The sequence below is a fragment of the Zunongwangia mangrovi genome, from assembly GCF_900112105.1.
GTDB classification, from domain to species: Bacteria; Bacteroidota; Bacteroidia; order Flavobacteriales; family Flavobacteriaceae; genus Zunongwangia; species Zunongwangia mangrovi.
In genome coordinates this window covers 747,644-805,314 of the sequence record NZ_FOKV01000001.1, presented here as the reverse complement: position 1 = coordinate 805,314, position 57,671 = coordinate 747,644, and the positions used below count along the sequence as shown (strand labels likewise).

The following is a 57,671-nucleotide window of genomic DNA, read 5'->3' as shown; positions in this document are numbered from 1 at the left end:
GTGTAACTCGCACCAAAGCAGATCTTGTGGCATGTAGCATAGAAGAAAATGTAACAAGAGGCATAAAAGAAGGACTATTTCGTAAAGAAATTGACGTGCAATTTATTTCAAGGTTATATCACGAAGGAACTAATTCGATAAGAGACACCAGCATTTTTCCCGCTGAAGAATATAGCAAAGCCAACTTGTTTCAATTATATATAGAATATCACGTAAGAGGAATCGCAACTAAAAAAGGATTAGAAATTTTAGAAGAGCTAACAAAAAACAATGAAACACCTATCAATTAAACATTTTCTAACGCTGTTAGGCTTTATTAGCCTCGCATCCTACGCACAGGAAACTCAAGAAGCCCCCGAATCATTTTCTTTTTCTTTGGAAGAAGCGATTCGTTATGGCTTAGAGCATAACGTTGAAGCAGCGAATGCCCAAAGAGATATTGCCATTTCCCTAAAACAAAAATGGGAGATCATCGCACAGGGATTGCCACAAATAAGTGGCGCTGTAGATTACCAAAATTACATAAAACAGCCCGTACAACTTTTACCTGCTGAAATTACTGGTGGCGAACCAGGAACATTTATCCCAGTAACTTTTGGTACGCAGCAAAGTATGAATGCAACTGCCACGTGGAATCAGATCATTTTTGATGGTTCTTACCTGGTAGGAATTCAATCTGCAAAAACATTGCTTCAGATTACCGAAAATGCAAAAACAAAAACAGATCAGGAGGTTAAAAAAGGAATTATTAATGCCTACGGAAATGTTCTTTTAGCTGAAGAAAATGTAGCCATCTTGAAGAAAAACGTCGAAAGCGTACAAAAAACCTTCGATGAGACCAAGCTTACTTTTGAAAATGGTCTTGCTGAAGAAGAAGATGTAGAGCAATTAGAGATCACCCTTCTTACCTTAAAAAACAATCTAAACAGAAGTTCGCGCATGGCAGATATTGCTTACGAAATGCTAAATATCACTTTAGGACTTCCGGTAGAAACAAATATTACACTTACCGAGGAACTAGAGGCATTAGCTATGCAATATTTTGACCTTTCGATCTTACAAAAAAATATCGCTGTAGAAGAGAATATCGACTTCAGAATCGCTAAAAACACAGCAGAATCTGCAGAAATCGAAGTGAAATTAGAACAAGCCAAAGCTTTGCCTTCACTTACCGGATATGTAAACTATGGTTACCAGGGATTTAGCCAGGAATTCACTTTTTTAAATGATAACCAGGAATACTTCGATCAATCGATCTTAGGAATAAGCCTAAATATACCCATTTTTAGTAGCGGAATGCGTTCTGCAAGAACTCAGCAAAAGAAAATTGCTTTAGAACAGGCTCTTGCTGATCTGGATTACACTAAAAATGAAGTAAAACAACAGATAAATTCAGCTAAAACAGAATACGAATACAGCCTGGATAACTATAGTGTACAGAAAAAGAACCTGGCTTTAGCAGAACGTATCGAAAATAAGAACAAAACAAAGTTTGAGGAAGGTGTGGCCAGCAGTTTCGAATTAAGCGAAGCACAACGACAATTATATACTGCACAACAGGATTACCTGCAATCGATGCTTAACGTGATAACAACCAAAGTTGAGCTAGAGAATTTATTAGACACAACCAAATATGAAGAAAAAGAATAATTATCCCCGCCATATGAAAAAATTAGCTGCAATTTTTAGTGTTTCTCTTTTAATAGCCGCCTGCGGAAATGAGAATGAAAAATCTATAGAAGACCTTATCGAAGAAGGGAATCTTACCGAAATAAGAGCCAGAAAATCTGAACTTAGTAAGGAACAAAGTGCCCTAACTTCAGATATCAACAAACTAGACGAAGCCATTGGCAAATTAGATAAGAACAAGAACCTTAACCTTGTAACTGTACAAACTCTTAAAGACAGTACATTTCAGCATTTTGCTGAAGTACAGGGTGATGTTGCTACAGACGAGAACATTATCATTTACCCAGAATATTCTGGTATTCTACAAAAGGTTTATGTGAATGAAGGCGATCGTGTAAATAAAGGGCAAATTTTAGCTAAGATCGACGATGGCGGATTAGCAAGCCAGGTAGCGCAGGCTGAAGCGCAGGCCACTTTAGCCAAAACAACTTTCGAGCGTCAAAAAAGATTATGGGACCAGAATATAGGATCTGAGATTCAATTTTTAGAAGCTAAAACTAATTTCGAAGCTTCTCAAAAAGCAGCCGAACAATTAAAATCTCAGCTTGCAAAAACAACTATTACTGCGCCTTTTAGCGGAGTTATAGACGAGGTGATTAGCAACCAGGGAGAGGTAGTAAGCCCGGGACAAAGTCAGCTTTTTAGAATTATCAACCTAAGTAATATGTATGTTGAAGCTGCAGTTCCAGAAAATTATCTTCCAAAGATCAAAAAAGGAACTTCAGTAAAAGTGATGATTAGTTCTATCAATAAAGAATACGAAGGAAAAGTGACAGAAGTTGGTAATAACATTAATGCCAACAACAGGACTTTTAGAGTGAAGATCGCTATCCCTAATCCAGATCAATTAATTCGACCTAATCAAATCGCAACCATTCTTTTAAACGATTATACTGCAGAAGACGCTATAAGTATTCCTGAAAGTACGATTCAGAAAAACGCTATGGGAGAAAGTCTTGTCTACACTCTAAAAAATAAGACAGATAGCACCGGTGTTGCTAAGAAAACCGTAGTAGAAACCGGTTATGTTTACGACAATATGATCGAAGTAACCGACGGTTTAGATGCAGGTACTACCATTATTGTTGAGGGAAGCAAGAGTTTAAGAGACGGACAGGAAGTAAAAATTAGCAAAAAGTAAAAATGAACAATCTAGATAAAGAATTTAAGCTCTCCTCCTGGGCAATCGACAATAAAATGACGGTCTACGTTATTATTGCGATCATCATGCTTGGCGGTTTGCTTTCTTACTACGGAATGCCTCGTGAGGCGTTTCCTGAAATTGTAGAAACCAAGATTTACATTAGTTCTGTAAACCCGGGGAACTCGGCTGAAGATGTAGAGAAATTCATTACAGAACCTTTAGAAGAAGAGTTTAATGATATAGCAGGAGTTAAGGAAATTACCTCAACGACACTTCAGGATTACTCGATCGTCATTGTAGAATTTGAAGAAGATATTAGTGTAGATAACGCCAAAACTAAAGTTAAAGATAAGGTAGACCTTGTAAAAGCTGAAACTACCTGGCCAACTTTAGATAATGGCGCAAAGGTAGAACCTAATGTTTTCGACCTAAATATTTCAGAAGAGCAACCAATTCTGAATATCAATTTAACGGGAGATTATCCAGTTCAGCAATTAAAAACTTACGCTGAATATCTTCAGGAAAAAATAGAATTACTTCCGCAGATCAAAGAAGCAAGCATTCGTGGTGCCGAAGAAATGGAGGTAGAAATTGCAGTCGATATTTACAAAATGTCGGCTTCTAAAGTAAGTTTCGATAATATCGTTAATTCGGTAAGTATGGAAAATAAAACCATCTCTGCCGGAAATGTGATTACCAGCGGTGTCGAAAAGAATATTAGGATCGTTGGGGAAATTCAAGATCCAAAGGAGCTAGAAAACGTGATCGTTAAACGTGATGGCGGGAATATTTTCCTAAAAGATATTGCAGATATCAACTTCAAAGAGAAAGATGCAACTACCTTCGCCAGAGAATATGGCGAACCGGTAGTGATGCTTGATATCAAGAAGCGTGGTGGTAAAAACATGATCGAGGCGGTAGAAGATATTAAAGAAATTATCGCTGCAGAACAGGAAGATTATCTACCAGAAAATCTACATATTTCTTACTCTAACGATCAATCTACCAAAACGCAAACACAGGTAGATGATCTTGTAAATAACATCATCTTTGGGGTAATATTGGTGGTTTTAGTACTTATGTTTTTCCTAGGATTTAGGAATGCTCTTTTTGTTGGTTTAGCCATCCCACTTTCGATGTTCTTATCTTACATTGTATTATCAAGTCTTGGTTTCACCTTAAACACCATGGTGCTATTTGCTCTGGTAATGGGACTGGGAATGCTGGTAGACAATGGTATTGTTGTAGTAGAAAATGTATATACCCTCATGGACGAAGGGATGTCCAGAAAGCAGGCTGCTAAACAAGGTCTTGGCGAAATTGCGTGGCCAATTATTGCTTCTACGGCAACGACTTTAGCTGCGTTTTTCCCATTAGGTTTATGGCCGGGAACTATTGGTAAGTTCATGATGATCTTTCCTATTACACTTTCTATTGTTTTAGGTTCTTCCTTGTTCGTAGCATTGATCATAAACTCGATGCTGACTTCAGAATTTATGAAGACCGAGGAAGAAGAAATGACCAAGAAAAAACTGATAAGCTTATCGGTAATATTCGCTGCTTTAGGGATCATTTTATTATTAGCAGGATTCTTACTTGATATGGGAGCTTTAAGAGGAATAGGAAACATTCTTATTCTATTGGTAATCTTATTATGGCTTTACAAATATGTTTTAACTAAGGCTATTGCTTACTTTCAGTTCAAGGCACTTAAAAAACTGGAAAATAATTACGAAGGCACCCTTAAATATGCCTTGAGTGGAAAGAGAGCGTATGTGTTTTTCTTCGGAACGGTAATCATGCTTATCCTATCTTTTATATTGATTGGTGCAGTGCAACCTAATGTTTTGTTCTTTCCAGAAAATGAACCGAAACAAATTATCACCTACATTGAATATCCTGAAGGCACAGATATCCAGAAAACCAACGAGCTTACTAAACAGGTTGAGGAAAGAATCTACGAGGCCATCGAAAAGTATAATGACGATGGTTATAACTATATGGTAGAATCTGCCGTTTCTCAAGTTGGTGAAGGAGCAGGAAATCCCCAAACCGATGGTGGGCAACAAAACGAAATGCCTCACAAAGGGAAGATCACCTTATCAATGCGCGAGTTTAATGAGCGGCGCGGTGTAAAAAGTAGTGATGTTATGGAGGAAATTCGAGCTGCAGTTCATGGTTTCCCTGGTGCCTCGATCATTGTTGAAAAAGATGCAGCGGGACCACCTTCTGGTTATCCTATTAATATTGAAATTAGAGGAGAAGACTACGAAGAAATGTTAGCTGAAGCCGAAAATATGCGTTCTTATATTCAGGAACTTAGTATTGAGGGAATTGAAGAATTAAAGATCGATGTTAACAAATCTAAATCTGAATTAGAGGTTAAAGTAGATCGAAGAAAAGCAGGACAGCTTGGGGTTTCCACAGTGGCAGTAGGACAAACTTTACGTCGAGCAATTTACGGTGAAGAGGTTTCTACTTATAAGGACGGCGATGATGATTATGAAGTTAATGTGCGTTTCAACGATAAGTTTAGATATGATGAAAATGCCTTGTTTAATCAGCCAATTACTTTTAGAGATCAAAATAATGGGCAATTAGTACAGGTACCAATTTCAGCATTAGTAGAAACAAAAGTAGCATCATCTTTTAGCTCTATTAAAAGGAAAGATCTAAAGCGTGTAATTACCGTTTATTCGAATGTACTGGGAGATTACAACGCCAATGAAATCGTTCAGCAGCTAAAAACCGAACTCCAGAATTACGAACTACCAGACGAAATGAGCTTTGCCTTTACTGGTGAACAAGAAGAGCAGGCAGATAACATGGCTTTCTTATTAAAAGCTTTATTGATCGCTATTGGAGGAATATTGTTGATTTTGGTAGCACAATTTAATTCGATCTCAAAACCACTAATTATAGTTAGTGCCGTTGTTTTAAGTTTGGTTGGAGTATTCTTTGGATTAATTATTTTCCAAATGGATTTTGTGATCATTATGACGATGATGGGAATTATTTCTCTTGCCGGTATTGTGGTTAATAATGCTATCGTACTTATCGATTACACGCAAATATTGATCGATCGTAAGAAAAACGAACTTGGTTTAGCCGACGATGAATTACTTACCAGAGAACAGTATTTTGATTGTATCGTTAGAGGCGGAAAATCAAGATTACGCCCTGTATTATTAACGGCGATCACAACCGTGCTTGGTTTGATCCCGTTAGCAATAGGTTTAAATATCGATTTCTTCGGATTAATGATCGATTATGATCCCGGCATCTATATTGGAGGTGATAATGTTATTTTCTGGGGACCTTTAGCGTGGACAGTGATCTTTGGATTGGTATTCGCCACATTCTTAACACTGGTTGTAGTACCGGTAATGTTTTACCTTGTGAACCGTGCAAAGGTGAAAGCAAGAAATAAAAAACTGGAGCGCAGACAACGAAAATTAGCTAAGAACTAAACAAAAAGATCCCTGAATTTTACAGGGTTCTTTTTTTCTAATATTAAACAGGAAACTACCTCGGGGGAAGCCCACGAGGCATTCACTAGAAACATTTTTTTAACTTCGAGGCAAGCCTTGAAGTATTATACGCCAATAAAAAAGCCCTCGATAATTAAAATCGAGGGCTTTTTCTTTAAACTAAAATCAATCTCTACTCTTCATTAATAGCTAACGAAGATGTAGATGAGATATTATCTACAGATACAATTTGGTTTGATTTATATTCTACCTGCTTAATCTTATTACCTTCCCAAAAAAGCCATGTACCAACTTTTTCGCCATCGTTATATTCTGCGAAGGCTGTCTTTTCACCTTTCTCGTCGTAAGAAACCCACTTTCCGTGGAGCTCTCCATTCTTGTACGTACCTTCCTGCCTAATATTTCCGTCTTCATAATAATATGTTCCTTTAATTAAATCACCCTGCTTTTCGAAAACAGGTTTTTTAACTTCATTTTGTGCTACTACTGCTCCACTTAACATCATCAGGGCAGCAATCATTGTATTTTTTATCGTCTTCATAATGCTTTCTATTAATCTTGTGATAACAAATATAAAACAAAGTTTACATTAAAACAATAATTACGTAACATTAAATTAACATTGAAGATATATTTAACTGATTTTAAGTTTTTTAAAATATTATTTTAAGCAACATTGAGTTTACATTGCGATTTATTTTAGGCTGTTTATTTACTCAAACCACATTTACTTATTACTTTTGCCCCACTAAAATTTTACGAAAACAACTATGTACAGAAGTCATACTTGCGGTCAGCTTAATTCTTCCAAAATCGGGAACGAGGTAACGCTTTCAGGATGGGTGCAAAAAATTAGAAATAAAGGATTTATGATCTGGGTAGATCTTCGTGATCGTTACGGGATTACTCAGCTTATTTTTGATGAAGAAAGATCTTCTGAAGATCTAATGAAGAAAGCTGCAACTTTAGGCCGTGAGTTTGTAATTCAGGTTAAAGGTGAAGTTATAGAAAGGGAGTCAAAAAACCCTAATATCGCTACTGGTGAAATCGAAGTTTTAGTCAAAGACCTGGACATTTTAAATGCTTCCTTAACGCCTCCTTTTACTATTGAAGATGAAACCGATGGTGGCGAAGATTTAAGAATGAAGCATCGTTACCTTGATATTCGCAGAAATCCGGTTAAAAACAAGCTTGTTTTTAGACATAAAGTTGGGATGCAGGTAAGAAACTTTTTATCTAACCAGGGATTTATTGAGGTAGAAACGCCATATCTTATAAAATCTACTCCTGAAGGGGCTAGAGATTTTGTAGTACCAAGTAGAATGAACGAAGGGCAATTTTATGCACTACCGCAATCACCACAAACATTTAAGCAGTTGCTTATGGTTGGTGGCATGGATAAATACTTCCAGATCGTAAAATGTTTTAGAGATGAGGATCTAAGAGCAGACAGACAGCCAGAGTTTACACAAATCGACTGTGAAATGGCTTTTGTAGAGCAGGAAGATATTCTAAACATTTTTGAAGGTTTAACTCGTCACCTGTTAAAAGAGATCAACAATGTAGATGTCGATACGTTCCCAAGAATGACTTACGACGAAGCGATGCGTAAATATGGTAACGATAAACCGGATATTCGTTTTGGGATGGAGTTTGCCGAGTTGAACGATATCGCAAAAAATAAAGGATTCAATGTTTTCGATCAACAGGAATTAGTAGTAGGAATCGCTGTACCTGGCGCTGCTGCTTACACCAGAAAACAAATTGATGCCTTAATTAGCTGGGTTAAGCGTCCACAAATAGGAGCAAACGGACTCGTTTGGGCTAAGTACAACGAAGATGCTAGCTTAAAATCTTCAGTAGATAAATTCTATTCTCAGGAAGATCTTCAGGAATGGGCAAAAGCAACTGGAGCTAATCCGGGAGACCTTATTTTGGTAATGGCAGGAGATGCCGGCAAAACAAGATCTCAATTAAGTGCATTACGTATGCATTTAGGTAACGAGCTAGGACTTAGAAAAGCAGATGAATTTGCTCCACTTTGGGTTATCGATTTCCCGCTTTTAGAATGGGACGAAGAAACCGAACGTTATCATGCTATGCACCATCCTTTTACTTCTCCTAAAGTTGAAGATATTCCATTATTAGAAACAGATCCTGGAAAAGTAAGAGCAAATGCCTATGACCTTGTTTTAAATGGTAATGAAATTGGTGGAGGCTCAATAAGAATTCACGATAAAGAAACACAATCTAAAATGTTTTCACATCTTGGGTTTACAGAAGAGGAAGCAAAAGAGCAATTTGGATTTTTAATGAATGCTTTTCAATACGGTGCACCACCACATGGTGGGATCGCATTTGGCTTCGATAGATTAACTGCCATACTTGGTGGCCAGGAAACAATTCGAGACTTTATTGCCTTCCCAAAAAACAATGCTGGCCGCGACGTAATGATCGATGCTCCATCCAAATTGGACGAAGAGCAACTAAAAGAATTAAGCTTAAAATTAAATATTGAATAAAAAACGAAAATCCTGCTTTACAGCAGGATTTTTTTGTCATAACCCAAAATTGGAGGTTTAGCAGATGTTTTTAAAGGCAGTCCCTGGATTACAAAAGTTTTTGCTGTGGAAGACAAAGCATCTTTCGCAACAGCAGTTTATTTTAATTCTTAGTGCTATTATTGGTTTCACGGCAGGTTTGGGCGCCGTCGTCATAAAAAACCTTACGCATTTTATACAAGATCTGCTGGAAGGGAATTTAATTGCCAATTATCATCATGCCTTTTACTTTATTTTCCCAATCATTGGTCTTGCCTTAACAGTATTTATTATCAAAAAAGTGCTTAGAAAACCGGTTGGGCACGGCATACCTTCAACACTTTATGCCATTTCAAAAAGAAAAGGACTTATGCGGTCCTTCCAAATGTATGGCTCTATATTAACAGCACCCTTAACGGTAGGTTTTGGAGGGTCTGTAGGATTAGAAGGGCCAACTGTGGCAACAGGAGCGTCTCTGGGTTCTAACATTTCTCGTTTATTCAGGATGAATCAAAGTGCGCGTACATTACTTGTAGGATGTGCTGCTGCAGGCGCCATGTCTTCTATTTTTAAAGCTCCCATCGCGGCTATTATTTTTGCGATAGAAGTGTTCAGCTTAGATCTTACCCTGGTGAGCATGTTGCCTTTACTAACCGCATCGGTATCTGCTATTCTTACTTCATATTTCTTTTTTGGGTCAGATACTATTTTACCTTTTGAGCTTAGAGACGATTTTGTAATTTCTGAAGTGCCATTTTATATGATCTTAGGTTGTATTTGTGCTTTAGGATCGATGTATTTTACAGTGATCTATTTCAGAATACATACATTATTTGGTAAGATTGAGAATAAATTCATTCGACTCTTGTTGGCAGGAACGGGTTTAGGAATCATCATCTATTTTATTCCGCCTTTATATGGAGAAGGTTATGGTGTTATAAACAATCTTTTAGCCGAAAATTATATTCAGGCCTTGGGAACAAACTTTTTAAATGATTTTCTGGATAACATTTGGGTTGTAATTCTCTTATTGGCAGGACTAGTTGTTTTTAAGATTTTTGCTACCTCGCTTACATTTGCTGCTGGTGGTGTAGGTGGTATCTTTGCACCAGTGCTCTTCATGGGAAGTGCATTGGGCCACTGCTTTGCCTTAGTCGTTAATCACCTTGGGATAACAAACAGCCCTATTTCTACAAGTAGTTTTACGATGGTAGGGATGGCCGGATTAATGGCAGGTGTTTTACACGCTCCTTTAACTGCAATTTTCCTTATTGCTGAATTGACAGGAGGATACGAACTTTTTGTTCCGCTAATGATTACGGCTTTGATCTCATATATGATCACCAATACCGTACAACCGCATTCGGTTTACACCTTAGAATTAGCAAAAAGAGGAGAACTTTTAACGCACGATAAAGACCAAACGGTTTTAACTTTGCTTAACATTAACCAGATTATCGAAAAGAATTTTATCCCATTAAAAGTATCGATGAACCTGGGTGATGTTATACATGAAGGAGTAATAAAATCTTCCCGAAATATTTTCCCGGTAATCGATAATAATGACAATTTTATGGGAATTATACTTCTGGATGATATAAGACCTATAATGTTTAAACAACATTTATACGATGAAATTACGGTAAGTGATATTATGCAAAGAGCTCCAGATATTATCGACCTTCAAAATGATAGTATGAAGACAATCATGAAAAAATTTCAGCACAGTGCTGCCTGGAATTTACCGGTCGTAAAAGAAGACAAATACGTGGGCTTTATCTCTAAATCGAAAATGCTAACCGCCTATAGACAAAAATTAATTGAAGTAACCGTTTAAAGAGTAGAAGATATTATGAAGATCGTAATGAGGATTTTAGGAATAGCGATATTAATTGCGATAGCAGTAGGTTTTTATTTTAGAATTGCAGAAGATGATATAGTAACCGGAGATCGCATTATAGGCATAGCCGTATTAACCTCATCTTTTGTGCTTATGCCTATATTTTTAGTTGTTCGATGGAGAGGAAAAAAACTTGAAGATTATACGCTAAGCCCTAAAAACATGAAAAAGATGCGCGATAAAGGCATAGATTAATGTACTAAAAGCGTTAAAAAAATTTCTTAATCTTTCTATTTTATTGAACCATTGTCAATAATATTATATTATGTTTGTACTTTATTAATTATTATTTTATTACAATGGAAGGTACAGTTAAATTTTTCAATGAATCTAAAGGTTACGGATTCATAACCAACGACGACACAGGAAGAGACATCTTCGTTCACGTTACAGGGATCGACGGTGAAACTCTAAATGAAGGAGATAAAGTGGAGTATGTTGAAAAAGAAGGACGAAAAGGTCTTAACGCAGACCAGGTTCGTGTTATTGGATAGTGCATATAGATTAGATTATATATAGTATTCAAATGCCGAAGCCGCTCGATGAGCGGCTTTTTTTATTGGCACCGCCAAAGGGTAAAATACCCAGAGGCTTGCCTCGAAATTAAAAAGTTGTTTCCAACAAATGCCTCGAGGGCTTGCTCCGAAGTAGTTTACTCCCCATTTTATATTCTCCTCTTCCCTTCCATTTATATTCATTAAAAAATATTCTGTTTCCCTTCTGCTAATAGCAATTTAAAAGTCATTCTACTAAAGCAAAAATCTATCCATTTTAAGCTGAAACGATTTACAAGAGATTTGTTAGTAGATATCTTTTAAATGATAACATTGAACAAATTATAAAATCCCAAAATTCTCTATTTTTATTTGTACTTAATCTAAATAAGTATAAATTTGCTGACAATTGAATTTCGGATGGAGAAAAAATTACTACTATTTTTATTCGCTTTACTGCCACTTGCTGTTTTTTCCCAGCACAATCTAAGTGGTGTTGTTAAAGATGCCAATGGATATATTATTGCCGGAGCTACAATTAGCTTAAATGGTAATGGTATAGATCGTGAAGTAAAATCTAATGCTTCAGGAATCTATAAGATTCAAGACCTATCTTCAGGAAAATACTATTTACAAATTACCAAAGGTGATTTTATAGGATATGATGAAGTTTCGATCAAAAATGCAAACCTTCGATATGATATAAATCTAAAGAATGATAAAGATTACGAGCTTGGTGAGGTTGCCCTAAAAGGTGAATCGAAAAAATCGAAAATTGAGAATAAAGGATTCGCTGTAAACGTAATAGAAACCAAAGAAGCTAGCTTAAGAAATATTCAAACCAACGAACTACTTAATCAAACTGTTGGGGTTAAGCTTAGACAGAACGGTGGATTGGGGTCTCGTGTGGAATACACTTTAAATGGGCTATCAGGCAATTCGGTTCGAATTTTCATAGACGGCATACCAATTTCAACATACGGATCTTCTTTCAGCTTGAATAGTATCCCTCCTTCCATGATCAAAAGAATCGAAGTATACAAAGGAGTGGTACCGGGTTATCTTGCTAATGATGCTATGGGTGGAGCCATAAATGTAATATTACACAAAGGAGCTAATTCTAATTTAAACGCATCGGTATCTTATGGTTCATTTAATACTTTTCAGTCTAACTTAAATGGTCTTTACCGTTTTGATAAAACAGGCTTTACCATTAAAGCATCTGCATTCCATAATTATTCAGACAATGACTATGAAATCTGGGGAAGACAGGTAAAAGATATCGGGATAGACGGCAGACAAACTCCAATCACTGCTCGTCGCTTCAATGATGCCTACGAATCCACAGGAGGAATAGCTCAGGTTGGATTTACGAATGTTAAATGGGCTGATCAGTTTTTAATAGGTTTTACCGGCTCTAAAGATTACAAAGAAATACAACATGGTGCATTTATAACTGTGCTTCCTTATAACGGAAGGTTTATGGAATCTGATGCAACACTAGCAAATTTCACATATCAAAAAGAAAATTTTTTTATATCAGGACTAGACCTAAGTATCAATGGTCTAATAGGGCAAAGAAACCGAACAGTAAACGACACTGTTTCCCAAGCTTATACATGGAGTGGTGATAGGTTACAAAGAAGAAATAGCTCAGGTGAAATAATTGATCACAAATACCCATGGGGATCACAACAGGAAAACGGCGGCCCTACCTTAATAAAAATCAACAGACATGTAGCTTCTGTAAGAACTGGATTATCATACTCTTTAAACAAAAATCATAAACTACTATTCAATCATATCTATAGTGGTATTGATAGGGAAGACCGGGACGAACTAAGACCACTTTTAGAAAACATCTTTAGACGTACAAGTGACCTTTACAAGAATATTTATTCATTTAGTTATGAAGTAGAAGCTTTCGATCAAAAATTAAAAGTAAACATTTTCGATAAGTATTATCATCAAAAAATAGCGAATACTCAACCAGAAATTCAGGAAAATTCTGATGGTACCAGAAGTCCTGTCAATATTATTTACGAGAGCAATAAAACCTATAATGGTTTTGGAGCGGCACTTTCCTATAAAATTTTCTCCAATATTAGTTTATTAACCTCTGCAGAAAAAGCCATTCGCCTACCAAACGAAACAGAAGTTTTTGGTAACGAAGGTGACAATGTTATTGCTAACCTTAGCATTGCACCAGAAATAAGTAATAACTACAATATTGGATTTCGCTTTGGATCCTTTCAATTAAAAAAGAACAGATTCACCATAGCTACTAATCTTTTTTCTCGAAATATAAAAGATTTGATTGGCTTTCCGGTAAACGGAAATAATGACAACAATGAGGAAGTAGTCCAATATTCAAATTTTAATGAAGAAAGCAATTCTCAAGGTATAGAAGCCGAAATTAAATACAGTTACAATAACAATCTAAGGTTCGACTTCAACCTTACCCGTTTTAGATTTAAAACAAAAAATAGACGAGGACAAACGGTAGATGTTCCTAACATCCCGCTATTCACTATGAACACAGCCATACGCTATAGCATTAAAAATGTGATACAAAAAAATAGTAATCTCAACTTATTTTACAGTGCATACTTCACAGATGAATTTTCATACAGAGTCGCTCAAGGAAGAAACAATACCGGCACAGAAGACTCTATGGTACCTACTCAATTTGCTCAAGACCTAGGCTTAACTTACAGTTTCCCTAGTAATGACTTTGTAGTAAGTTTTGATGTTAAAAATATCCTTAACGAAGCTGTTTATGACAATTTATCTGTACAGAAACCGGGCCGTGCATTTTATCTAAAACTAAATTATAATATAAATAAACTCTAATTGGCAATGAATATGAAACTTAACTTTTTGAGAAAAAGAAACTTATTTTTCTTAATGGCAACGCTAGCATTAACAGTATCTTGTAGCGACGATGATTCGACAGAATTAACTCCAGAACCAACTCCTGAAGGAGATTCAAGATGGATCACTGTTGCAGCTGCCAGAATGGGAGAAAATCCGGGCGACGGTAACGGAGGTACTTTAATCTATTCTGTGAATAGCGAGGATGCTAAAGACCCCAGTGTTTCTATAGAACCTTTTGATAATGGATTTATCGTTCCATCAAATAGGACGGCTAGATTACAATCTTCTGAAGATGGTAATACCATTTTCAATATTAGCTATGCTGGAGAAACTGGTGGAAACTATACAAAATATAGCGTAGAGGGAGGTCAGAACTTTGCTCCGGCTGGATCTGAAATTAGTATTGCTCCTTACGTTGGTACTGCACCTAGATGGATTAAACTATTCGACGGTGATCAAACTGGTGCTGCAGTATATGTTTCTACAGAAAATGTAATGGATGATAATGGCACTCCAGAGGATGAGACTGACGATACGTATCTTCGCACCAACTCTAGTATGGCCATCGTAACCCTGGATCTGGAAAATTCTTTGATAAAAGAATTTAAGGAACACGATCTTTCTCTTAACGACGAATTGGAAGCACAAGGATATTATATTGGTAGAATTGATATGCCTGTATTGAATGCTGCCGGTGACAAACTTTATATAGGGGTTAACGTAAGAAAAGTTAATCCAGAAACTCTGGAAAGAGAAAGAAATTACGAAATGACAGGATCTAAAACTATAGTCTTAGATTATCCATCTTTAGAAAATCCAACTGTGATCACTTCTGAAGTGGGCCACGGTAACACCAATGGTTATCGTAGTATAAACGCATTTCTAGTAAATGGTAGCGTATACCAGGCAAACCAAGGAGATCCTGAAGGTTCTCACATTTTAAAGATCGATGCCGATAACGAATATGATGATTCTTACGATTTCAATTTAGATGAAGCTTTAGGTGTAGACGATGCATATATTTTGGCTTGGAGACCAGCCGAAAATGGTAAAGCTGTTGTAGCTTATCGCCATGCTGGATCTGCTGAAGGAGTTGCTGGAGCACAGGGATATTTTGCTTTGGTAGATCTTGAAGCTAGAACTGCAGAGCGCATCGATGAGATTCCTTACGATCCAGACTTTTACCTTTTCCAATACCAGGGATTTGTGGTAGACGGATCTGAGATCTACGTTACCCAAGCTCCAGTAGGAGAAAACGGAAACATTTATGTGATCGATACTGAAACCGGAGATGTAACCCAGGGAGCAGAATTGGTTAATACTGAAGGAAGCCACTTCATTGGTGTTTTCTAAGAGTTATAACATATAAAAAAAAGCCGCTCGATGAGCGGCTTTTTTTTATATGCTAAATTCAAATAAACCTTAACTTACTAATTGGGAGTTCACACCACTCAGCATGGCTTCAGTTAAAGCTGAAATATCAAAATTATGTGACCATCCCCAATCTTCTCTTGCAGCGTTATCATCGATACTTGATGGCCAGCTATCTGCAATCTCTTGTCTAAAATCTGGTTGATAAGAAATTTCAAAGTTTTGAATATGTTTTTTTATTTCTTCAGCTAAGATCGCCGGAGTAAAACTCATTGCAGCCAGGTTATATGATGATCTAACTTTGATCGCTTCCGCAGGAGCTTCCATAATATCTACCGTTGCTTTTATAGCATCTTCCATATACATCATAGGCAAGGAAGTAGCTTCACTTAAAAATGAAGTATATTTTCCTTCTTTTATCGCTTCATGAAAAATTTCTACAGCATAATCTGTAGTTCCACCGCCCGGTAATGTTTTATAACTTATTATACCTGGATAACGAATACTACGCACATCAACTCCATATTTTCGATTATAATAATTACACCATCGCTCCCCTGTTTGTTTACTTATTCCGTAAACCGTAGTAGGCTCCATAATCGTAGTTTGTGGCGTATTTTCTTTTGGTGTAGAAGGTCCAAAAACTGCGATACTTGAAGGCCAAAAGACCTTTTTGATCTTTTTATCTTTAGCCAGGTTCAATACATGAAACAAAGAATCCATATTTAAACCCCAGGCTTGCATAGGTGCTTTTTCTCCTGTAGCGCTCAACATCGCAGCCATTAAATAAACGTCCTCGATTTGATGTTTTTCGACCAGACCTGCAATTTGCTCATAATCCATAGCATTAGCAATCTCAAATGGTCCGCTAACCATAAGCTCTTCACTTCCCTCACGAATATCACTGGCGATCACTGCATCGCTGCCATGAATTTCACGAAGTTTTAAGCTTAGTTCGGTTCCTATCTGGCCACTGGCGCCAATAATCAAGATTTTAGTAGGCATACGCTTAAAAATTTTTGGCAAATATATTCATTAATTGCGAATATAATTTGCTAAAACGATTAATCTAACTCAAAAATTATATTATATTTAAGAATAAAGAAATTATATGGCCATGGTATTATAATGATTTACATTTGTACAATCAATATTTGATAATGAAACGAGTAATTTTTGGAATACTATTGATGGTTTTGGCTTCCTGCGTTCAGGATTCAGAAAAAGACAAAACCAAAACAAAACCTAGAGAAACGGAAGCTTTCATCAAAGAATTTACCGTGCAAACAGCTATTTTGCCCTTAGAAGCTTCAGCAAAAAAATATGCCGCTAAATGGGCGGCCTACGTTGTGTTACATAACGAGGTAAAAGAACTAAACACTACTTCTGTAAATAAACTTATTGATAACTCTTCAGCTATTGCACAACTTATGGAGAGTTTGCAAAGCTCCTTACCAGATTCTTTAGAATCTAAACCCGTAGAATCTCGTTTAAGAGTGCTTACTACCAAAGCTAAAATACTAGAACAACAAGCACACTTACAAAACATAGATCCTGAAGAAATTAAAAGGATCACAAAAGAAATCCCTCAGGATTTCAACAATCTTAACATTCAGCTGAATGAATTATTTATCGAGAGTATCGAAGATTTTGAAGCTGAATTAGACCGACTTGTTGAAGAGAACCGTTTAAGACAGGAACAAAAGAGGGATAGCCTGGAGGCTATAAATAGATAGTAGAGCACGATTAATAAGAATTCCTAGTGAGAGATTTGTTGTATCTTCAGCAAAAATAACTCTCATGAAAAATCGATTACTTTCACTTATTCTGATCCTTTTCAGCTGGGCTGGATTTTCTCAAACCATGCCCTACCAATCCAATACCAAACAGGCTAAAAACGACATTTCAAAAATAATAGATGCCTGGCATCAAGCTGCCGGAGAGGCAAATTTTGAAGATTATTTTAGTTTAATGAGCGAAGATGCCGTTTTTATTGGCACCGATGCTACTGAAAATTGGCAATTAGAAGAATTTAAAGCCTACGCAAAACCTCATTTCGATAAAGGAAGAGCCTGGGATTTTACTTCCGTAGAAAGAAATATTTACATCGCAAATAAAAAAGGAATCGCCTGGTTTGATGAACTTTTAGATACACATATGGGTATTTGCAGAGGTTCTGGAGTGATGCAATACATCGACGGTGATTGGAAAATATCACATTACGTTCTTTCTATCGAAATACCTAACAATAATGTTGCAGAGATCACCAGGATCAAGAAAGATTTTGATACTAAAATGTTGCAAAAACTTGAAGCGCAAAATTAGAAACGCTTACATATTGTAACATTTATCTTAAAAATGCGTCTGTTTTATTACATTAGCAACAATTATACAAACACATCAACATTCAAATGAAAAAAATTACTAATGCGGTTTGTTTATCCCTAATTGGCGCCACATTAATTGGCTGCCAGGACAAGGATAAATCTTCCGAATCTGAACAAGAAGAGATCCACGGTATCAACCTGGCTTATATGGATACAACTTCCAGCCCTAAAAGCAATTTCTTTCGCTATGTTAACGGAGCCTGGTTAGACGAAACCGAAATTCCTAGCGACCAGACAACATGGGGTAGCTTTAACGAACTTCGTGAAAATACAGATAATGATGCTCTGGCCTTATTAGATGAAGCCTCTAATGACGAGAACCTTGATGCCAGCAGCGATCAGGCTAAAGCGGTAAATCTTTATAAAACTATTATGGACACGGTTGCTCGTAACGAGCAAGGTGTACAACCGGTTTTACCATACTTAGAAAAAGTAGATAAAATTTCTAATAAAGAAGATCTACAGACTTACCTAACTGAAGCTTCTAAATATGGTGGTCGCGGTTTCTTTTCTTTTGGAGTTCGTGCAGATGCTAAGAACAGTAGCCAAAATGCAGCATATCTTTATCCTGGTAGCTTAGGTTTACCAGATCGTGACTATTATGTTGCAGAAGATTCTGACTCTAAAGAGAAAAAGCAAAAATACGAAGCACATATCGCTCGTATGATGCAATTTTTAGACTACTCTGAAGAAGATGCGAAAGAGTTTGCCAAAACTGTAGTGGAATTCGAAACGAAACTTGCAGAGCCAAGATTGGATAAAGTAGAGCGTCGTGATGCACGTAAAACTTATAATCCTATGACGGTTGCAGAACTACAGGAAATGGTACCAGCAATTAATTGGGATAGTTATTTCGAAGAAATTGGAGCAGGTAAATTAGATACTATTATCGTATCCCAGCCAAAATACATTAAAGCTATGCAGGATCTTTTAGCTGAAAATGATGTAGATACCTGGAAAGCTTATTTAAAATGGACAAGTTTTGATGCTGCTGCAGGAATGCTTTCTACAGAGATCGAAACTGCCAACTGGGATTTTTATAGCAAGACACTTAGAGGAGCTAAAGAGCAACGTCCTAGAGACGAAAGAGCTTTAGTTACTGTAAACGGTATGGTAGGTGAAGCTTTAGGAAAACTTTATGTTGAAAAGCACTTCCCGGCAGAAGCGAAAGAAAAAGCACAGGAGATGATCGCAAACGTAATTAAAGCTTACGAAAAGCGCATCAATAATCTTAGCTGGATGAGCGAAGACACCAAGAAAAAAGCCATCGAAAAACTAGGAACTACCACTATTAAGGTTGGATATCCAGATGAATGGGAAGATTACGGTGATTTAGAAATTACAGGATCTGAGGAAGGTTCTTACTTCCAAAACGTAATGAATGCGCGTGAATGGAGAACTGCTGAAAATATTGCAAAATTAGGTGAGCCTGTAGATAAATCTGAATGGTATATGTCTCCACAAACGGTTAACGCTTACTATAACCCAAGTTATAATGAGATCGTGTTCCCGGCTGCAATCCTACAACCTCCTTTCTACGATTACAAAGCAGATGCTGCAGTAAACTATGGCGGAATTGGAGCGGTAATTGGCCACGAAATTTCTCATGGATTCGATGATAGCGGTGCTCGTTTTGATGCTGAAGGTAACCTTAACAACTGGTGGACTGATGAAGATCTTTCTCAGTTTGAAGGCCTTGGGCAGGATCTTGCAGATCAATACAGCGCTATCGAAGTTTTAGACAGTACTTTTATTAATGGTGAATTTACCTTAGGTGAAAATATTGGTGACCTTGGTGGTGTAAACGCTGCCTACGATGGTTTACAAATGCACTTAGAAGAACATGGTGACCCAGGAAAGATCGATGGATTTACTCCAGAGCAACGTTTCTTCTTATCATGGGCTACTGTTTGGCGTACTAAAATGCGCGATGAAGCTTTAAAAAGCCGAATTAAGACAGATCCTCACTCTCCAGGAATGTACAGAGCTTACGTTCCACTACAAAATATCGATGCCTTTTACGAAGCATTTGATATTAAAGAAGGAGATTCGATGTATGTAGCACCAGAGAATCGTGTAAAAATCTGGTAAGAACTTATAATTTTAAGCAAAAGCCTGAAGATATCTTCAGGCTTTTTTTATTTAAATTGTTTAATTTCACGATCTAATTTAAAGCAGCTTATGAAACGTTTCTTTTTAGGTATTTGTAGCCTTTTATTTTTATTTTCCTGCACCAACAAAGCAGAAGATTTTGATTGGCTAGTGGGCGATTGGAAACGTGTGAATGCTGAAAAAGAGTTCAAAACCTTCGAAAGCTGGCAAAAAAATAAGAAAGAATATGCTGGTTTTGGCTATACAATGCTAGAAAACGATACCATTTTTCAGGAAGATCTAAGACTTTATAAAGAAAACGATCTTTGGACGCTTGAAGTTACCGGAGTAAACGAAGATCCTACTCCATTTGTGCTTTCAGAATTAAAACCTGAATATTTTATTGCTGAAAATGACACGAATGAATTTCCAAAAAAGATCATTTACAAACTTGAGAATGACACTTTAAAAGCGAATGTTTCTACAAGTGAATTTGATGTAGATTTTGAATTTGTAAAAATTCAGGAGTAACCTTAGAGAGGTATCACTAAACATTTATTAAAATAAAATCTATACTGGAGTCCTCCCGAAGAATAAAAGGAAAGGGACATTTGATCTTAATTATTGAGTAGATCAAAAATAAAAAAAAGCATCTTCAATAAGTTCGATTTTAGTGCCAGAAGCATTTTTGACAATGGCAACGATATCAAATCTAATTTCAGCATCAATATTTTTTAGCTCAGCATAGCGATTCATCACCATAACCAATCGCTGAATTTGCCCAGATTTTACAAATTCCTGCGGATTCCCAAAATGCGCCGTACTTCTAGTCTTTACCTCTACACCTACTAAAATTTCATCTTTAAAAGCGATAATATCGACTTCAGCTTTCTGAAATCGATAATTTTTTTCCAAAATCTTATAACCGTTCTCTTCTAAAAAAGCAATAGCCAGTCCCTCCCCTTTTTTACCAAGTTCGTTATGACCAGCCATAGTTTTTAAAGTTTTATAAGAAGTTTATTCTTCAATAATTTACGTAATAAGATGTCATTCCGGACAGCGATCCGGAATCTCATCTGGATTTGTGTTAAATTTAAAACATAAGACTCTGATTTAAGCCCATCTGCTTAGAAAGCAGATTCAGGGTGACTATGCTACTTCATTTTCAGCAATCATAGAGGCTAAAAAGGTATTTCTCAATTAATAAAAGCATCCAGAAGCCTAATCGCGATACATGATCGTCGAAACCTTTAGATTTAAGGCTTCAATCTCTTCAGGCGTCGCATCGATCATTCGGTCTCCATAAAATTTACCGGCTACTTTGCCTTGAGGGTTTAAAAACACACGGATGTTTGAATCTTCTAGCTTTCCGCCGTTCCAATCTACAGCACCACTATAATCCCAGCCAAATCCGTAGAATTTTACCTCTTTTCCGTTAATCCTGGTTAGCTCGTCGTAAGTAGTTCCTATTTTGATTCCTTTTGCCGAACTCCATTTTCCATTTTCAGAATAACTAATATCGAAAATCGATGTTTTAGACTCATTTTTCCAGGTGATCAAAATTTCATCTTCAGTTCCGGGATACAAAATTGTATAAGGACGTTCTACCGTTCCTTCTTCCATCATTTCGCTACCATTTTTAGGATTGGCATCGCTGTACATCCCCAAAATCTGCTCATAGTTCTTATTCTGAAGAGATTCGATCGTATATTTATCGCTTTTTACCGCTTTTTTACTTCCGCCGCAAGCCACAAGACTTATACTTACGAATAATAAAAGTAGTTTTTTCATTTTTGGTTAGTTTTTACTGAAATTTGCTGTCCGATTAAAGTACGATTTAAATTCAAATGATTAGTTTCAGAAATTTTTAAAAAATCACATCGATTTTCGTACAATATCGAGATACTAAATTAGAAACAAATTGAAAGGCGACACGGTGTTTTGCAAGAATTTAACGCGTATTATAACGCAGTTGCTTACCTTTACGCCTCTAAAATTTGTCCCTATAAAAATGAGGATGAATTTTATATAATATTAACCTCATGAAAATGGGGACGATTAATCAAATCTCGGGCAACCGGGTAAACTACCTCAGGGCAAGTTCGTGAGGTACATATTAGAAAATTATTTTTATTTCGAGCGATGTCTCGAAGCATATAATCTCGATTATCGAGTAAAAGTTAGAACAGAAAATGAGTAACACGCCAAAAAGATATACAATTACGGCAGCTTTGCCTTACACTAATGGGCCAATACATATTGGGCATCTATCGGGAGTTTACGTTCCGGCAGATATCTATTCTCGATTTTTAAGAATGCAGGGGCACGATGTGGCTTTTGTTTGCGGTAGCGACGAGCACGGTGTGCCTATTACCATTAAGGCGAAAAAAGAAGGAGTTACTCCGCAGGATATTGTAGATAAATACGACGGAATCATTAAAGATTCGTTTAATAACTTCGGAATTTCTTTTGATAATTATTCGAGAACTTCAGCTGAAATTCATCATAAAACGGCTTCAGCATTCTTCAAAAAACTTTATGAAGATGGTAAGTTTATTGAAGAAACTACAGAGCAACTTTATGATGCTGAAGCAAAACAATTTCTTGCCGATCGTTTTGTAACGGGTACCTGCCCAAAATGCGGTAACGAGGAAGCTTATGGCGACCAATGTGAAAGCTGCGGAACTTCGCTAAATGCCACAGATCTTATCAATCCAAAATCGGCGATAACCGGTGCTACACCGACTTTAAAAGAAACAAAACACTGGTTTTTACCTTTAGATCAATATGAAGACTGGTTAAAAGAATGGATTCTTGAAGGTCATAAATCTGATTGGAAACCAAATGTATACGGACAGGTAAAATCCTGGATCGATGATGGTTTACGTGCCAGAGCTGTAACCCGAGATCTTGACTGGGGAATACCAGTTCCGGTTGACGGTGGCGAAGGTAAAGTACTTTACGTTTGGTTTGATGCGCCAATTGGCTACATTTCTTCAACTAAAGAATGGGCAGAGCGCGAAGGAAAAGACTGGGAACCATACTGGAAAGATAAAGACACCAAATTGGTACATTTTATTGGGAAAGATAATATCGTTTTTCACTGTATTATTTTCCCTGTGATGCTTAAAGCGCACGGCGATTATATTTTACCAGAAAACGTGCCTGCGAACGAGTTTTTAAATTTGGAAGGTAAAAAATTATCGACTTCTAAAAACTGGGCAGTTTGGCTGCATGAATATTTAGAAGACTTCCCTGGCCAGCAGGATGTTTTGCGTTACGCATTAACGGCAAATGCACCAGAGGCTAAAGACAACGACTTTACCTGGAAAGATTATCAGGCTAGAAATAACAACGAACTTGTAGCTATTTTTGGAAACTTTATTAACCGTGTGGTGGTTTTAACCAATAAATACTACAATGGTGAAGTTCCTACTCCGGGAGAGTATTCTACTGTAGATGAAGAAACTATTGCCGCTTTAAAAGCTTACCCGGCAGTAATTGCCAGTTCTATCGAAAAATATAGATTTAGAGAAGCACAAGGCGAATTAATGAATCTTGCTCGTTTAGGAAATAAATATCTGGCTGATGCAGAGCCGTGGAAATTGGTAAAAACCGATGAAGAGCGTACTAAAACAATTATGTATGTGGCACTACAAATCGCATCGGCCCTGGCTACACTTAGTGAACCATTCTTACCTTTTACTTCTAATAAACTAAAAGAGATTTTAAAGTTTAGCGCAGAAGAAAGAAATCTAAATGAAGGTGAACTTTCACAGTGGGATAAGATTACCACTCGTGAAGCCCTTTTACCTGCAGGCCACATAATTGGTAAAGCCGAGTTACTTTTCGCTAAAATTGAAGATGAAAAGATCGAATTACAACTTCAGAAATTGGAAGCCTCTAAAGCAGCGAATGCTAAAGCTGATGAAAGTGTAGAACCACAAAAAGAAACTGCTATTTTTGAAGATTTCACCAAAATGGATCTTCGTGTAGGAACCATTATTGAAGCCAATAAAATGCCTAAAACCAAAAAACTAATGGTTTTAAAAGTAGATACAGGATTGGATAAACGAACTATCGTTTCTGGTATCGCAGAGCATTTTAAAGCCGAAGAATTAATTGGAAAAAAGGTGACCGTTTTAGCGAATCTTGCTCCAAGAAAATTACGTGGGGTAGAAAGTGAAGGAATGATCTTACTTACTGAAAATGCTGAAGGCAAACTGGTATTTGTAAATCCAGATGAAGATGGCGTTACCGATGGTGCTACGATAAATTAGGCAATACATAATATAAATTTATAAAACCCGGCTAAGGATAATTTTTCAGCCGGGTTTGTTTTTTTAGTTGCATTCTTGCTTTGAAAGAATATATTTGCAATCTCTAATTTTTTAGATCCAAACGTGAAACAATTTTACATTTCTATCGCATTTTTTCTTATTCTTTGCCTAAACTCTTTTAGCCAGCAATATTATGATCTTCCTAATAATTTGAAAGACAGCCATCGCTCGATTAAGGAGGTTTTTACGGTTACAAATAATGATAATGGAAATCTTACCATATTTATAGATGACAATACAACTTTTAATGCCTACATCTATAATGAAGAAATTGAACTTGTAAGTGCTCTTCAATCTGATGGCTTACCAAAGAAGTATGATAGAATTATAGGTTACATTCAAAATGAGAATATAACAACTTTGTTTTTACAACATAAGAACGATAGAGAGTTTGGAGCTATCCAATTTGATTTTAATAATAAGCAAACCAAAGAAATTGAATTTGATTTTAAACTTAAGAAAGAAGCTTATATTGAAGCTCTGAGCAAGGATAACAGACTTTATATTCTAACTATAGAAAAAAATTCATCGAATTTAAATATTTATACTTTCGATGGCATTCAAAAGTCAAAAAATACCCTAGAGCTCGGCTATAAATATAGAATCGACGATATTGAACCCAAAGATCTTCATGAAATGCTAATTAGTTATGGAGGAATGAGTTCTAGTATAGAAATTGAAAAAATTGACAATCAAGCTCCTGTTAGTATAGAATTAGCTAGTGCTACAAATAAATTGTATGAAACACCCGAAGGTTTTAATCTAAGTTTAGATAAAAGCATTTTTGAGACCTTTGTAATCTCTGTAGATCTAAATGATTACACTACGGAAATTAGGCAATTCGCAAAACCAAAATATAACGCTATTGAAGGTTACCATAGTAATTCATTTCTGCTAAAAGATAATATTTATCAAATTGTGGCAAATAGCAATGAATTATATTTTGAAGCAAAAAACATGACTTCAAACAAAGTAATTAAAAACATTATTTTAACTGCTGAAGAAGAGATTGATTTCAAAAACACACCTATCATCCAGGATAAAGAAGGTGATCTATTTGCTCCACATCGTGAACTTGAAAAAACATCCAAATTCTTACGTAAAATAGATAATGAAAATATTGGTGTATCGGTTTTCCAAAAAGATGATAAAAATATTGTTACATTAGGAAGCCATCTGGAATTACAGGCTGGCGGACCAATGATGATGGGAATGCCTGGCATGGGTGGTATGGCTGGAATGGGGTTTGCTATGCAATTTAACTTATATGCTGGTGCTTATTTTTCGTATACCAGAGGAAAATCGGTCCGAATTCAATGCCTTTTCGATCAGAATTTTAAACATCTTCAAGGTGAGATAGAGGACAATGTATTTGATAGAATTAAAAAATTCACAAAGCATTTAAAGAATAATGATACAGGAGAAAATGTCTTTGAGTGGAACGACTCTGTTTTTTACGGTTACTATAACAAAGACAGTGAAGCTTACAGAATCAAAAAATTCAAAAAATAATTGAAAATTGCTCAAAATTGCCTTTCACCCCATCTACAAGCATCCGTTGCCAGAAAAACATCGTTTCCCGATGGAGAAATATGAGTTGTTACCTAAACAACTTCTACATGAAGGCACTTGTGAAGAGCAACATTTTTTTAGTCCGAAACCGGCAGATCTGGTAGATATTCTTGCGGTTCACACCAAAGAATACGTCGAGAATTTAACGAATCTTAGCTTAGATCGCAGGGCGATTAGAAAAACTGGTTTTCCGCTATCGCAGGAGCTGGTAGATCGTGAGATCATTATTGCCGGTGGTACGATCGAAGGCTGCCATTACTCTTTAGAACACGGAATCTCTATGAATATTGCTGGCGGTACGCATCACGCCTATAGCGATCACGGTGAAGCCTTTTGCCTGTTGCACGACCAGGCTATTGCTGCAAGGTATCTTCAGAAGAAAAAATTAGCTGAAAAAATACTCATTATCGATCTTGATGTTCATCAGGGAAATGGTACGGCTGAAATTTTTCAGAATGATGATTCAGTTTTTACATTTTCGATGCACGGAAAAGGAAATTATCCTTTCAGAAAAGAAATTTCAGATCTCGATATTGAAGTTCCCGATGGCTCCAAAGATGAATATTATCTAAGAACTTTAAAGGAAACGCTACCCGGTCTTATTGAAAAAGTACAACCCGACTTTATCTTTTATCTATGCGGAGTAGACATTCTGGAAACCGATAAACTTGGTCGACTTTCCTGTAGTATCGCAGGATGCAAGGAACGTGACCGATTTGTTTTGCAAACCTGTCACGACCTAAAAATCCCGGTACAATGTAGCATGGGTGGTGGCTATTCTCCGGAAATTAAAGTAATTATCGAAGCTCACGCCAACACCTATCGCTTAGCGCAACATATCTATTTTTAGCTGGCTTTCAATTTCTTCATGAATTTGACGAATTCTGGCTGAAATTCTTCAAATAAAGGATGCTTTTTATTTTTCAGCATTACTTCGCTAAACAATTTTAATCCCAGTGCAAATTCGGTTGCTTCGGCTTCGGTTTCAAAAAGTTCTTTAGATTTTACAGCATCTATAATTCCGAAAATCTCATCATGATTTCCAAATTCAAATTCGATATTTTGATGCTTTACATCTTCTTTTAGGGTAGATACCGTCTCTAACTTAAGACGATAAACGTTAGCTTTCTTTGCCATTTTCTTTTTTATGCAAATTACCACATCCTAAAACTAAGCCGGTATTTTTTTAAAATAGATTCACTAACATTTTTGATAGTTTACATCTATTCTTTCAACACGAATAAAAATTAAGCCTATACAGCAGGATACGTAAATCACAATTAATAAATAATTTTATTGATATATTTAAATTATATTTATTAAATTCTGACGATTTATTTACCAATAATAGCATTTTGAAAAACAAAGCAAAAAAATACTGGCACGAAAACCTTAAATATCTCTTTATCCTTTTAAGCGTATGGTTTATTGTCTCCTTTGGAGCAGGAATTTTATTCAAGGATTTTCTAAATCAATTTAAACTTGGTGGTTTTAAGCTGGGATTTTGGTTCGCACAGCAAGGTTCTATTTATGTTTTTGTGATCCTAATTTTCATTTACATACGCTTAATGAATAAACTGGATAAAAAATATGGTTATGCTGAATAATCAAAACCTACACTTTTAAAACTCACTCACTTTTAAGATTATACTTATGGATGTTCAATTATGGACCTGGATTTTAGTCGGCATTAGCTTTACGCTGTATTTTGGTATAGCAATTTGGGCCCGGGCTTCTTCAACTAAAGATTTTTATATTGCTGGTGGCGGCGTTTCTCCGTTGGCCAATGGAATGGCAACCGCAGCCGATTGGATGAGCGCAGCTTCGTTCATATCTATGGCGGGACTTATTTCATTTAGCGGTTACGATGGCTCTGTTTATTTAATGGGCTGGACGGGCGGCTATGTGCTTCTCGCGCTTTTGCTTGCTCCTTATCTTAGAAAGTTTGGAAAATTTACAGTTCCAGATTTTATCGGCGACCGTTATTATTCTAACTCGGCTCGAACCATTGCCATTATTTGTGCTTTAATTGTTTCATTTACGTATGTGGCCGGGCAAATGCGTGGCGTAGGAATTGTATTCTCTCAGTTTTTACAGGTAGATATTACCAAAGGTGTTTTAATTGGGATGGCGGTAGTTTTGGTTTTCGCTTTTTTAGGCGGAATGAAAGGAATCACATACACGCAGGTAGCGCAATATTGTGTTTTGATCTTTGCTTTTATGGTTCCCGCTATTTTTATTTCTATCCAAATGACCGGAAATCCTTTTCCACAAATTGGGATGGGCGCCAGGGTTGAAGATGGCATTTTTCTTTTAGATAAATTAGACGAATTACATACACAATTAGGCTTTAAAGAATATACAAGTGGTACAAAATCTACTTGGGATATTTTTGCAATTACTTTTGCATTAATGGCAGGCACTTCTGGTTTACCCCATGTTATCGTTCGGTTTTTTACGGTACCTAAGGTAAAAGATGCTAGAAAATCTGCCGGTTATGCTTTATTGCTAATCGCTATTTTATACACCACGGCTCCGGCAGTTTCGGTTTTTGCCAGAACAAATTTGATCACTACCGTAAATGAAACAGCTTATACCGATTTGCCCGACTGGTTTAAAAACTGGGAAAATACCGGATTAATTTCCTGGACCGATAAAAATAACGACGGAAAGATCCAATATCGAAATTCAGATGCAGTAAACGGAAAACCAGTTTTTACAGAGGAAAGAGGTGAAAATGGCGAACGAATTATTAGTAATCCCAGTACTGCTGAAAATGAATTATATGTAGACAAAGACATTATGGTTTTGGCCAATCCAGAGATCGCTCAATTACCAAATTGGGTTATTGGTTTGGTGGCTGCCGGAGGTTTGGCTGCTGCCTTATCTACCGCTGCAGGTTTGCTTTTGGTAATTTCAACATCAGTTTCTCACGATCTGGTAAAAAAGCAATTAAAACCTAACATTTCAGACAAAGGTGAACTTTTAATTGCGAGAATAAGCATTTTAGTCGCTATTGTAGTTGCAGGTTTCTTCGGAATTTATCCACCAGGTTTTGTTGCCGCTGTCGTCGCACTTGCATTTGGTTTAGCCGCAGCTTCGTTTTTCCCAGCTATCGTTTTGGGGATTTTTGACAAAAGAATGAATCGCCAGGGAGCAGTTACCGGAATGATCGCCGGAATAAGCTTAATGCTATTTTATATGATTAGGTTTAAAACCGGATTAATAGGAATTATGGATCCGTTACCGGAAAGTGAATGGTGGTTTGGCACTTCGCCTGAAGGTTTTGGCGTTATCGCTATGCTGGTTAATTTTATCCTGGCAATAGTAATTTCAAGACTTACTCCTGCTCCACCAGAGAATGTACAGCAAATCGTTGAAGATATTAGAATCCCAAGCGGTGCTGGTGAAGCCCAAATGCATTAAAAATATAGCTTCAAATTATCGAATTTCAGCCTTAAGTACAGAACAAAAACTCCGTTTCCTTAAAACATAAGAAACGGAGTTTTCAGTATATTTTAAAACCTCAGCGAAAAAATTACTTCCCTAAAAGTAGAATTTCGTTGCAAATGATTTCAGTAATATAACGTTTATTCCCTGCTTTATCTTCGTAACTTCTACTGGTAAGTTTTCCATCTACAGCGATCTCTTTCCCTTTAGGCACATAATTCTCTACAACATCTGCAGTCTTGCCCCAGGCTACCAAATTATGCCATTGGGTTTCAGAAACTTTTTCTCCTTTGGCATTTTTATAAAATTCGTTGGTTGCAATAGAGAATTTTGCCAGTTTTTTACCTGATTCTAAATTTACAATTTCGGGCTGTGTGCCTACATGGCCAATCAATTTAACGCTGTTTCGTAAAGTACTCATAACTATAGAATTTAATTGTAATTGAAAATCGTTAGTTCATTTCAACGCTGCAAACATATAGCGGCAAAAAAGCCATATTCGTCTGTGAACTAATTGTTTTCGTATAAATTCGTTTGTAAATAATTGTAATCATTTATAAATGCTAAATATTCAGTCTCAAGAAATAGCCATATTGAAATTAACTCAACAATAGTTTGAATATAAATTCGTTTTAATCCCACCAACCATTTTATTTTCCATTGAAATCAAACATCATTAAAAGGTTACTTTCTATCATTAAGTACCTCGCCATTTATTATCTTTCTATCAAAATGATTTGCTTCGGAATTCCAAAATTGCTGTTTATGCAGTTTAGAATTCTGCATTACGAATCATTTTTACCTTTAGCCGAAATATCCAAATACCAACACATGTGGTCTTTCTTTGGAAGATCCTACAACTACAATATTTTTATTGGCCTTGCTGAACTTTTGATAGGAATTTTAATCGTTTTTAAAAGAACGCGATTAATTGCTTTATTAATTTCAATAGGAGTTTGCCTAAATATTTTGATTTTAAATATCGAATTTGAGATCTACTTTGCGCTTTCTCATATTATTTTAGATTTCGTCCTAAGCTTTCTATTGCTTTTAGAATATAGGAAGGATCTCTATCAATTTTTTATTCTGAATAGTGGCAAAATTAAACGATCCTTACTTCCGCAGAAAAAGGGATTCTTACATAAACTGCCCTTTGTTTATGTTTTAATACTTCCTATTGGTTATGGCATATTTTCATACAACCTGAAATCTACAGTAGACGATACGGTGACAGGAAGTTATAGGATTGAAGAATTTAAGATTGACGATAAAAATCTTGAAATTACAAAAGGAAAATTGGGATCTAGCCCAATGTTATTTTTAGAACACACTCACCAGGCGGTAATTTCTATGAATGACTCTATTTACTACGGAAGATATTCAATTTATAAAAGAGAAATTAGAATGTATTTTGATCCTCCTATAAACAAAATCAATTCGATCACAGGTCGCCTGGATAAAGAAAATTTTACGATTAACGGAGTGATGAATGATTCGATTCCTGCTATGATCGATTTAGAGAGATTGACAGAAAAAGAAGACTATTTGAATAATTTATATAATTAGAGACCTCGGAAGCAATTTAAATCCGAAAAACAATTATGATATGCACAAAACTTTAATCTCTTTGCTAAGATGGATACTCAAAAATTAATATTAAAAACCTAAGATTCTTAGTATTTATGTTTACTTTAAAGATTCATTAGAACAGCCGTACTCATTCATCAAAAATTCGTATCGTGAAAAACTTCATTCTCTTTTCTTTAGTCATCATTTTTTGCAGCCAGAGTTTTGCTCAGCAATTAAAAGGAAAAGTTCTGGATGCAGATACCAATAATCCATTAGAAGGTGTTCATATCTATTACACCAATCAAAAAGCAGTAGAAATAACCGATAAACAAGGAAACTTCAGCATAAAATATAGAAAAGATCATCTTGATGATAGCATTCATTTTTCTATTCTGAATTATAAAAAAACAGCGATAATCCTTCGGGATTTAATTTCAAGAAAAAGTCCGGTTCTACTCGAACAAACTACAGAATCTTTAACCGAAGTAACCATCTCTAGCCAGACCAAGCATTTCAAAAATGTTCCGTATAAAAAATTAGAAAACCTCCCTTATGGATTGTTTGAATTCGGTTCGGTCTTAAAAGATGGCAAAATTTATATCATCGCAGGGAATTCGACTAGGAACTCAGAAACTTTAAAGGGGGTTCTATCTATGGACAATTTGAATATGGTAGATCCAAATGCGATGACACGAAAAATTAGTCTGAGTCGAGCAAAAATAGACTTTAATGATTTTAAAGGAGATTTACTTATATATGATATCGCAAAAAATCATTGGACAAAAAAATTTAAAAAAACCTTTGCTGAACGTGTTATGAATGGCATGCTTGCTTATAAGGAGAAATTCTATGTTTTTGGAGGAAAAACTTTATCCAGAAATGGCAAATTTGAATATCTAGATAATACCATCGAGATTTATGATCCCAAAACCGACAGTATTCTGGTAGACGAAACCAATCCTCACATGGCGGTTAATGCAGCTTCTTTTGTTTACGAAAACAAGTTAGTAATTATGGGTGGTTCAGTTAAAAAGAATAGAGAACGAGATACCAAAGTTTACACCAATAAAGTGCATTTACAGGATCTGGAAACAGGTTTATGGTACGAGTTAGGTAATATGCCAGAAGCAAAAGAAACCCAGGGAATCCTTATAGATAATAAATTTTACATGGTGGGTGGCTTTGCTGGTAAAAAACTAACAGGCATAGAATCCTACGATCTAAACACCAGAAAATGGCAACGTGAAGCGGTACTTTTTCAGGGAATGGCGCAACCGGCTTTAGCCAGTGCTGGTGATTTACTTTACATATACGACGAGGGTAAAATTTGCACCTACAATCTTATTACAAAAAGTCTGAAGGAATATCACATCCCGGTGAAGCGACAAGCTTCTGCTATGCATATTTACGAGAATAAACTTATTTTAATAGGTGGCGTAAGTAGCTACAATTACAACTTTTTACCCAGAAATAGCGTCTATCAAATTAAGCTTGAAGATATAGAACATAGCGAAGTTATGCAGTCTAAAAATTTTGGTGCACTTGCAAACTACTAAATTCCAGATTATTTGCTTATCTTAACTAAGCAAGAGAAATATAGTTTTTATAGAATGCCGGGCGATTTTATCTATTTTTAATCTTAGTTCTATGGAAACTAAAACACCACTATGGTTTTGGATCTTAAGCATCATTTTTTTGCTGTGGAATCTAATGGGAATTGGTTCGTTCGTTGCTCAGGTTTTAATGACACCGGAAGCTCTTGAAGCGCTCCCAAAAGCCGAACGAGAATTATATGACTCTTACCCCAGCTGGACGTATATTGTTTACTTCATAGCTGTATTTGCAGGTTTTTTAGGTAGTTTAGGTTTACTTTTAAAAACAGGTTGGGCAAGAACATTATTTATTGTTTCGCTCTTGGCTGTGATTATACAAATGGGACATAGCCTTTTTGTAGCAAACGCTTTAAAAGTCTACGGAAATCAGGCATTGATTTTACCCATAATTGTAACTCTGGTTTGTATTATTTTAATATGGTTTGCCAACTTTTGCGCTAAAAAACCCTGGTACAACTAGAAAACTCGAAATTTATGAAGTATAGCATACACATTCCTGAAAGCTGTGGCGAAAACTGGAACAAAATGACCGCTTCACAGCAGGGAAAATTTTGCCAGGTTTGTGAAAAAGAAGTGATCGATTTCACTAAAACTACAGATGCCGAATTACTTCAAAAAATAAAAAGCGGACAAAAAATTTGTGGCCGATTTAAACAATCTCAGCTTTCTCGAGATTTAAAACCTAACAACTCTAAAACCAACTGGAAACAACTAGCTGTAGCAGCGGGATTCACTTCAGTTTTGGCAATCGCTACGCCGGCAAATGCCCAAAAAACTTCAACTAAAACCGAACAACTAGAGAAAACATCAGAAAAAAATTCCGAAGAAAAACATCGAATTTCGACTAAAGATAGTATTGTAATTTCTGGCACCGTGACCGATGAAGAGGATCTTCCTATTCCTGGCGTACACATTAAGCTCATAGATTCTAAAATTGTAACGCAAACCGATTTTGATGGGAATTTCAAGATTGTTCTCCCCGGAAAAAATCTCAAATTAGAGTTTACATCACTTGGCTATGAAACACAAGTTATAAATACTGATTTAAAGTCTGAAACTTTAGATATCAAAATGAATACTTCAGAAACCATAACTACGGGAATTGTTATTGTTGAAAAAACAAACCTATTTAGAAGAGTTGGCTACTTTTTCAAAAGATTATTTTAGCAGGACAATTTCCTTTTTATGAAAAATCTAAACGATTATGTCGCCGTTTATCAGGCTCAACTTCAAAAAGGTGATATTCTTATTGCTTACAAAGAACTGGTTTCATTCGTCATGAAACTAAGAACTGATCTTAAGCGAGATTCTTCTTTTGATTATTCGGTTACCGGAATTTTACATGGCTATCTGGATTATACCTATTTCTACTTTTCTAATGATTTTCTGAAAAGCAAAAAACTAAAATTCGGATTAGTCTTAAATCACCTCGAAATGCGATTCGAACTATGGCTTCTGGGTAATACTGCTGAAATTCAGAAAAAATACTGGACTTTCTTGAAGGAAACAAAATGGATTAAAAATCGCATGGAAATGCCAGAATATTCAGTTTTAGAAGTAGTTTTAATCGAAAATCCAAACTTTAATAACCTCCCCCTTTTACAAAAAAATCTTGAAATCGAATTGAATAAAAATCTATTGGAAATAATGGATTTCATTTAGAGATTAAAAAATAGGTTATAAACTAACCAATGAATCTAGAAGAAGAAAATAGAAGGAAACGTGCAAAAGCGACGCTAAGTAAAATGGAAAGTTTAGAGTTTTTCATTTTACCATTCATTACTCCAAGAGCACGACATAAATCGTTAGATGATTTTAGCGAATCTCAGTTGGACCGTTTTAAAAAACACGGCTACGACACCAAACTAAAACAAGCCAATCAACTCATCATTTTAGGAATTATATTTTGGATAGGTCTGGCTGCGATTATTGGCTATCTTGCAACTAAATTTTCTTGATGCAGCTGTATTCTTATCTAGCCATAATTGGGATCATTCTCTATTTACTTTTCAGACTTTTAAAGAAAAGGGCTGCAAAAAAACATGTTGAACAACTTAAAGATAATTGGGCCAAAGCTAAAACCGAAAAATTTAACTTCGACCAGATTAAAAGCTATTATGCCGCCCAACTTCATCTTGGCGATTTTCATCAAATAAATGATCAATCGGCAAAAGACCTGGATTTCTCAGCGCTTTTCGCGTTTTTAGATCGAACAACTTCCAAACCCGGACAACAATATTTTTATAATCATCTACGGAATATTAATAACGAAACGCAATTGAGGCGATTTTCGACATTTTCAGATACATTTTTAGAACATGAAAACGACCGTTTAAAAATTCAGTCGCAATTATCAAAACTGAATCATTACAATGCGTACGATTTTGTTCGCTTGATTACAGATGAACCCATGAAACGCCCAAAATGGATCTTTTGGGTATATATTCTTAGTTTTTTATCCATTTTTAGCCTGATTGGTGGTTTCTTTTATCCAGTTTTATTCCTAATCATGCTTCCAGTTTTTATGACCAATATGGTTTTGCATTATCGCAATAAAAATAACCTCAACTATTATCTAAATGCGGTTCACCAACTTAGTATCGCAATAAAAGCCGGTGATAAAATATCGAATTTCGGCAATATTAGAACCTATTTTAAGGACTTAAAGTTTATAGGATCTGTAAAGAAAATTCAGTTTAAAACTTCGCTTATTGGCTTCGAGAATAAGATGAATGATGAGTTTGCCTTTTTTGGCTGGTTTTTCTTCGAGGTGCTTAAGATTACTTTTAATATCGAAATTTTATTGTTTTTCAATTTTCTGGAAGACATTCAGCATAAACGAAATGATATAGAAAAACTTTTTCGGTTTTTAGGAGAAATCGATTCGGCTATTGCAGTGGCTTCTATTAAAACCGAATATCAAGATCGCATCTGCCAACCTCATTTCAGCAATAAAAAAGAGATTAGATTTAGCGAAATTCGGCATCCATTAATCAAAGACTGTGTTACCAATAATTTAGAGCTTTCAGAAAAAAGCATGCTCCTTACCGGTAGCAATATGTCTGGGAAAAGTACATTTATAAGAACGTTCGCCATTAATACGCTGCTGGCACAAACCCTAAATATTTGTTTTGCTGAAGATTTTACTGCTCCCTTTCTAAAACTATATTCTTCGATTAGAATTACCGATAATCAAACAGAAAATACCAGTTATTATCTGGAAGAAGTTTTACAGATCAAAAAGCTGCTGGATCACTCAAAAGAAGATACGCCCAAATTGTTTATTCTAGATGAAATTTTTAAAGGAACAAATACCGAAGAACGCATCGCTGCCGGAAAATCTATTTTGTCCTATCTAAATACCGCAAAAAATATTGTGATGGTTTCTACCCACGATATCGAACTTACCGAAATGCTAACGCAAAACGATTTTGAACTGTATCATTTTAGTGAAAGTATTCAAAATCAAGAATTAAACTTTGATCATAAATTAAAAGAAGGACCGCTAAAAACCAAAAATGCGATAAAGATCTTGGCGCTTTATGATTTTCCCGAACAGGTAATTACTGAAGCTGAAATGTTAAAAAACAAACCGAATTAAACCATTTAGCTTTTTGCTAGTCTAAAATACAGATTAACTACCCTGGCATTTCACTTTTTTGTCCTGATATAAAAATTTTATTTCTACCCCTAACTATAAGCGCCAGGGGGTTAAATCTATTAATCCTTTTCTTGTTAAAACTAAACAGACTTCAGTATTCCACTGAAATCGCTATTAAAAAAATCTTACTAAATTGAGCTCAAAAGCAAAACATACGATGAAACAATTTTTTTCTCTACTGTGTATCGCAGTGATTTCCTTTTCGGGTTTCGCGCAACAAAGCCCCAAAAAACTTACTACTGAAGATTATGAACAGGCCGCTAAATTTCTTGGCTTCAATACGTATCCTCTAGTCGACAAAGCTAATGTTCGCCCAAACTGGCTGGATAACGGCAGTTTTTGGTATGAAATTTCGGTTAATGAGGAGCAACAATACGTTCTTGTAGATCCCAAGAAAAAATCTAAAAAAACTTCAAATTCGCTTGAAGAATTACTTGGTGAAAAACCGGAAGAAGGCCAAAGAAGATCCTGGACAGAAGTGGCTTCTCCAGATGGCTCAAAAACAGTCTATATTAAGGACTGGAATCTTTGGATGCGTGACAACGAAACTGGCGAGGAAACTCAACTTACCCAGGATGGAGAGAAAAACTATGGTTACGCGACAGATAATGCGGGTTGGAAACATAGTGATAAACCCATCGTACTTTGGAGCCCGGATTCTAAAAAGATCGCTACGTTTAAACAAGATCAACGCCATGTAAGCGATATGTACCTGGTAGAAACCAAAGTTGGCGAACCAAAACTTCAGGAATGGAAATATCCAATTCCGCAGGATTCAGCGATCATTAAAATTGAACGTGTAATTATCGATACTGAAGATAACGAGATCACCAAACTAAATATTCCGGCAGATGCAAGACGTGGTACACTTTGCGACGATATTGCCTGTGACGGCACTTTTGGCGATAACGAATGGGGTCCAGACTCAGAGACTTTAGCTTTTGCTTCGGTTTCCCGTGATCACAAAAAAGTTACTCTTCGTGTAGCAGACGCTGAAACTGGTGAAGTAAGAGATATTTTTACTGAAGAAACAGAGACGCAATTCGAATCTGGACAAGGCACTATAAGCTGGCATTATTTACCAGAATCAGACGAAATTATCTGGTATTCTGAACGTGACGATTGGGGGCATCTATACCTTTACGATCTTGAAAGCGGAGAACTTAAAAATCAAATCACCAAAGGAGATTTTGTAGTAACCAGTTTAGTTGAAGTAGACGAAGACAAAGAAATGTTATACTTCTACGCGCAGGGTAAAGAAGAAGGTCGCGATCCTTATTTTAGACATTTTTACAGCATAAAATTTAACGGTAGAGGACTAAAACTATTAACTCCGGAAAACGGAATGCACAGCGTTTCACTATCTCCAGAAAACAAATATTTTGTAGATAACTACTCACAGCCAGATGTTCCTAATGTTGCTGTACTTAGAGATATTAAAGGCCGTAAAATAATGGATCTTGAAAAAGCAGATATTTCACGTTTAGAAGCTATCGGCTGGCAGGCACCAAAACCTATAAAAGTAAAATCTGCAGATGAGAAATGGGATTTATACGGATTAATGTTTACGCCTACAGATCTTGATGAATCTAAAAAATACCCGGTAGTGAACTATATCTATCCAGGCCCACAGGGTGGTGGTGTTGGTGGTCGTTATTTTTCACCTTCACGTAGCGATCACCAGGCTTTAGCAGAACTTGGATTTATCGTTGTGGTGATCGATGGTAGCTGTAACCCGGGAAGATCTAAATCTTTCCACGATGCCTGCTATGGTAATATGGGCGATAACACGCTAGAAGATCAAATAAGCGGAATTAAGCAATTGGCTGAAAAATATTCGTATATGGATTTAGATAAAGTCGGAATTTGGGGACACTCCGGTGGTGGCTTTGCGACTGCAGATGCGATGTTCTCTTATCCTGAATTTTATAAAGTTGGAATTTCTGAATCTGGAAACCATGATAACAGAAACTATGAAGATGATTGGGGAGAAAGATACATTGGTTTAATTGAAGAAACCGAAAACGGAAAAACTAATTACGAACTACAAGCCAATCAATACAATGCTGAAAACCTACAGGGAGATTTGTTAATTGCGCATGGTAATTTAGATGACAACGTACCTCCTTACAACTCGTATTTGGTGATCGATGCATTGATCAAAGCGAATAAAGATTTCGATTTGATCATTTTCCCAAATGCACGCCACGGCTACGGAAGGGATAGCTATTATATGACTAGAAGAAGATGGGATTATTTCGTTGAAAATCTAATGGGTGCAGAACATCCAAAAGAGTTTAAAATTGAAATGCCACGAAGAAGATGATTTCTTTTGAATTAAAAAAACAAAAAGCCGGTAGATCTATGATTACCGGCTTTTTGTTTTTTAGGCTTAATGTAAGCCTCGATAATTGCTCAACAATATCCTAATAAGAATCTATTTTCTGAATTGAAGGTGAAGAATTCCATTTAGATATAATTGATAATGAGTTAGCTTAACATTGAAATTACTGTTTTTATATTTATATGAGATTCCGGATCAAGTCCGGAATGACAAGATGTTTAAAATCGTCAAAAGGAATAATCGACCAACTTTAAAATGAAAATCCATAATTACACCATTAATCTCAATTGGACCGGCAACAAAGGTGTTGGCACAAAAACTTACAAAGATTACGAACGCGAGTATACGATCCAGGCAAAAGATAAAGCTGTGATAAAGGGATCTTCAGATCCTGCATTTTTAGGAAATCCTAAACTTTATAATCCTGAAGAACTTCTACTCGCTTCGATCGCTTCCTGCCATATGCTTTGGTATCTTCATCTATGTGCTTCCAATAAAATCATTGTTTTAGAGTATCAGGATCAACCAAGCGGTAAAATGATCGAAAACAAAGATGGTAGTGGAAAATTTACTGAAGTTACGCTTTATCCACAGATAAGGCTGGCTGATAAAACCATGCTCGAAAAAGCCGAAAATCTACATAAAGAAGCAAATAAATTCTGTTTTATCGCAAATTCTTGTAATTTTCCAATTAGGCATGCGGCAACTTATCAATTTTAAACATGGAAATAAAAGTCATCAATCAGCGAAAATTCCAACTTCTGGAACACAACAAGGTTATTCTTGAATTAGAGTATGGAAAATGGTGGTCTAATAATGCCGAATTTCGATATCTGGGCAAACAATTTGAAATTAAAGCAAAAGGCTTTTGGCAAAACAATTTTATTATTACTTCGAATCATCGAGAAATCGGCAATATTAAACTGAATTGGAAACAAGACGCAGTAATCAGCTTAAAATCTAAAGAAAAACCCTATCAGCTAGAGCAGGAAACTATCTGGCATTCTAAATTTGTGGTGAAATCCGATGAAAATGATATTCTAAGGATTCACGCAAAAAGTAACTGGAAAAAATTTCATCCAGATTTTCTTCTACACATAGAAAACAACAAGAAAAATGAAGATTTAAGCCTTCTTATCGCCATAAGTACCTTTCTAATTAATAATCGTTTAAAAGCTGCCGCAGCCGCGGGAGCTTAATTCTTTCGTAATGGTAATACCGGAACCTAAAATCCATATTTCCAAAGGTTTTTCTTTAATCGGAATTTCTACGGAAATGTCTTTTGCTGAAAATAAAACCGGCCAGTTATGGCAACAATTTATACCGCTTAAAATGTCGATTTTGGGCAAAAAACAGATCGATTTATTTTCTGTTGAAGTTTATAAAGATCTATCGTTTTTCTCGAATTTTAATCCTACCGTAAACTTTACAAAATGGGCTGCCATTAGAAAGGAAGAAGTTGAAAAAGTACCTTCAGAATTTAAAATATTAGAAATCCCTGAAGGGAAATACGCAATTTTTAATTACAAAGGAAGTAGCAGTGAAGCGCCGCAGTTTTATCAGCTTATATTTCAGCAATGGTTACCATCTTCAGGATATAAACTAGACGAAAGGCCGCATCTTGCGATCATGGGAGAAAAATATAAGAACAACGATCCTACTTCCGAAGAAGAAATATGGATTCCTATAAAATAACTTCAGCTTAAAATATTTCAGCAATAAACTACCTCGAGGAATTCAGTAGAAACAAATTTTTAATTTTTAGGCAAGCCTCGCAGTATTATACTCTTGGCGGTGCTAATAAAAACTAAACTTCGGGTTCAAGCTCGGTTACAGCATCGTAGGCGATATAGGCATTATTAATTACTCTGAAGTTTGTGCTTTGATCGCTCACATTTTCGAAAGCAGCATAATCGATCCATACAAACCCATCAGACCCCCAATTTTCTCCCCAGGAATTCACCACTTTAAAAGCATTATATTCATCTGAAAATCCCACTACCAACATAGCGTGACAATCGCCCGTACCATAATCTACGACATGTTCACGATAAGCGGTAAGTCCAAAACTATCGGTCGTACCAAACTCGGTAGACAAATATGCACCAATCACGATTGGTTGTTGCTGGGTAATTAAAGTTTTCATTTCGGCAAGCATATTTTCGCCGCTTAAGCTCCTAAATGCTGAAATTCTAGCTGCCGTTGCCGCCGCGATCTGTTCTTCTGTGGGTTGTTCTGAGCATCCATTTTCATCATAAGGAAAAAGGGCTAAAGAACTTACACCCTGTTCCTGAACTAGATCTAAGGTCTCTGCAATGCTGGTGCCGCCACATTCACCCATAGTTAGCTGATTGTAAGTATATGACGGACTAAAAGTTGTTGCTGAAGAATAATCTTCGCCATTTTCTAAATACTCCTGAAAAGATTTTAGATAATAACTTACTGCCCACGAAGAACAGGAAGCCAATTGTCCCTGGTCTCCCACCGGTGGTAAAAATTCTGAAAGATCAAATTCTTCAGGTAATTCTTCAGGAATTTCAAGATCATTTAAAATTTGAGTTTTTCCAGTAGAAAAATTACCGGTTCCTGTACATGATAAGCCGGTTGAGAAAACCTCACCTTCTTCAGTAATAAATTGATTGTCGTCTAAAGGATCTGGAGTGTTTTCCTGTCTTGGCATATTATCATCCATATCCTGATAACAGGAGATTAAAGCAAAAGGAATTATAACAAGTAAAAGTTTAAAATGCTTCATAGGTGTATATGTAGTAATAGGTAGCTATAGAAAAGCTATCACAAATTCTACACCAATATTAGCTAAAATGAATTTGTGATCTTTGAAGCTACTCGTTAAATAAAAACAAACAAGCTTTATTTCAATGATAAAATTCGTTAAATAAGTAACTCTTTAACAACTAATTAAAATAGATTTTTTAGAATCATTTCTACATTTAGTCATGAAATTAATAGCAATCACATTATTTAGTATTATGGCTTTAGGAAATATAAATGCACAGGATAAAGATACTCACTTATGGGAAAACAGGTTGGTCTTAATGCTTACTAATTCTAAAGACAACAGTGACTTTAAACAACAATTAGGCGAATTTAGAGCGCAGGAAAAAGATCTGGAAGAACGTAAGATTGTTGTTTATCAGGTAACACCAAAAAAATATGCTACAGGAATTAGCGATTCACCAGATTGGAATAAGGGAGATAATTTCTACGAAAAATTTAAAAGATCAAATACCAATTTCGAACTTATTCTAATTGGTCTTGACGGCGGAACTAAATTGCGTAAAAAAGAATATACACCAGCCGAAGAAATTTTTGAAAAAATTGATAGTATGCCAATGCGTAGAGCAGAAATAGAACAATCCCACTAGTTTTTTAGACAAATTCGATAAAATACCCCGTTTTGGGGTATTTTTTTTGCGAATATTTTACGTAACTTTAAGCAACCCAAAAACTTAGCTAACCAGACAAACTTAAATTAAGTTTTATGGACTTGTTGAAAATTGCTGCATCGCAATTAGGAACAAAAGAAATTAGCGGCAGCGAGGATAATCCTCAAATCGTAAAATACGCTGAAGAATCTGGCATTATAGGCATCACGAACGACGAAATCGCCTGGTGCAGTACTTTTGTAAACTGGGTTGCTAAAAAGGCCGGACTCCAGTCTTCTGGAAGTGCAGCTGCAAGATCCTGGACAAATATTGGTATCGCGGTTAAAGATCCTAAACCCGGAGACATCGTTGTCTTTTGGCGCGAAGATCCGTTAAGCTGGAAGGGCCATGTTGGCTTTTTTACCGGTTTTAATAAAGATGCCAGCATCGTATATTGTCTTGGCGGTAACCAAAGTAATGCGGTAAACATTACTGGTTATGATGCTAAAAAAGTGCTTTCATATCGCCGAATATCACAAGTAGATACATTAAGTATTCCCCAACCTACTTTAAAACGACGAGATAAAGGAAACGAGGTCATAAAACTTCAAAAATTACTCAACTTCTTAGGGTATAACTGCGGAGATGTTGATGGTGATTTTGGACCTAAAACTGAAAATGCACTGAAGTTATTTCAGGCAAACAACCAGTTAACAGTAGACGGAATTTACACTTCTGAAACCCTAAATACTGTAGAATCTTTATTACAAAGTTAAAATTTATAACGCTTTCACCTTTTAGCAAAAAAGCATTAAGTGTTTGATTTTTAATCTCTTAATATTTTCAATAACTTAAAGAATGGATAAGTTTTGTTTAGAATGTGGCGAAAAGCTAGTGGGGAGAATCGATAAAAAATTCTGTAGTGATTATTGCAGGAATTCTTATCATAATAAACTGAACAAAGACAGTAAAAACCTTATGCGTAACATTAATAATATCTTACGCAAAAATTATAGGATCCTAGAAAAATTAAATCCAGATGAAAAAACAAAAACCAGCAAGACAAAGTTGCTGGCTGAGGGTTTTAATTTTCAATATTTCACTAGTGTTTATACTACCCAGGCGGGGAAAACATATTATTTTATTTACAATCAGGGGTATTTACCTTTAGAGAATGAGGAGTATTATGCACTAGTAAAACGCAACTAACAATGCCAGTTTTGCCCTCTAAGTTTTAAGGCAGCACAAAGAATATCCTTACGACTTATCATTCCTATTAATTTCCCATATTCAATAACAGGAAATCTTCTACAATCATGCTTGTAGAATAATTGTGCGCAATCGAAAATATTTAAGTTTTTATCGATCACCGCTACATTATCGTCCATATAATTTTCGATCTTCATATCACCAATCGGCATATTAAAATAGCGACTTTCAGAAATTTGCTTCATGCAATCACCATCTGAAATCACGCCCTCTAATTCGCCAAAATCGTTCACCACAGGTGCTCCAGAAATTTTGTTCTTGATCATAGCTTCCATAACCTCGGCTACAGATTGGTCTTTCTTAAAAGTGATCAATGAACTGGTCATATAATCTTCAACTAAAATTGGTGCGCTTTCTAATTTAACGGGAGCCGCACGCCTTCCCTGAAAACTTTTAATTCCCATAATTGTAAAATTTTGATTACTAATTACTTAAATATAAGGAATTTTGATATCTTTTTAAAGAAGTGCAAATTTCAAGGTTAGTTTTTATAACTATAGTATCTTTATTTTTTCAGAAAAGTAAACTACCTCGGGGCATTCGTTGGAAACAAATTTTTAATTTCGAGGCGAGCCTCGGAGAATTAACCCCTCAATAAGGGATTAAATGCGCATTAATGTCTAAAAATTTACAAGCTTTAATTGCTTTACTTCTTATTAGTTTTAGTTGCTGGCTAAGCTTTTACAGCCTTAAGCCATCAGATATTCAAGAAGAAGTTCCAGAAAATGAATTTTCAGTAAACAGGGCGTTTCAGCACGTAGAGAAAGTTGGGGAATCACCACACTATTTAGGAAGTGCCGCACATAGTTCTGTAAGAAATTATATCGTTAACGAGCTTCAAAATCTAGGCTTAGAAGTACAAACTCAAGAGGATTTTGTGCTAAATGATGCCGCAATTCTTAGCCGACCACAAAATATTTTAACCCGAATTAAAGGAAGTGGAAACGGAGACGCACTCGTTCTAATGTCTCATTACGACAGCCAGCCACATTCTTCGCATGGCGCCAGTGATGCCGGTAGCGGTGTTGCTACAATTCTTGAAGGTTTACGTGCTTTTACTGCTGAAGGAAATACTCCTGAAAACGATATTATCATCTTATTTACTGATGCTGAAGAAATCGGACTTATGGGAGCCGAGCTGTTTATCAAAGAACATCCCTGGGCGAAAGACGCAAAACTTGCTTTAAATTTTGAAGCTCGTGGTAGCGGTGGCAGCTCATTTATGCTGTTAGAAACCAATGCCGGAAACGCCAAGCTTATCAAAGCTTTTAAAGAAGCTAAAGTGCCTTTCCCTACCACAAATTCTTTAGCCTACAGTGTTTATAAACTTTTACCAAACGATACAGATCTTACGGTTCTTAGAGAATTTGGAAACATTAATGGCTTCAACTTCGCATTTATTGGAGATCATTTTGATTATCATACCGCGAATGACGTTCCTAATAACTTAGATCTCGAAACGCTGGCACACCAGGGCGATTACCTAATGCCACTACTCCATTATTTTAAAAATGCAGATCTAAATCAACTAAATTCAGATCAAGATCTTTTATACTTCAATTTGCCTTTTGGCCAGTTTATAACTTATCCTTTTAGCTGGATCACGCCAATGCTCATTCTGGCATTCCTTTTATTTTTCGTTGTTGTTGGGTTTGGAATCTTTAAAAAGCAACTCGATATTAAGGCGATATTCAAAGGTTTTGTGCCCTATTTTTTAAGTCTTATTATCGGCGGACTTTTAGTTTTTGGACTTTGGAAATTCTGTCTTTACATCTATCCCGAATATTCCGAAATGTTACATGGCTTCACCTACAACGGCTATAGTTATATCACTGCAGCAATATTGTTAAGTTTAACGGTGGCATTTTTTGTGTATCACAAGTTTTATTCTGAAGAGCATACAGCCTCCCAATTTGTAGCTCCGCTATTTTTCTGGATACTTATTTGCAGCTTACTCGCTTTTGGTTTAAAAGGTGCGGCCTACTTTATCATTCCGGCTTATTTTGGCATTATCCAATTGTTTTTAATGCTACGCCAAAAGCAACCAAATTTGATTTTAAACACTATTCTAAGTTTACCGGCTTTATTTATTTTATTTCCATTTATTCAAATGTTTCCGGTGGCTTTAGGATTAAAAATCCTTTTTGTCGCAGCTATTCTCAGCATTTTATTATTTACGCTGTTTTTACCCGTTTTCGGATATTTCAGTAAAAAAGATCTGCTCGCTGTGTTGCTGTTTATTGGCTTCAATGTGTTTATGTTTTATGCGCATTTTACTTCAGAATTCACTTCAGAAAAACCTAAACCCAACAGCTTAGTGTATTTATTTGATGCCGATGAAGATAAAGCCAATTGGTTTTCTTACGACAACATGATCGACGAATGGACCGCGCAATATTTTGGAGAAGAACCGGTGAAATTAGCGACTTCTGAAACTAAATTCAGCAGTAAATATAATTCTGGTTTTACCTGGCGAAGCGATGCGCCAAAGATCGATATCGCCGCACCCGGGATCATCCTTCAAAAAATTGATAGTACAACTAACGAATTTCGATATTCGTTAAAAATCGCACCAAATCGAGACGCAAAACGCATGGAAATTTACACTGAAAACTTAACAGATTTCAGCAAATTTGAAGTTAACGGAAGAACTCCTGAAGATGTAAAGCTTGGCGAAGAATCCTTTAATATGTTTACCCGAAGATGGCGCAACCGACTATTAAGTTATTACATTTCCAGCAAAGACACGCTGCGAATGAATTTCAGTTTAGACAAATCCAAGTCGGCCGAATTCATTTTATACGAATCTAGCTACGATCTTTTGGAAAATGAAGAACTAAACGTACCAAAACGAGCGGAAAACATGATCCCAAAACCCTTCGTGCTAAACGATGCGGTGATTTATAAGAAACGAATTGTTTTGGAGTAATTATAAGGAAGGTTTTCTACTGAGAAAATAGAGAATAGATTAGAGAGTATAGACAAATTCTAAAATTAAGGAAACGGAATAAAGAACCAAGATTGAAGAACACCAAATTAATCTAATCGCTAACTGCTGAAGGCTTAGACAGATCAAAAAATCGTGAACCGGAAACTGCCAACAAGTCTAAATTCTAACATCTAACAGCGAAGCGTTCTCTAATCTAAAATTATAAAATATGCAAATCTCAATATTAGGATGTGGATGGTTAGGTTTTCCACTTGCAAAAAAGCTGGTCGAAGACGGTTATTCTGTAAAAGGATCTACCACCACAGCCAGCAAAATGCAAGAACTTTCTTCGGAAGGAATTACGCCGTATAAACTCGAACTTTATGACAACGGAGTTCAGGGTGACATGAGCTCTTTTTTATCGAATTCAGATGTTTTGATCATTGATATTCCGCCTGGACTACGAAGAAATCCAGAAGCAGATTTTACCGGAAAAATCACCAATATCATCTCATTTATCGAAAAATCTGGAATTCAAAAGCTAATATTCGTTAGTTCTACGAGTGTTTTTGAGGATCAGGAAAGCTTCCCTGAATATACTGAAGAAAGCAAACCCAACGGAACATCTGCAGCTGCAAAACAACTTATCGCCTGCGAAAATTTATTGATCGATAATCCTAATTTTGATGTGACGATCGTAAGATTTGGAGGTTTAATTAGCAAAGATCGCCATCCGGTAACGATTCTAAGTAATAAAAGCGGACTCAAAAATGCAGATGCGCCGGCAAATTTGATTCAGCGTGAAGATTGCATCCAATTATTATCCAAAATCATCAAAAATGATGAATTTGGGACTGTTTTTAATGCCGCCCATCCCGAACATCCCAAAAAATCTGAATACTACGCCAAAGAAGCGAAATCAAGAAATATAAAAGCCCCAGAATATGACCAAAATCGACCTTCTAAAGGGAAAATAATTTCTTCGAATAATTTAGCTGAAATTGGTTTTGAGTTTAAATATCAGATTTGAGGTTTTAGATGTTATTAATCTTAAGCACATTGTATATCCGCTTTATCATAATTCTTGTATTTCCGTCACCCTGAACTTGATTCAGGGTCTGCAGCATGAGATGCTGAATCCAGTTCAGCATGACATTATTAAAGTGAAAAGATTAAGTTGACAAAAAGCGAATTATATAAAAATCTAAGCTTCGACCTCAGCGGTTTTCTTTCTAAAATCCAAAGGCTGTAAAGCCTTTAAAGCTTTTTCGATAGAATTAATTCTTTCAAAAGTCAGCAATAATCGTAAACCATTTCGGGTTTTCTTTTCCTTCATCTTGCAGGCATTAGGATGCGTTTGCACGTATTGCAAGACTTTGGTAAACGTATTGGTTTGGTAGAAACTTGATTGCTGATCGGCAATAAAATAACCAATCAATTTATTTTGCTTCATAATAATCCTTTCGAGTCCGATTTTCGAAGCGATCCATTTTATACGAACGCTGTTTAATAGATCAACCGCCGGAATTGGTAATTCTCCAAAACGATCGACCAGTTCAGCTTCATATTTCTCTAATTCTTCTTCGGTTTTCAGCTCGTTAAGCTTGGTATATAAATTCAGTCGTTCTGCGATATTATTGATATAATCATCTGGGAACAGAATTTCAAAATCGGTATCGATCTGCGTTTCTTTTACGTAATCTTTTTCTTCTGCATTTTCCTGATCGGCATACAAGTCTTTAAACTCATTTTCTTTCAGCTCTTCGATGGCTTCATTCAGGATTTTCTGATAAGTATCAAACCCAATTTCGTTAATAAATCCGCTTTGTTCACCACCTAAAAGATCTCCGGCACCACGAATTTCCAAATCTTTCATTGCAATATTGAATCCGCTTCCCAGGTCTGAGAACTGCTCCAGCGCCGTCATTCGTTTACGCGCTTCTTCGGTCATCGCAGAATAGGGCGGCGTGATAAAATAACAGAACGCCTTTTTGTTGCTTCGCCCTACTCGACCACGCATTTGGTGCAGATCTGAAAGTCCGAAGTTATTCGCATTATTAATAAAGATTGTGTTCGCATTGGTGACATCTAATCCACTTTCAATGATCGTAGTTGAAACCAAAACGTCAAACTCCCCATTAATGAAACTCAGCATCAATTTCTCCAATTTCTTCCCATCCATCTGGCCGTGACCAATGCCAACTTTTGCATCCGGAACGAGACGCTGAATCATTCCGGCAACTTCCTTAATATTTTCGATTCGGTTATGAATAAAAAACACCTGACCGCCACGCTGAATTTCATACAACACGGCGTCACGAATGGTTTCTTCGGAAAAACGAATCACATTCGACTCGATTGGATAACGGTTTGGCGGAGGCGTTGTAATGGTCGATAAATCTCGCGCTGCCATTAAACTAAACTGAAGTGTACGCGGAATTGGCGTTGCCGTTAAGGTTAATGTATCGACATTTTCTTTGATCGTTTTCAGCTTATCTTTAACCGCTACTCCAAACTTCTGTTCTTCATCAACGATCAGCAATCCAAGATCTTTAAATTTAACCGACTTATTCACCAACTGATGCGTCCCGATGATAATATCAACCGTTCCTTTTTCGAGATCGGCAAGGGTTTCACGACGTTCTTTTGCGGTTCTAAATCTGTTTAGATAATCAACCGTTACCGGCAAATCTTTTAAACGTTCAGAAAAAGTTTGATGATGCTGAAAAGCTAAAATCGTGGTTGGCACTAAAACCGCCACCTGTTTACCGTTATCTACCGCTTTAAACGCGGCACGAATCGCAACTTCTGTCTTCCCAAAACCAACATCGCCACAAACCAAACGATCCATTGGGCGTTCGTTTTCCATATCTTTTTTAACCGCTTCGGTTGCGGTGCTTTGATCTGGTGTATCTTCATAAATAAATGAAGCTTCCAGCTCGTGCTGCAAATACGAATCGGGACCGTAAGCAAAACCTTTCTGCAAACGTCGTTTTGCGTATAATTCAATTAAATTATAAGCAATATGTTTAACGCGTGCTTTAGTCTTTTTCTTCAAGTTTTTCCAGGCATTACTACCCAGTTTAAAGATCTTTGGTTCCTTCCCGTCTTTCCCGTTATATTTTGAAATTTTATGTAGCGAGTGAATGCTTAAATAAAGGATATCGCGTTCGCCATAGATCAATTTGATCGCTTCCTGCTTTTTGCCTTCAACATCTATTTTTTGCAGTCCGCCAAACTTCCCAATTCCGTGATCGATATGGGTTACGTAATCACCAACCGTAAGATTGGTCAATTCTTTTAGCGTTATCGCCTGCTTTTTCGCATAGCCATTTTTTAAGCTGAATTTATGGTAACGCTCAAAGATCTGATGATCTGTATAGCAAACATTTTTCGCCTGCTCATCAATAAATCCCTGAAAAAGCGAAAGTACCACCGTCTTATATTTTACCTCTTTCTCCTGATCTTTAAAAATATCGTGGAAACGCTTCGCCTGCTGTTCGCTTCCGCAGAAAATATAATTGGAATATCCTCTTTCCTGATTTTCGATTAAATTATTGATCAATAAATCGAACTGCTTATTGAACGAAGGCTGCGGAGTCACAAAAAATACGATTTCCTTCTTCGGTTTTAAGTATGCCTGATTGCTTAATTCCGCTACCGAAAAGTCAAGGAGTTGTTTTTTTATTAATTCTGAAGTACAAAAAAGTTCCTTTGGTTCACTTTGTTTAATTTCTCCTGAAATTTTTTCAAAAGCTTCTTCTGCTTTACTGAAGAGCTTATCGATCTGCGCTGAAAAAAGGTCGAGATTTTTAACGAATATCAGCGTATTATCGGCGACATATTTTAAGAAACTCTCCCGAACCTCATCGAGCTTTTTATTCTCAACATTCGGCATTATCGAAATCTTGTTCACCTTATCGGTAGACAATTGCGACTCTACATCGAAACTTCGAATACTATCTACTTCATCCCCAAAAAATTCGATTCGGTAGGGTTCGTCATTACTGAATGAAAATACATCGATAATCCCACCACGCACTGAAAATTCACCAGGTTCTGTAACAAAATCTACTCTTTTGAATTTGTATTCGAACAAAACTTCGTTTACAAAATCAATCGAAAGTTCGTCATTTACCTTGATCTTTAGGGTACTTCTGTCGAGTTCCTTCCGCGTAACCACTTTTTCAAAAAGCGCATCCGGATAGGTAACGATCACGGGCGGTTTTTTACGCGAATTGATTCGGTTTAAAACTTCGGCACGTAAAAGCACATTCGCATTATCGGTTTCTTCGATCTGGTATGGCCTACGATAACTGCCGGGATAGAACAATACATTGTCCTCGCCAACTAACTGCTCGAGGTCGTTTAGGTGATAAGCAGCTTCTTCCTTATCGTTTAAAACCATCAAAAATGGGCGCTTAGCGTCTTTAAAAGCATTGGCCACCACAAAAGAAAGTGACGAGCCAACAAGGCCTTTTAGATGAAGTTTATCGGTATTTTTTTCAGAAACGGCAATAGCGTCCCGCAATTCCTGCTGTTGCGGGGATTGTGCAAAACTTTGGGCGATTGTAGATGTACTCATTGCTGCAAAGATAATTGCTAAAAAAAAGCTTCACAACTGGCTATGAAATTTTTAACGTATTAGCTTTAAGCTATCAGCAATTAGCACTCAGCTTATTGTAACTTACATGTGAAATTCCTATAACTCTTCTTTCTGTCTAAAATCTATTCTCTAGTAGCTTTAGCGGTCTAACTTTTAATTTCACGCCGCAAATTAGCAAAACATCATCTAAATATTTTACAATTTCCATAACAGCGATTCCGTCTCAAAGAATGTAATTTCAAAGAAAAATTGCAATGTCTAACCACCAACTCGCTTTTCTGCTTGCTAGAATCACTTTGGGAATCAACTTTTTCCTTCACGGATTTGTTAGAATCCCAAAGTTAGAAGCTTTTGCCAGCGGACTCACACAGGGTTTTGAAGGCACAATGCTTCCTTTAGCTTTAGTTGAAATGATTGCTTACTCAATACCTTTTATTGAAGTGATTTTGGGTGGATTTATCATTTTCGGGATTGCTAGTAAAAAATCACTCGCGGCAACAGCCATCTTTATAATGATGCTCATTACCGGCTGTGCTTTTAAAGAAGATTGGGGCGCAGTAGGCACACAAATGTTGTATGCGCTATTCATCTTTTTTCTACTGAAAAACCTGGAATATGAAGTTTGGGCGGTAAAGAAGAGTAGTAGTGAGTAGTTAGAATTGAGACGTTAGATATTAGAAAATAGAGTATAGAAAAAAGATAAGAGAAACTGGAGCATAGAAAAGAAAATATTGAAAAAGGAAATAGGACAGTGTTCAAAACGGCAGTTGACTGTTTCTAAATTTAGAAATAAAATTAAGCATTTCATTCATTTTAAAATTAGACATTATCAAATCATCTATATTCTAATAGCGTAGCGGTCTAAGCTCTAATTTCTAAATAAAAAAAGACAAAATGGATTATCAACTAAAAAACAAAAAAGTTTTTATTTCAGGATCAACAAAAGGTATTGGTTATGCTGCGGCAAAAACCATTGCTTTAGAAGGAGCAGAAGTCATAATTAACGGTAGCTCTCAGGATTCAGTAAATACTTCTTTAGAAAAACTTAGAAAAGAAACTGATAGTAAAAAAATAAGCGGGATTGCTTGTGATTTCAGCAAAACTGAAGAAATAGATGCACTTATCACACAACTTGGGAGTGTAGATGTTCTAATCAATAATGTTGGAATCTTTGCTAACAAAGAGTTTTTCGACACGACAGATGAAGACTGGCAACAGTTTTACGATATCAACGTAATGAGTGGCGTAAGACTTTCGAGAGCTTTAATGCCGAAAATGATGGAAAAAGGATGGGGAAGAATCATCTTTATTTCTAGCGAAAGTGCTTTAAACATCCCTGTGGAAATGGTTCACTACGGAATGACAAAAACTGCAATGCTCGCAATTTCCAGAGGTTTAGCTGAATTGACTACCGGAACCGGAGTAACCGTAAACAGCGTGTTACCGGGACCAACACGAACCGAAGGTTTAGAAGAAGGAGTTCCGGAAGATCAATCTTTTGAAGATTTTCAGAAAGAATTCTTTGAAAACGACCGACCAACATCGATCTTAAAACGCTTTGCCGATCCGCAGGAGGTGGCTAATATGATCGCTTATGTTGCGAGTCCGCTTTCTTCAGCAACCAACGGCGCAAAACTAAAAGTTGAGGGCGGAGTTGTGAAGTATATATAATAGTAGTGAATAGTTAGAATTGAGACATTAGATCTAAGATATTAGAAAATAGAACATAGACTATAGACCTCAATTTAAAGCGAAAGTTGACTATATCTAAATTTTCAAATTAGCACATTGACACATTATCAAATTGTCTAATTTCTAAAAGTGAAACTGTCTAAATTCTAGAATCTAACAGCGAAGCGATCTAAAATCTAACTACTAAAAAGCTAAAATAAAAAATATGGGAATAGAAGAATTTGATGTTTTTGTAATCGGTACCGGAACTGCCGGAAAAGGCGTGGCTAAAGATTGCGCTGAAGCCGGCTGGAAAGTCGCTATCGCCGATAACCGAGAATACGGTGGTACCTGCCCAAATCGAGGTTGCGATCCTAAAAAAGTTTTGGTTGGTATTACAGAAATTATCGAACGTTCCCAAAATATGATGGGACTGGGAATTTCAAAAATGCCGGAAGTTAACTGGCAGGATCTCCAGAAATTCAAGCTAAAATTTACTGAAGCAATTCCCGCTGCCACCGAAAAAGATCTGGCAGAACTTGGTATTAAAATGTACCACCAGTCCCCTAAGTTTTTAGACGAAAACACACTTTCAGTAGAAGGAAAAACGGTAAAAGCGAAAAAGATTGTGATCGCTACCGGAAACAAACCAATGCCCCTTAAAATTCCGGGAGCAGAATTAATGCTGAATAGTGATGATTTCCTGGAGTTAGAAAAACTGCCGGAATCAATGATCTTTATCGGCGCCGGTTACATCGGGATGGAGTTTGCACATATCGCTGCACGTCTTGGCGTTGAAGTCACAATGATCGATACAGAACCAAGACCGCTTTCAAATTTTGATGAAGATATGGTCGCTCATCTTACTGATGCTTCCGAGAAAATCGGAATTAAATTCATCTTCAATGCGAAAGCTTCCAAGGTTGAAAAGCTTCGAAAATATCTTCGCGTAACTGCGGAAACCAAAGACGGAGAAGAAGTTTCAGCAAAAGCCGAATTGGTTTTTAATACCGCCGGGCGTGTTCCTTCGATAGATGAATTAGATTTAGAAAAAGGAAATGTCGCTTTTACCAACAAAGGAATTTCAGTCAACGAACATTTACAGAATACTTCAAATAAAGATGTGTATGCCTGCGGAGATGTTTCAGACAGTGAAGGTTTACCGCTTACGCCGCTCTCTTCTCAGGAATCACGTGTGGTTTCAGCGAATCTTTTAGGGAAATACAATAAAACTGAAGCGCATTATCCTCCGCAACCTTCGGTAGTTTTTACGCTTCCTAATGTGGCTTCCGTAGGACTTTCGGAACAACAAGCCAAAGAAAGAGGTTTTGATTATGTGGTGAATCACAAATCGGCACCCAGTTGGTTTAATTCTAAACGAATTGCGAATCGACATTACGCTTTTAAAGTCATCAAAGACAAAAAAACCGAACAGGTTCTTGGTGCTCATTTGGTTGGGCCGGAAGCCGGTGAAATGATCAATATGTTTGTGATGGCAATGTGCGGCGGACTTTCTTGCAAGGATCTAAAAGCAATGATCTTTGCCTACCCGACCTGGAGCAATGATATTAAGGGAATGACGTGATTTTTATTGATATTAGACCGCTTCGCTGCTAGAATTTAGATCGCTTCGCTTTTAGATTTCTGCACATACTGCTGCTATCAATAATATAAAATGTCAATTCGAATGATCCCGATATTATCGGGATTGTATCGAGAATTTATTGGAAACGATAACTCGATACAAATTTCAATTGAAATCCACTCGATATGACAAATGCTTTTTGATCGGAAAAACCAGATCTCGATACTATTTTAATTTTGCTAAAGCTGCATTAAAATCACTCGACCTGACATTTATATGATTGCAATTGAAAAATTCATTTCCAAATTAACACATTCACACATTATTTATTTTCTAAGAGGTAAAGCCGATCTAAAATCTCAAATCTAACAGCGTAGTGATCTACTTTGTTAAGCCACTTCTGCCTGATGCGTTATTTCTAAAATCTGACTTTCACAAACTAATAGATCGGTTAGAAATTGCTCTTCTTTGATTACCCTTCCGCAGAAAAGATTCTTATAATAAGTAATGCCTTCTTCCAAATTCTGTGAAAATCGCGTAAATTTTTTTGCCTCTCTCTTATTCGAAAAATCTGTGGTATCTAACAATTCCTTCAAATAATCGATGTACAACTGCAACTCTTTAATAAACATATGCGGGCGATAACCATCCAACACACTTTTACGCCCATAAATATGATCTGTAAGTTCCTGCAAAGAATATTCATCATCGAAATACGCCAAATTTGGCCCGGGACAAACGGTCACAAAATACATTTTCTTTACAAAGCTGAAATTGTAATTTTTAGCTGCACTATTGCACAAACCGGTACACAAACACTCCTTTTGAAACAACTTTTCGGCTTCCTTCGCTTTTTCTTCATTCGATAAATCTGAATGCTGAATTTGCTTCAGTTTTAATTTCTGATATTTATGCGAAGCGGTGCAAATAGGCTTTTCGGTAAATTCGGTATTCGATTCTAACAATTTCTCGGGACACGAGCTCCCGGGTTTATTACGCAAAAGATTTTTTCTTCGGAATTCTTCTCCACTCGCACCTTTCAAATAATTAAACCGAACGCCAAGTGGCGAACTATGACTTAAAATAATGTCTTTTTCTTTCGATTTTTGAAGTTTTTCGAGGGTTTCTTTATCAACATTTGTAGCTTCAGGACACAACAAAAACGGCGAACCCCAACCAGTGGCATCGGCTTGAAAATAGTCTTTCAGCAAAGTGTCTTCTTCAAACGTACCAATCCCGCCCTGAACGGTGATCTTAATTTCTGGCAATGCTGAAATTTCGGCTTCTTCAGCAACAGCACTTCGGTATAAAGAAGCTAATTCTGACTGTAATTCGTCCTTTTTCTGCTTAAATTCTTCCATAATCGGCCCCAGCAAATAACCATCGGTTGCGAAAGCGTGTCCGCCGCAATTCAAGCCAGATTCGATTCTGAATTCACTAACCCAGATTCCACGTTTTGCGAGGTATTTTCCCTGAATCAATGCCGAACGATAATCGCTCACTTTGATAGCAATCGCTTTCTGAAAATTTCCGTTTTCATCTGGACTGAAGGTTTTAAAAGAAGACAGGTAATTAAACAATCTTGGATTCATCCCTGCAGAAAATACCAAAGTTGAATTTTCTAAATCGCTTTCAGCATAACCCTTTAGCGCCTGCAAAGCATCAGAACCATTCTCTACCGGTTCTTTATTTTCGTCAAGCTGATCGTTATCGATCTTCGTCATAATATTGACTTCGATCGCACCGGGTTTTACTTCCTCGCGAAGTTCGGATTCCAGGTTTTCTTTTTCCGAAGAATCATTAAGCTGAAGAAATTTGAGGTATTTCTGCTTTAATTCTGAAACTTCAGGGAGCATCTCGAAATACTTGGTAATCTCTGAAGTGCTAGAAAAAGCAGCGGTTTTCACCTCTTCTACTTTCTTTTTCACCTCCTCGCTAATCAAATTAAGATAATCTGTAATTCGCTTGGCCCTGAAGTTTGGTTCTTTTTTGGTTATGGGTTGAAAAGTCTCGTTGTTGAGTTTATAATAATACTCGCGCATTTTTTCGATAAGGTGATCTTCAATAATCGAAATGGAAGAATTTATCCCAAAATGCGCCACTTTCACCGGCGTATCGATGGTGTAAGCAATGCCCATCACCGGAATATGAAATTGATGTGGGGATATGGCGTTTTTCATTTGTTTTAGGTTTAATCACCAAAGATGAAAAGTAGCCACCGTTTAAAATATGATATTTATCAGGTTTTGGGGTTTTAGTAGTGAGTAGTTAGAATTGAGATATTAGATTTGAGAGTCTAGATTCTAGAGAATAGACTTTGGTTGATATAAGTTCGTCATCCCGGACTTGATCCGGGATCTTATCACTCTTATGAGATTCTGAAACCAAGCCCGCCTGCCGGACGGGCAGGTTCAGAATGACCTTTCGCCTATAAAAATTTCATAACTTCAAAAGAAAAAAGATCTCTCCGCTACGGTCGAGATGACATCAATTATAAATTTAAAATTCAAGAAAATGAATCTTGATTCCTTTCAATTGTATCCTGAATCTATTCTCCAAAAGCGAAGCGATCTAAAATCTAATTTCTAAAAGGCGTCAGCCGGTCTAACTACTAACTACTACTTAATCATTCGATACATTGGGTTTTGTTTTCGGTTGATGAAACCGTGGTAAGCTGTGTTAATCCCTATTAAAATTGCAGCGCCAAGAGCGACGTAAGCAATTAAAGTTTGATTTTCTGAATGTCGCATATAGATCGCAAATAAAGCCCAAATTCCAACGGCGGCGAATTCGCGCATATTTCGGGTATAAATCATTACAATATTCAAAATTGCAGCAATCACGATCATAGTGCTCGTCCACTGTACTTCAGAAAAAATACCTCCATTCCATCCAATCTTGGCTAAATAAGCGGCAATATTTGCAATGGTCGCTACCGCAATCCAACCCGAATACAAACAAATGGGCCACCAGCTAAACGCGATGATCTTAAAAGGTGCATCCCAGCGTTCCATATTGGTATTGAGAATGATCTTAATAAGTGAAAAGAGAATCAGCAGCATCAAAAAGATCGATAAACCGGTGTATTCGTATAACCAAATCACAACCCAGGCGGCATTGGCGAGATTCGCTAAAATGAACCAGAATTTTGTTTGCTGAAGAAACTGCAAATCTTTTTTAGGGCCAAAAGCCTGGTAGATTTGATAGCCTGAAAATGCCAGCAATCCCAGGTAAATAATTCCCCAGATCGCAAAAGCATAATCTGCCGGCGTGAATAAATTGAAATATTCGTGACTTAAACTTCCCATCGTATTTCCGTTGAGTTTTACGGCCTGCGTATAATAACTCACAAAAAGTGTGATCACTACGGAAATAAAATTGAGAACAGCAAGTAATTTTGGTTTCATAGTATTTGAGCTAAGTTGTCCTTCTGATCCTGCCTGATGGACAGGTTCAGGGTGACGCAAATTTCAAATGAAATTACCAAACGCCTGAATAAACCAACGTTAGTGTTAGGTTAAAGTTTGATTTTGTATGAAAATAGGATGAATTTTAGCTTACTCGAATTACTTCAGATTGTGCACAAACAAAGACTTGATCTTCTTCTTCAGGTTTCATTAAAAAAGCACCGGTAAATTCACCAAAAGCAGGTAAAATCAATTGATTTTTGCTTCGAAAGAAACATTTCAATT

General features: G+C 36.4%; 50 protein-coding genes (2 of these 50 running past the window's edge). 38 read left to right on the top strand and 12 right to left on the bottom strand.

Annotated elements, in window-relative coordinates:
- The 4 genes in view from BM201_RS03685 to BM201_RS03670 are tightly spaced (at most 2 nt apart) and all read left to right on the top strand, a layout consistent with a single transcriptional unit that may run on beyond the window.
- A protein-coding gene (locus tag BM201_RS03685; RefSeq protein WP_245758564.1) for a TetR/AcrR family transcriptional regulator crosses the window boundary here: on the top strand, nt 1-290 show its end. 325 nt of this gene lie to the left of the window's left edge; the window shows 290 of its 615 coding nt (coding positions 326-615); its start codon lies off the left edge, out of view; the stop codon is at nt 288-290.
- Nucleotides 271-1,650 carry a TolC family protein gene (locus BM201_RS03680; RefSeq protein WP_092540015.1) on the top strand — a complete coding sequence of 460 codons (1,380 nt, stop codon included), beginning with the start codon at nt 271-273 and terminating at the stop codon, nt 1,648-1,650. The genes BM201_RS03685 and BM201_RS03680 overlap by 20 nt, the downstream gene beginning before the upstream one ends.
- On the top strand, nt 1,634-2,830 hold the full coding sequence (locus tag BM201_RS03675; RefSeq protein WP_245758563.1) for an efflux RND transporter periplasmic adaptor subunit: 1,197 nt from the start codon (nt 1,634-1,636) through the stop codon (nt 2,828-2,830). The genes BM201_RS03680 and BM201_RS03675 overlap by 17 nt, the downstream gene beginning before the upstream one ends.
- Nucleotides 2,831-2,832: 2 nt before the next feature.
- Nucleotides 2,833-6,303, top strand: coding sequence for an efflux RND transporter permease subunit (locus tag BM201_RS03670; RefSeq protein WP_092540014.1), 3,471 nt, complete (start codon nt 2,833-2,835; stop codon nt 6,301-6,303).
- A 193-nt stretch (nt 6,304-6,496) separates the two neighbouring features.
- Here the strand turns inward: BM201_RS03670 and BM201_RS03665 are convergent, their stop codons facing one another.
- Nucleotides 6,497-6,865 carry a toxin-antitoxin system YwqK family antitoxin gene (locus BM201_RS03665; RefSeq protein WP_092540013.1) on the bottom strand — a complete coding sequence of 123 codons (369 nt, stop codon included), beginning with the start codon at nt 6,863-6,865 and terminating at the stop codon, nt 6,497-6,499.
- A gap of 229 nt (nt 6,866-7,094) precedes the next feature.
- Between BM201_RS03665 and aspS the strand changes: the two genes are divergently transcribed.
- From aspS to BM201_RS03630, 6 genes are all read left to right on the top strand, one after another.
- The gene (gene aspS / locus BM201_RS03660; RefSeq protein WP_092540012.1) at nt 7,095-8,846 is read left to right on the top strand and encodes an aspartate--tRNA ligase; all 1,752 of its coding nucleotides are present in this window, start codon (nt 7,095-7,097) and stop codon (nt 8,844-8,846) included.
- 64 nt (nt 8,847-8,910) lie between these two features.
- Nucleotides 8,911-10,701 (top strand): chloride channel protein, encoded by a 1,791-nt coding sequence (locus BM201_RS03655; RefSeq protein ID WP_092540011.1) that lies wholly within the window; start codon nt 8,911-8,913, stop codon nt 10,699-10,701.
- Between the two features lie 15 nt (nt 10,702-10,716).
- Complete coding sequence (locus BM201_RS03650; RefSeq protein ID WP_175486970.1) at nt 10,717-10,959, top strand: hypothetical protein; 243 nt, start codon at nt 10,717-10,719, stop codon at nt 10,957-10,959.
- Between the two features lie 104 nt (nt 10,960-11,063).
- On the top strand, nt 11,064-11,258 hold the full coding sequence (locus BM201_RS03645) for a cold-shock protein (RefSeq protein ID WP_013073924.1): 195 nt from the start codon (nt 11,064-11,066) through the stop codon (nt 11,256-11,258).
- Nucleotides 11,259-11,678: 420 nt separating this feature from the next.
- On the top strand, nt 11,679-14,111 hold the full coding sequence (locus tag BM201_RS03635) for a TonB-dependent receptor (RefSeq protein ID WP_092540009.1): 2,433 nt from the start codon (nt 11,679-11,681) through the stop codon (nt 14,109-14,111).
- Between the two features lie 12 nt (nt 14,112-14,123).
- Nucleotides 14,124-15,488, top strand: a complete 1,365-nt coding sequence (locus BM201_RS03630) for a hypothetical protein (RefSeq protein ID WP_092540621.1) — start codon at nt 14,124-14,126, stop codon at nt 15,486-15,488.
- Between the two features lie 69 nt (nt 15,489-15,557).
- Here BM201_RS03630 and BM201_RS03625 read toward each other — a convergent pair whose 3' ends face one another.
- Nucleotides 15,558-16,511 (bottom strand): NAD-dependent epimerase/dehydratase family protein, encoded by a 954-nt coding sequence (locus BM201_RS03625; RefSeq protein ID WP_092540619.1) that lies wholly within the window; start codon nt 16,509-16,511, stop codon nt 15,558-15,560.
- Nucleotides 16,512-16,666: 155 nt separating this feature from the next.
- On the opposite strand from BM201_RS03625, the gene BM201_RS03620 reads away from it, so the two are divergent.
- The 4 genes from BM201_RS03620 (at nt 16,667) to BM201_RS03605 (ending at nt 20,515) form a co-directional block, all read left to right on the top strand.
- On the top strand, nt 16,667-17,242 hold the full coding sequence (locus BM201_RS03620) for a hypothetical protein (RefSeq protein WP_092540008.1): 576 nt from the start codon (nt 16,667-16,669) through the stop codon (nt 17,240-17,242).
- 64 nt (nt 17,243-17,306) lie between these two features.
- The gene (locus BM201_RS03615; RefSeq protein WP_092540007.1) at nt 17,307-17,831 is read left to right on the top strand and encodes a nuclear transport factor 2 family protein; all 525 of its coding nucleotides are present in this window, start codon (nt 17,307-17,309) and stop codon (nt 17,829-17,831) included.
- Nucleotides 17,832-17,917: 86 nt separating this feature from the next.
- Nucleotides 17,918-19,984: a M13 family metallopeptidase gene (locus BM201_RS03610; protein WP_092540006.1), complete on the top strand. Its 2,067-nt coding sequence runs from the start codon at nt 17,918-17,920 to the stop codon at nt 19,982-19,984.
- Between the two features lie 90 nt (nt 19,985-20,074).
- Nucleotides 20,075-20,515 carry a hypothetical protein gene (locus BM201_RS03605; protein WP_092540005.1) on the top strand — a complete coding sequence of 147 codons (441 nt, stop codon included), beginning with the start codon at nt 20,075-20,077 and terminating at the stop codon, nt 20,513-20,515.
- Nucleotides 20,516-20,617: 102 nt separating this feature from the next.
- On the opposite strand, the gene BM201_RS03600 is transcribed toward BM201_RS03605, so the two are convergent.
- Nucleotides 20,618-20,977: a YraN family protein gene (locus BM201_RS03600; protein WP_092540004.1), complete on the bottom strand. Its 360-nt coding sequence runs from the start codon at nt 20,975-20,977 to the stop codon at nt 20,618-20,620.
- A 228-nt stretch (nt 20,978-21,205) separates the two neighbouring features.
- Nucleotides 21,206-21,775, bottom strand: a complete 570-nt coding sequence (locus tag BM201_RS03595; RefSeq protein ID WP_092540003.1) for a hypothetical protein — start codon at nt 21,773-21,775, stop codon at nt 21,206-21,208.
- 401 nt (nt 21,776-22,176) lie between these two features.
- Here BM201_RS03595 and metG point away from each other — a divergent pair, with 401 nt between their 5' ends.
- The 3 genes from metG (at nt 22,177) to BM201_RS03580 (ending at nt 26,746) form a co-directional block, all read left to right on the top strand.
- Complete coding sequence (metG, locus tag BM201_RS03590; RefSeq protein WP_092540002.1) at nt 22,177-24,264, top strand: methionine--tRNA ligase; 2,088 nt, start codon at nt 22,177-22,179, stop codon at nt 24,262-24,264.
- A gap of 123 nt (nt 24,265-24,387) precedes the next feature.
- Nucleotides 24,388-25,836, top strand: coding sequence for a hypothetical protein (locus BM201_RS03585; protein WP_092540001.1), 1,449 nt, complete (start codon nt 24,388-24,390; stop codon nt 25,834-25,836).
- 7 nt (nt 25,837-25,843) lie between these two features.
- On the top strand, nt 25,844-26,746 hold the full coding sequence (locus tag BM201_RS03580; RefSeq protein WP_092540000.1) for a histone deacetylase family protein: 903 nt from the start codon (nt 25,844-25,846) through the stop codon (nt 26,744-26,746).
- Here the strand turns inward: BM201_RS03580 and BM201_RS03575 are convergent.
- Nucleotides 26,743-27,033, bottom strand: coding sequence for a DUF3861 domain-containing protein (locus BM201_RS03575; RefSeq protein WP_084841109.1), 291 nt, complete (start codon nt 27,031-27,033; stop codon nt 26,743-26,745). The two genes, BM201_RS03580 and BM201_RS03575, sit on opposite strands and share 4 nt — an antisense overlap.
- Nucleotides 27,034-27,248: 215 nt before the next feature.
- Between BM201_RS03575 and BM201_RS03570 the strand changes: the two genes are divergently transcribed.
- The gene (locus BM201_RS03570; protein ID WP_092539999.1) at nt 27,249-27,503 is read left to right on the top strand and encodes a DUF4212 domain-containing protein; all 255 of its coding nucleotides are present in this window, start codon (nt 27,249-27,251) and stop codon (nt 27,501-27,503) included.
- Nucleotides 27,504-27,549: 46 nt separating this feature from the next.
- The gene (locus BM201_RS03565; RefSeq protein WP_092539998.1) at nt 27,550-29,322 is read left to right on the top strand and encodes a sodium:solute symporter family protein; all 1,773 of its coding nucleotides are present in this window, start codon (nt 27,550-27,552) and stop codon (nt 29,320-29,322) included.
- Between the two features lie 112 nt (nt 29,323-29,434).
- Here the strand turns inward: BM201_RS03565 and BM201_RS03560 are convergent, their stop codons facing one another.
- Entirely contained in the window at nt 29,435-29,767 is a 333-nt protein-coding gene (locus BM201_RS03560) for a single-stranded DNA-binding protein (protein WP_092539997.1), read from the bottom strand.
- Between the two features lie 344 nt (nt 29,768-30,111).
- Between BM201_RS03560 and BM201_RS03555 the strand changes: the two genes are divergently transcribed.
- The 11 genes from BM201_RS03555 (at nt 30,112) to BM201_RS03505 (ending at nt 40,228) form a co-directional block, all read left to right on the top strand.
- Complete coding sequence (locus BM201_RS03555; RefSeq protein WP_245758562.1) at nt 30,112-30,912, top strand: hypothetical protein; 801 nt, start codon at nt 30,112-30,114, stop codon at nt 30,910-30,912.
- Between the two features lie 173 nt (nt 30,913-31,085).
- The gene (locus BM201_RS03550) at nt 31,086-32,471 is read left to right on the top strand and encodes a Kelch repeat-containing protein (protein ID WP_175486969.1); all 1,386 of its coding nucleotides are present in this window, start codon (nt 31,086-31,088) and stop codon (nt 32,469-32,471) included.
- Nucleotides 32,472-32,562: 91 nt separating this feature from the next.
- Complete coding sequence (locus tag BM201_RS03545) at nt 32,563-32,988, top strand: hypothetical protein (RefSeq protein ID WP_092539994.1); 426 nt, start codon at nt 32,563-32,565, stop codon at nt 32,986-32,988.
- 14 nt (nt 32,989-33,002) lie between these two features.
- A complete protein-coding gene (locus tag BM201_RS03540; RefSeq protein WP_092539993.1) occupies nt 33,003-33,695 on the top strand; it encodes a carboxypeptidase-like regulatory domain-containing protein in 693 nt (230 codons plus the stop codon).
- A gap of 18 nt (nt 33,696-33,713) precedes the next feature.
- Complete coding sequence (locus tag BM201_RS03535) at nt 33,714-34,190, top strand: DUF7000 family protein (RefSeq protein WP_092539992.1); 477 nt, start codon at nt 33,714-33,716, stop codon at nt 34,188-34,190.
- A 29-nt stretch (nt 34,191-34,219) separates the two neighbouring features.
- Complete coding sequence (locus BM201_RS03530; protein ID WP_092539991.1) at nt 34,220-34,486, top strand: hypothetical protein; 267 nt, start codon at nt 34,220-34,222, stop codon at nt 34,484-34,486.
- The gene (locus BM201_RS03525; protein WP_092539990.1) at nt 34,486-36,129 is read left to right on the top strand and encodes a MutS-related protein; all 1,644 of its coding nucleotides are present in this window, start codon (nt 34,486-34,488) and stop codon (nt 36,127-36,129) included. Before BM201_RS03530 ends, BM201_RS03525 begins: the two co-directional genes overlap by 1 nt.
- Before the next feature lie 217 nt (nt 36,130-36,346).
- Nucleotides 36,347-38,515, top strand: a complete 2,169-nt coding sequence (locus BM201_RS03520) for a S9 family peptidase (protein ID WP_175486968.1) — start codon at nt 36,347-36,349, stop codon at nt 38,513-38,515.
- Between the two features lie 273 nt (nt 38,516-38,788).
- Nucleotides 38,789-39,253: an OsmC family protein gene (locus BM201_RS03515; protein WP_092539988.1), complete on the top strand. Its 465-nt coding sequence runs from the start codon at nt 38,789-38,791 to the stop codon at nt 39,251-39,253.
- A 2-nt stretch (nt 39,254-39,255) separates the two neighbouring features.
- Nucleotides 39,256-39,732, top strand: coding sequence for a hypothetical protein (locus tag BM201_RS03510; RefSeq protein WP_092539987.1), 477 nt, complete (start codon nt 39,256-39,258; stop codon nt 39,730-39,732).
- A 10-nt stretch (nt 39,733-39,742) separates the two neighbouring features.
- Nucleotides 39,743-40,228, top strand: coding sequence for a GyrI-like domain-containing protein (locus BM201_RS03505; RefSeq protein WP_092539986.1), 486 nt, complete (start codon nt 39,743-39,745; stop codon nt 40,226-40,228).
- A gap of 112 nt (nt 40,229-40,340) precedes the next feature.
- Here BM201_RS03505 and BM201_RS03500 read toward each other — a convergent pair whose 3' ends face one another.
- Nucleotides 40,341-41,288, bottom strand: coding sequence for a C1 family peptidase (locus tag BM201_RS03500; RefSeq protein WP_092539985.1), 948 nt, complete (start codon nt 41,286-41,288; stop codon nt 40,341-40,343).
- A gap of 202 nt (nt 41,289-41,490) precedes the next feature.
- On the opposite strand from BM201_RS03500, the gene BM201_RS03495 reads away from it, so the two are divergent.
- The 3 genes from BM201_RS03495 to BM201_RS03485 all read left to right on the top strand — a co-directional run bounded on the left by BM201_RS03495 (nt 41,491) and on the right by BM201_RS03485 (nt 43,128).
- Nucleotides 41,491-41,919, top strand: coding sequence for a DUF4174 domain-containing protein (locus BM201_RS03495; protein WP_092539984.1), 429 nt, complete (start codon nt 41,491-41,493; stop codon nt 41,917-41,919).
- A 116-nt stretch (nt 41,920-42,035) separates the two neighbouring features.
- Nucleotides 42,036-42,695, top strand: a complete 660-nt coding sequence (locus BM201_RS03490) for a C40 family peptidase (RefSeq protein ID WP_092539983.1) — start codon at nt 42,036-42,038, stop codon at nt 42,693-42,695.
- An 82-nt stretch (nt 42,696-42,777) separates the two neighbouring features.
- A complete protein-coding gene (locus tag BM201_RS03485) occupies nt 42,778-43,128 on the top strand; it encodes a hypothetical protein (RefSeq protein ID WP_092539982.1) in 351 nt (116 codons plus the stop codon).
- Here BM201_RS03485 and BM201_RS03480 read toward each other — a convergent pair.
- Complete coding sequence (locus BM201_RS03480; RefSeq protein WP_092539981.1) at nt 43,125-43,592, bottom strand: CBS domain-containing protein; 468 nt, start codon at nt 43,590-43,592, stop codon at nt 43,125-43,127. The two genes, BM201_RS03485 and BM201_RS03480, sit on opposite strands and share 4 nt — an antisense overlap.
- Before the next feature lie 212 nt (nt 43,593-43,804).
- On the opposite strand from BM201_RS03480, the gene BM201_RS03475 reads away from it, so the two are divergent.
- Both BM201_RS03475 and BM201_RS03470 read left to right on the top strand, forming a co-directional pair.
- Nucleotides 43,805-46,117 carry a M20/M25/M40 family metallo-hydrolase gene (locus tag BM201_RS03475; protein ID WP_092539980.1) on the top strand — a complete coding sequence of 771 codons (2,313 nt, stop codon included), beginning with the start codon at nt 43,805-43,807 and terminating at the stop codon, nt 46,115-46,117.
- Between the two features lie 229 nt (nt 46,118-46,346).
- Nucleotides 46,347-47,147 (top strand): NAD(P)H-binding protein, encoded by an 801-nt coding sequence (locus tag BM201_RS03470; RefSeq protein WP_092539979.1) that lies wholly within the window; start codon nt 46,347-46,349, stop codon nt 47,145-47,147.
- 174 nt (nt 47,148-47,321) lie between these two features.
- On the opposite strand, the gene mfd is transcribed toward BM201_RS03470, so the two are convergent.
- The gene (gene mfd / locus BM201_RS03465) at nt 47,322-50,702 is read right to left on the bottom strand and encodes a transcription-repair coupling factor (RefSeq protein ID WP_092539978.1); all 3,381 of its coding nucleotides are present in this window, start codon (nt 50,700-50,702) and stop codon (nt 47,322-47,324) included.
- A gap of 275 nt (nt 50,703-50,977) precedes the next feature.
- On the opposite strand from mfd, the gene BM201_RS03460 reads away from it, so the two are divergent.
- From BM201_RS03460 to BM201_RS03450, 3 genes are all read left to right on the top strand, one after another.
- Entirely contained in the window at nt 50,978-51,376 is a 399-nt protein-coding gene (locus BM201_RS03460; RefSeq protein WP_092539977.1) for a DoxX family protein, read from the top strand.
- A 241-nt stretch (nt 51,377-51,617) separates the two neighbouring features.
- Complete coding sequence (locus BM201_RS03455) at nt 51,618-52,394, top strand: SDR family NAD(P)-dependent oxidoreductase (protein WP_092539976.1); 777 nt, start codon at nt 51,618-51,620, stop codon at nt 52,392-52,394.
- Between the two features lie 226 nt (nt 52,395-52,620).
- Nucleotides 52,621-53,979, top strand: a complete 1,359-nt coding sequence (locus BM201_RS03450; protein WP_092539975.1) for a dihydrolipoyl dehydrogenase family protein — start codon at nt 52,621-52,623, stop codon at nt 53,977-53,979.
- Between the two features lie 389 nt (nt 53,980-54,368).
- On the opposite strand, the gene BM201_RS03445 is transcribed toward BM201_RS03450, so the two are convergent.
- The 3 genes from BM201_RS03445 to pdeM all read right to left on the bottom strand — a co-directional run.
- Nucleotides 54,369-56,159, bottom strand: coding sequence for a hypothetical protein (locus tag BM201_RS03445; protein ID WP_092539974.1), 1,791 nt, complete (start codon nt 56,157-56,159; stop codon nt 54,369-54,371).
- A gap of 438 nt (nt 56,160-56,597) precedes the next feature.
- Nucleotides 56,598-57,386, bottom strand: coding sequence for a hypothetical protein (locus BM201_RS03440; RefSeq protein ID WP_092540617.1), 789 nt, complete (start codon nt 57,384-57,386; stop codon nt 56,598-56,600).
- Nucleotides 57,387-57,531: 145 nt separating this feature from the next.
- Nucleotides 57,532-57,671 carry the end of a ligase-associated DNA damage response endonuclease PdeM gene (gene pdeM / locus BM201_RS03435; RefSeq protein WP_092539973.1) on the bottom strand. The gene runs 490 nt beyond the window's last position, so only the last 140 of its 630 coding nucleotides appear in the window; its start codon lies off the right edge, out of view; its stop codon occupies nt 57,532-57,534.

Bases quoted from the DNA above. Each gene is read 5' to 3' on its own strand.
- BM201_RS03680 (WP_092540015.1), top strand. From the start codon at position 271: ATGAAACACCTATCAATTAAACATTTTCTAACGCTGTTAGGCTTTATT.
- BM201_RS03675 (WP_245758563.1), top strand. From the start codon at position 1,634: ATGAAGAAAAAGAATAATTATCCCCGCCATATGAAAAAATTAGCTGCA.
- BM201_RS03670 (WP_092540014.1), top strand. From the start codon at position 2,833: ATGAACAATCTAGATAAAGAATTTAAGCTCTCCTCCTGGGCAATCGAC.
- BM201_RS03665 (WP_092540013.1), bottom strand. From the start codon at position 6,865: ATGAAGACGATAAAAAATACAATGATTGCTGCCCTGATGATGTTAAGT.
- aspS (WP_092540012.1), top strand. From the start codon at position 7,095: ATGTACAGAAGTCATACTTGCGGTCAGCTTAATTCTTCCAAAATCGGG.
- BM201_RS03655 (WP_092540011.1), top strand. From the start codon at position 8,911: ATGTTTTTAAAGGCAGTCCCTGGATTACAAAAGTTTTTGCTGTGGAAG.
- BM201_RS03650 (WP_175486970.1), top strand. From the start codon at position 10,717: ATGAAGATCGTAATGAGGATTTTAGGAATAGCGATATTAATTGCGATA.
- BM201_RS03645 (WP_013073924.1), top strand. From the start codon at position 11,064: ATGGAAGGTACAGTTAAATTTTTCAATGAATCTAAAGGTTACGGATTC.
- BM201_RS03635 (WP_092540009.1), top strand. From the start codon at position 11,679: ATGGAGAAAAAATTACTACTATTTTTATTCGCTTTACTGCCACTTGCT.
- BM201_RS03630 (WP_092540621.1), top strand. From the start codon at position 14,124: ATGAAACTTAACTTTTTGAGAAAAAGAAACTTATTTTTCTTAATGGCA.
- BM201_RS03625 (WP_092540619.1), bottom strand. From the start codon at position 16,511: ATGCCTACTAAAATCTTGATTATTGGCGCCAGTGGCCAGATAGGAACC.
- BM201_RS03620 (WP_092540008.1), top strand. From the start codon at position 16,667: ATGAAACGAGTAATTTTTGGAATACTATTGATGGTTTTGGCTTCCTGC.
- BM201_RS03615 (WP_092540007.1), top strand. From the start codon at position 17,307: ATGAAAAATCGATTACTTTCACTTATTCTGATCCTTTTCAGCTGGGCT.
- BM201_RS03610 (WP_092540006.1), top strand. From the start codon at position 17,918: ATGAAAAAAATTACTAATGCGGTTTGTTTATCCCTAATTGGCGCCACA.
- BM201_RS03605 (WP_092540005.1), top strand. From the start codon at position 20,075: ATGAAACGTTTCTTTTTAGGTATTTGTAGCCTTTTATTTTTATTTTCC.
- BM201_RS03600 (WP_092540004.1), bottom strand. From the start codon at position 20,977: ATGGCTGGTCATAACGAACTTGGTAAAAAAGGGGAGGGACTGGCTATT.
- BM201_RS03595 (WP_092540003.1), bottom strand. From the start codon at position 21,775: ATGAAAAAACTACTTTTATTATTCGTAAGTATAAGTCTTGTGGCTTGC.
- metG (WP_092540002.1), top strand. From the start codon at position 22,177: ATGAGTAACACGCCAAAAAGATATACAATTACGGCAGCTTTGCCTTAC.
- BM201_RS03575 (WP_084841109.1), bottom strand. From the start codon at position 27,033: ATGGCAAAGAAAGCTAACGTTTATCGTCTTAAGTTAGAGACGGTATCT.
- BM201_RS03565 (WP_092539998.1), top strand. From the start codon at position 27,550: ATGGATGTTCAATTATGGACCTGGATTTTAGTCGGCATTAGCTTTACG.
- BM201_RS03560 (WP_092539997.1), bottom strand. From the start codon at position 29,767: ATGAGTACTTTACGAAACAGCGTTAAATTGATTGGCCATGTAGGCACA.
- BM201_RS03555 (WP_245758562.1), top strand. From the start codon at position 30,112: ATGCAGTTTAGAATTCTGCATTACGAATCATTTTTACCTTTAGCCGAA.
- BM201_RS03545 (WP_092539994.1), top strand. From the start codon at position 32,563: ATGGAAACTAAAACACCACTATGGTTTTGGATCTTAAGCATCATTTTT.
- BM201_RS03540 (WP_092539993.1), top strand. From the start codon at position 33,003: ATGAAGTATAGCATACACATTCCTGAAAGCTGTGGCGAAAACTGGAAC.
- BM201_RS03535 (WP_092539992.1), top strand. From the start codon at position 33,714: ATGAAAAATCTAAACGATTATGTCGCCGTTTATCAGGCTCAACTTCAA.
- BM201_RS03530 (WP_092539991.1), top strand. From the start codon at position 34,220: ATGAATCTAGAAGAAGAAAATAGAAGGAAACGTGCAAAAGCGACGCTA.
- BM201_RS03525 (WP_092539990.1), top strand. From the start codon at position 34,486: ATGCAGCTGTATTCTTATCTAGCCATAATTGGGATCATTCTCTATTTA.
- BM201_RS03520 (WP_175486968.1), top strand. From the start codon at position 36,347: ATGAAACAATTTTTTTCTCTACTGTGTATCGCAGTGATTTCCTTTTCG.
- BM201_RS03515 (WP_092539988.1), top strand. From the start codon at position 38,789: ATGAAAATCCATAATTACACCATTAATCTCAATTGGACCGGCAACAAA.
- BM201_RS03510 (WP_092539987.1), top strand. From the start codon at position 39,256: ATGGAAATAAAAGTCATCAATCAGCGAAAATTCCAACTTCTGGAACAC.
- BM201_RS03505 (WP_092539986.1), top strand. From the start codon at position 39,743: ATGGTAATACCGGAACCTAAAATCCATATTTCCAAAGGTTTTTCTTTA.
- BM201_RS03500 (WP_092539985.1), bottom strand. From the start codon at position 41,288: ATGAAGCATTTTAAACTTTTACTTGTTATAATTCCTTTTGCTTTAATC.
- BM201_RS03495 (WP_092539984.1), top strand. From the start codon at position 41,491: ATGAAATTAATAGCAATCACATTATTTAGTATTATGGCTTTAGGAAAT.
- BM201_RS03490 (WP_092539983.1), top strand. From the start codon at position 42,036: ATGGACTTGTTGAAAATTGCTGCATCGCAATTAGGAACAAAAGAAATT.
- BM201_RS03485 (WP_092539982.1), top strand. From the start codon at position 42,778: ATGGATAAGTTTTGTTTAGAATGTGGCGAAAAGCTAGTGGGGAGAATC.
- BM201_RS03480 (WP_092539981.1), bottom strand. From the start codon at position 43,592: ATGGGAATTAAAAGTTTTCAGGGAAGGCGTGCGGCTCCCGTTAAATTA.
- BM201_RS03475 (WP_092539980.1), top strand. From the start codon at position 43,805: ATGTCTAAAAATTTACAAGCTTTAATTGCTTTACTTCTTATTAGTTTT.
- BM201_RS03470 (WP_092539979.1), top strand. From the start codon at position 46,347: ATGCAAATCTCAATATTAGGATGTGGATGGTTAGGTTTTCCACTTGCA.
- mfd (WP_092539978.1), bottom strand. From the start codon at position 50,702: ATGAGTACATCTACAATCGCCCAAAGTTTTGCACAATCCCCGCAACAG.
- BM201_RS03460 (WP_092539977.1), top strand. From the start codon at position 50,978: ATGTCTAACCACCAACTCGCTTTTCTGCTTGCTAGAATCACTTTGGGA.
- BM201_RS03455 (WP_092539976.1), top strand. From the start codon at position 51,618: ATGGATTATCAACTAAAAAACAAAAAAGTTTTTATTTCAGGATCAACA.
- BM201_RS03450 (WP_092539975.1), top strand. From the start codon at position 52,621: ATGGGAATAGAAGAATTTGATGTTTTTGTAATCGGTACCGGAACTGCC.
- BM201_RS03445 (WP_092539974.1), bottom strand. From the start codon at position 56,159: ATGAAAAACGCCATATCCCCACATCAATTTCATATTCCGGTGATGGGC.
- BM201_RS03440 (WP_092540617.1), bottom strand. From the start codon at position 57,386: ATGAAACCAAAATTACTTGCTGTTCTCAATTTTATTTCCGTAGTGATC.